The sequence below is a fragment of the Mucilaginibacter sp. JRF genome (assembly GCF_015223065.1).
GTDB lineage: Bacteria > Bacteroidota > Bacteroidia > Sphingobacteriales > Sphingobacteriaceae > Mucilaginibacter.
Genome location: NZ_JADFBY010000001.1, coordinates 461,372 through 519,042, shown reverse-complemented (window position 1 = coordinate 519,042; position 57,671 = coordinate 461,372). Strand labels below are relative to the sequence as shown.

Here is a 57,671-nt window from a genome sequence, read left to right as displayed (position 1 = left end):
TTACCCCTGCCGTTAAACCAATCTTTACCGGGCACATCAGGGTTGTAAACTATCAATTGCTCGCCGCTTTTTAACGTTACGGCATCAGTGCCCGAGTTTGGATTAAGCAAATTTGTGCGTGATAGCTTACCCCAGGTTTTACCCCCATCTGCCGACCATGATTGTATCACATTGCCTTGCTTGCTTCGGCATAATACTTCGAGTTTACCGTTTTTAAATTGTAGCACACTTGGCTGTATCACATCAAATTTACCGCTGGTATCAACAGGCACAACGGTCCAGGTTTGCCCGTCATCAACCGAGCGTTCAACAAAGGCTTTCCAGCGGTTTTCGGTTTCTTCAACGCTCGATGGTGCCAGTATGGTGCCATCAGCCAGTTGAACGGGCTTGTTCTTGATCGGCCCCAAAACACCTTCAGGAAGCCTTTTACCTGCCGACCAGGTTTTGCCATCGTCGGCCGAGGTTTTTACCATTCCCCACCACTGGCGCGGGTTAGGTCCAACTTTGTAAAACAGGTACAGCGTTCCCTTTTTGGTTTGAAACAGCACCGGGTTCCAGGCCGGGTGGCGCAGGGTATCGTTCACAATACCATCGGCAACCTGCACGGGTTGTACTTTAAGGTCTTTTAGGCTGGATAGCCATATCACCACATCGTTCTTCCCCTCCTGCGATCCGCCGAAACAAGATAGCAAAAGCTCTCCTGTTTTAGTTTCAACCATGGTTGATGCATGGCATTGCTTAAAGGGGGCATTATTGTATACCAGTTCCTCTTTTATTTTTTTCCATCCTGACTGGGCTGTTACACCCTGAATGCTTGCTATAACTACAATAGCGGTTAACCAATTCCTTTTTCTGATCATGCCCCTAATCTATCAATATCCACGGTTTTGCTCAAGCCTTGGCGCTAAAATCAACATCAATAAAATTTGAAGAAACACTTAATTTAGGAGAATTAATGAATACCTCTTGACTACAATCTGTTATATTATGAATATCAATGGTAGTTTCTCCAAGTTAACAAATCAATCTTTTGAAAAAGTATAAATATCTCCTCTCTCGCCTCGGCATTTACGAAAAAACTTCTTTGGTATATCATTATTAAAGTCAAGATATGTAGTTAGCCTACTATCGCAATCAGGCTCTTTATTCCGAAAAACCAATTTATTATCCATTATACAATCTGGTAAATCAGTACTTAATGTCAAATAGTAGTTACCTACATAACGGTTGTTAGCTGTATACACTAATATGCGGTTTGTAGCTCTGTGAGATATTCCCCAAATCCAAACTGAAGTAAGTATTTTATAAGTTTTGCCTTTAGACGTACTTATTTTACCAAGATATCGCAACTCGGTAACAGTTGAATCTTCTGTATTTAGTGTATAGGTTTTGCCTATCTTATTCAATCGCAATACGTGCAATCTGATATTATTTGATTTAGCTGTTTGGGCATAAGTATATTCAACAATAAAAAGCAGTGCAAACAGCAATACAATCCTTTTCGTCATCAGTGTAGATATTATAAGAAGCTTTACTTAATAAAGGTAATTGATTCTGTTCTACACAATCAATCTGAAGCCATCAATTTTATAACATTCGCTAACTTTTCATATCACACTTTTAAAAAACTTGTACTTATCAACATAACCATATACGCCCACCAATCGTTAAATTTGAATTAGTGGCTGATAATACACTCAGGTACAATCTACTAACGATGAATAACATTTTACGCCGCCTTACCCGATGCTGCTGGTTATATTTAAGTTGCGTGGCTATGCATTTATCAATAGGCAAGGCAACTGCGCAGCATCAGCAGGTTGTTAAGGTGAGCACCTTTGGTAAGTTAAACCAGCTTTTTTTAGATTCGGCATGGTTGTTTCACGCCGGAGAACTTCCCGGTGACCGGGCGCCTTTTAACACTTTGGTTGGCTGGAGGCCGGTTTACCCAACCTTTTTCGGTAATACAGATGCGCCAAAAGGCTGGACAGGCATGGGCTGGTTTGGTTTATGGTTTAGGGTTGATACCACTTTGGTCAACAAAAAACTATACATATCTATTAATCACGATGGAGCGTCGGAGTTGTATATGGATGGTAAACCCATAGGTGGCTATGGCACGGTTGGCAATTCGGCAACAACCATGCAGGCCATACGTGCCCCAAGGGAAGTTATACCTGTTTGGTTTGCTGATACCCGCCCCCATCTGCTCAGTTTACGGTATTCAAACTTTTTTGGGGTTTATGCTGATTTTTATGGCTTCCAGGTATCTGTTGGCCAATATGAACAAAGGGCTAAGCGGATGGCCCATGCAAAGGTATTGATCGGCTATTTACCCATGTTTGGCGCTGCCCAACTGATACTCGGCCTGCTGCATTTTCTCTACTTTTTGTTCTATCCACGGCAAAAGCTTAATGCTTATTACTCGTTTTTTGTAATGGTGATAGGCATTAATAATTTTGCCATATACCACTTTTACCTAACCCCCTATCCCGAAATACAGTATCTCACTGATTTTTTGACCGCCGCGTTCAAGGTGGCCATCATGTGGGGTGCGGTGATGTTGCTGTATGTTTTTAATTATAAAACCGTGCCCAAATGGCGAGGGGCTATTTTGAGCGTTATCGCGCTGACGTATCTTATCAAGTATTCTTTACAATTCTGGGTTTACCGCTCAGGCATCCAAAGTGACTATTTTTCCCTTATCTACCTTATTTGTATTACGGACGGGCTTTGGTCGGCCGCGCAGGTTATCCGCCGAAAGCAAAAAGGCGCCTGGCTTATCGGTATCGGGGTTATCGCCATTACACTCATTTACTTTTTTGCCTGGGGCGATGTGTTTTCGTTATGGCAAGCTCAATACAATAACATACGCCTGTTTGTTATGGGTGCCGGCTCACTGATATTACCACTTTGTTTATCGCTCTACCTCGCGCTTGATTTTGCCACTACCAACCAACGCCTTGCCGGTAAGCTGCGTGAGGTGGAAACCCTATCGGCCGAAGCCATGGCCCGCGAGAGCGAAAAAAGGGAACTGATAGCCACCGAAGCACGACGATTAGAGTTGCTGGTTCAGCAGCGTACCGCGGAGTTACAGGAGCAAGCCATCAAACTTAAAGACCTTGATGCCGCTAAGTCCAGATTTTTTGCCAACATTACGCACGAATTTAGGACTCCCCTTACGCTGATCATCAACCCGGCAAGGCAATCGCTGGAAGTGCCGGGATCAGACGATACCCGCAACCTGCAACTCATCCTCAACAATGCCGAACGTTTACTGCAACTCATTAACCAATTGCTTGACCTGAGCAAGCTCGAGAATAATGTAATGACGGTTGACCTTGCGCCTGTTGATGTGGTAGAACTCGCCAAACGAGATCTGTTCTCTTTTGAACCGCTTGCAGCCGGGAAGAACATAAGCCTAAAGTTTAGTACGGATGCAGAATCGTTATGGGTAATGACAGATCAGGATAAATTGAATAAGATACTGCTCAACATACTATCCAACGCCTTTAAATTTACTAATGAGGGAAGCATCGAACTGAGCTTGAAACTTCGTGAAGCAGACAATTTGCTTAGCATCACGATAACTGACACGGGTAAAGGGATACCAGCCGATAAGCTACCTTTTGTTTTCAGTCGGTTTTACCAGGCCGACCCTTCAGATACCCGATCTGCTGAAGGTACGGGTATCGGTTTATCACTAACGAAAGAACTGATCGACCTTTTAGGTGGCGAGATAATACCCGAAAGTGTTGAAGGCGTGTACACCCGTATGCGCATAAAGTTGCCATGTGAGTTAGCCAGCATAGCAAATAGCACTACAGAGAAAATTGAAAGTGAAGATATCTCTACAGAGCTTGTATATGATACAGCACTTATCGCCAACGGAAGCAGCCCCCTGCTTTTGCTTATTGAGGATAATAAGGAATTGAGAGATTTTATCCGGCAATCGCTTTCCTCCAATTACCGGCTTATTACCGCCGCTGATGGTGAGGAAGGTATCAACATGGCTCTATCTGAGATCCCGAACCTTATTATATCCGACCTGATGATGCCCAAGGTAAGCGGTTACGAGGTATGCAGCACTTTAAAGAATAACGAAAAAACCAGCCATATCCCCATCATCATCCTTACAGCAAAAAGCGGTATCGACAGCAGGCTGCGGGGTATTGATCATGGTGCTGATGCCTACTTGGGTAAGCCCTTTGATGAGCGGGAACTATTGGCACTTATCAAAAACCTGATCAATATGCGTGAGCAACTGCGCCTGCATTACAGTCAGCGCGATCTTTGGTTTAAGGATACTACCGGACTCCCATCTATTGAACAGGCTTTTATAACAAAGGTGCGTAAAGCCGTTGAGGCGCACATGAACGAGGAAGGATACACAGCAGACCAACTGGCTACCGACATTGGGTTAAGTCGCACACAACTGAGCCGTAAATTAAAAGACCTGATAGGCCAGGCTCCCGGCGAGCTGATACGTACCGTAAGACTACAATACGCTCATGAATTACTGATGCGCCGCGCGGCTACCATTGCTGAGGTAGCGTATATGGTAGGCTTTAGCAGCCCTACAAGTTTCTCGGCGAGCTTTTCGCGCCATTTTGGTTTCCCTCCAAAGCAGGTAAATAGCTATTAAGAAGTTTATTGAGGCTATTGGCGCAAAATCGAATGTTTTTGGTACAAAATCGAAAGTGCAAAAAAGTTACTTGCGGTTAATTTGCATGTACTAAGCCGGTAGTAAAAAGCTATATATATCGATGTACACTAATTTATAGCAAACTATAATTAAAACATATTCGCTGCCCGTTGTATGGGAGTTACCACCATGCAACCCTTTACTCCTAAACCACAAAAATCGAAAGATGCAGCTGCCACTCGTTGCAGCAATATGGTCCGGCAGCCTGCCGGACCATCATTTTTTTATTCGCTCCTTAAACTCTTTACCGGGTTAGCCAGTGCCGACCGCATGGCGTGTGAAATAACGGTAAGCAGCGCGAAACCAATGGCCGTTGCCCCGGCCGCCAGGAATACCCAACCACTAACATTAATACGGTAACTAAATTCCATCAGCCACTTATTCATGAGGTACCAGGCTAAAGGCGAAGCGATGACGATAGAGATCAATACCAGCTTTAAGAAATCGGCGGTCAATAAACGGGTGATACCCGCCACTGTAGCGCCTAATACTTTGCGTATACCTATCTCCTTTGTGCGTTGCTCGGCCACAAAAGCAGCCAAGCCAAACAGCCCCAGGCAAGCGATAAATATGGCCAGCAATGAAAATACGGTTGCTGTGCGGGCGGTGTGCTGCTCCGATGTATACAGGTTTTGTATGTGACTGTCCAGAAACTCGTAATCAAAACTTGAGCTTGGCATATCAGCCTTAAAGGTTTGTTGTAACTGTTGCATAAAGCCCGGCAGGTTACGGGTATTGTAACGAACAAGCAGTGTTCTTAATGATTCCGGCGCGTCATTCATTTCATAGTACACATAACCGCCTATTTCGCTTTTGAGCGATTGATAGTTAAAATCCTTAACCACTCCACTAACAATTGACTTTTGAGCCATCTCAGTACCAATGTACTTGCCTACCGCGTCCTGTGGTGATTTAAAGCCCAGGTATTTGGCAACCGTTTCGTTGATCAGCACATAACAGGTGGTATCGCCCTCGGCTAAATGCTGCGGCAAGGTATTACCGGCCAGTAGCTTCAAGCGCATAGTTTTTACGATAGATGCATCGGTATTACAGGTTTTTACCGGCATACCTTCCTTATCGGTGGTAAGTTTGTGTATGCTCCGGCCGCTTTCAACATCACCGGGGATAGATTGCACTGCCGATACGCTTTCCACACCAGCCATGGCATGTAAATTATTGGTAAATGTTGTTACCTGTTGTTTATTTTGCGCTGCCTTTATGTTGATAGACACCACACCGTTAGGGTTATAACCCAGATCACGGTTGCGGATATAGTCCATCTGCTGCATAATAACGATAACCGAAATGATCAGGATGATGGAAGCGGAGAATTGAAATACAACTAACGACCGGCGCACAAGATCAGCAGTGGAATGTTTTAACTTTAGCTTGTTCATTAACACCAGTGGCGATATGCTTGATAATGAAAATGCCGGATAGCTACCAGCCAGCAGGGTAACGAACAGCCAGGTCATCAACAACCCCAGCAATATTTGAGGTGCAAAAAATGCGGAGCCGCCCAACTCGATACCGGTTACGTGCTGAAACACCGGCCTCAGTACAATGGCCATAACATAACCAATAACAATAGCTATGAATGATAGCATGGCGGTTTCGGTATAAAACAGCGCCAGCAAGTGGCTGCTGTTAGCCCCCAGCGCTTTATTCACACCCACGCTTTTAGCCCTTTTTTGCGAACGGGCGGTTGCCAAATTCATGTAGTTGATACAGGCGATAACCAATACCAGCAGCGTTAAAAACACCAGTGCCTTTACGGTGCTCATGCTACCTATACGGCCTGAGTAGCCCTCACGTATATCGGCCGAGTAAAGGTGAATATCAGTTAATGGCTGAAAAATAAAATTGGTGAAATACTTATTATCCTTTTGTACATTTTTATCTATCAACGCTGTAGCGGCAGCTTGCACCTGGGCTAAATTGGCACCGGGTTGTAAGCGGCAATAGGTTTCGTAACTGGCATTACTCCAATACACGTTTTTACCCATCCATGAATCCATTATGTTGTAGATCATGTCGCAATCGATAGTACTGTTGCCCGGCAGATCGGCGTATACGCCCGCTACGTGCAGGGTATCGCGGTTGTTAATATAGATTATCTTACCAAAAGCAGGTTCTTTACCATACAAGCGTTCTTTTGCCGCTTGCGACAGAATAATCGACTTAGGCTGAGCAAAGGCGTTACGTGCGTTACCCTCAATAAACTGCATATCAAAAAAGCCGAACACGGTTGAATCGGCCAGGTATAAACCTTTTTCGGTAAAATTCTTTTCATCCGTTTTGATGGATACCTTGGCGCCAAAATCATGCTTGATGAGCCTGGTCATGCTTTTAACCTGCGGAATGCTTTGCACAATGGCCGGCCCTACCGAGTTGGGTAACTGAGCCCATACCTTGTAATTGTAATCGGCTGTGGTTTGCATGTTTACCCGGTAAATATTGCTCGAGTTTTTGTACATCCTGTCGAAACTCAACTCGTACGATATACAGGCGAACAGTATAACACATACACACATGCCTATGGCCAGCCCCACAATGTTTAGCGAGGTAAATAGTTTGTTGGCCACTATATTACGCCAGGCTATCTTCAAGTAGTTTTGTATCATATGTTTTTATAATAAGGATGGATCAATAGCTTTTAATCAAAGAGTAAGCATTGTTCAAAAACCAAACCCTATACCAACTTTATAAACAATTGACAGATAGACAAATAAGCACAAATCACATCCTTTAACTGTTCGGTTTCGTTACAATCAATGTTCGGTTTCGCTTTAAACATCTGCTGATACACATATTGCACACCTTTCTACACCGCGGGAAATATTTTCCTTAAAAGAAACCACACTTTCACAACCACATTACTCCTTTTAGCTTAAATCAGCATTGGAACAGCGATTGCATTAGTATTTACAGCTACTCGCTGATTAAAAAAGAAAGACTTTATATAACTATTGATTAAATACTATTGATTTTAAAACCCACAGGTCGAGTCCCCGCTCGACCTGTTTTTGTTTTATCAGGTTTGAGATTGACCCGATGTGGTTAAATCCTTAAGCTGCATCCTTGTTGTAACGGTTGCGATACTCCAACGGCGACAGTCCGGTGATTCTACGGAAAACCTCACGGAATGCTTTTGGATCTGAATAACCAACCGCATACATTACTTCGCTGATGGTTTTACGTGTAGTTTCAAAAGCCTTTTTGGCGGCCTCTATTTTTACACGCTGGGCATATTCGGTAGGTGTATTTCCGGTAGCTTTGATAAAACGCCGGTCGAAATTTCGTCGCCCTACTGAAAAGTCCGCTGCCAGGTGTTCTATCGATATCTTTTCTTCTACACGGTTTTCAATGTAAGCCTGAGCCTTTTTAACCAATTCATCATTATGCGAGCATTGCCCTTTAAATATGATGAACGACGACTGGCTGCTTCGGTCAATTTCTATCTGAAACACCTTGGCACAGTAAATGGCCGTTTCGCGGTCGTAATATTTTTCAACCAGGTAAAGTATCAGGTTGAGGAATGAATATGCGCCGCCGTTGGTGTATATCCCCTGCTCATCGGTTATTAGCTGGTCGGTTTTTAAATTACTTTGGGATGCAACTGTTTAAGCCTGTCGGCAGCCGACCAGTGGGTAGAGCAGCTTTTACCATCCAATAATCCGGCGGCGGCCAGCAGGTATGCGCCCGTACAAAAACTGGCCACCGCGGCACCCTGACGGTATTGTGTACCTACCCATTCTATCAGCTCACTATTTACTGTGGTTGTTTTCTCGTAATTATGGTTTAGTGATGGGATGATGATCAGATCAGTTTTCCTGACATCCGCGATATGCTTATGCGGCTTGGCTGTGAACAGTCCACCGTAAAAATCTACTTCAGCAGAGATACCCGCCAGTTCTATCCGGAACTCTTGCTTACGATAAGCGTTAGCCCTGCTGAATATTTTATAAGCACCTACAATGCTGCTCAGGTTATTCTCGCCATCGGGCACCAGGATGGTCATGTGTTTCATAGGTTAAATATAAGAGTTTAACTATGTCTAAATCAACCCGTCATAATGTCTAAATAATACACCGGGTATTAATTATGTGGACATTAAATTTGATGTATGAAAACCACCATCACCAAACTCATCATGATATTGTTGAGCATCACCGCTTATGAAAGCCATGCTCAGCAACAGCAAAAAACCATCTCGAAAGAAGAAAGAAAGGAAGCCGTAAAATTCCTGTCTGAAACGGAAGCAGGGCTTTTAAAAACCATCAGCAACTTAACCGAGGCTCAACTTACCTTTAAGCCAGCTGCTGATAAATGGAGCGTAGAGGATTGTGTGAAACACATTGCCGCTTCAGAAACCAACCTTTGGCAAATGGTTGAGGCGTCCCTGAAAAAATCTGCCAACCCGGAGGCTCGCAGCGGTATTAAAGCGGCAGATAGCGTTTTGATAAAGGCGGTTGAAGATCGTTCACACAAATCAAAAACGTTTGCCGCCTTAGAGCCCGCCAATTCGCCTTACAAAACTGTGCCCGAAGCACTTGCCGCATTCAAAGCTGACCGTGCAAAGCTGATCAGCTTTGTAAAGAATACACAGGATGATCTGCGTAACCATGTGTCGGTATTACCTATTGGTACTTTTGATGCTTACCAATTGATATTGCTCATATCAGCACATACCCAAAGACATACGCAACAAATAACGGAGATTATGGCGAGCACTAACTTCCCGAAGTAATGCAGAATTTCAAAATATCATTTACGGTTGACCAAAAGCCCAACGAGGTTTTTGATGCCATTAATAACATACCGGGCTAGTGGGGACAGATAGAAGGAAATTCGCAGAGCATAGGCGATGAATTTATTTACCGCCATAGTGATATGCACTACAGCAAGCACCGCGTTATCGAAATGGTTGCAGGCAAAAAAGTAGTTTGGCTAACGTTGGATAGCGAACTAAAATTTGTAAAGCAAGCGGACGAATGGACAGGCTCAACCATTGTTTTTGAGATCAGCGAGCAAGCGGGCTCAACTCTGGTAACATTTACCCATGAGGGTTTAACCCCTGAGCAGGAATGTTACGATACCTGCTCAGGAGCGTGGGGATTTTATGTTGGCGAAAGCTTGAAAAAACTAATTACAACAGGTCAGGGTCAGCCTGACCTGTAATATGCTTCTACAACACGGCTGCGAGATGCTGCTTAGCCCCAAAGTGCATGGCATCCAATTCTAATACATTATTAAACTGTGCTTCGGCTTCGTCGTGCTCGCCTTTGCCTAAATAACCCAAGCCTTGCATAAACAAACAATGCACCCGGTTACGCATATCCAGATCATCCTCAAAAATGAGCAGGTTGGGTAACGATACCGCGAAGTAATCAATCTTTACCTCATCATTTAAATGCTTTTGGCCATAGGCTATCAGCTTATTAAATATCTGCTCAGCACGGTCATGATCGCCTAATTTTTTCCACGCCAGGCCCTGGAAGTATATCTTGTCGGGTTGCTGATCATTGTAGAAAATGGCCGCTGATGGTTCATCTAAACCTATTGTTGCTTGACGGAAATAATAAGCAGCTTTTTCAGCCTCACCAATATCCTCATAAGCGCAGCCTAAAAAGTAAAAAATATCATTCTCCTGCGTACCGAACAGCTTGCCCTCGCCCAGATTTTCGGGATAGGTTTGCGCTTTCTCAAGCAGAGGGATAGCCTCATTATAGTTTTGATTGGCCATAGCATCCTTTGCAAGCTGTATCAAGCTATAAATATATTGGCCCGATGCCTTGCCTTCGCCTCCCTCCCAAGGGTGAAACTTACGTGAACTGATGAGTTGCAAAGCTTTTTCATGCTCGCCTGTAAAGTTGTATAATGCGGCACGCTCCAGGTAAACATCATCGCGCTCGTTAACAGTCGATAGGTTATTCTCTAAAAATGCCAATCTTTCTTCAGGGGCACGGTTAAGGCGTTTATATAGCTGATCAAGCTCCATCAGTATACGAGCATCGGTAGTATCAAGCGCGTAAGCCTTCTCAAAATATTGCAGGGCTTTTTCGTGCTGATTTAGCTTATTGAAGTAAGCAATACCGAGATTCCGTAATACAGTTGGGAAACTGCCATCTATCTTTGCCGATAACTCCCAATTGGTTATAGCCTCATCATACTGGCGTTTATCGTAAAACAAATTACCCAAATAATATGGCGCTTTGGCATCTACCGGATTTAATTGAATAGCCAATTGCAGTACAGCAATATCCTCTAACCTGTCCGGAAAGCACAAGTAAGGATTAGCCTCTGCCCCTTGTTTAAAATATTCGATAGCCTTTTCTGTATCACCTGCCTGATGTTCAAAATAACCCAGGTAATAATACACCATCGGGTAAGTTTCGTTACCATGTAATGCAAAACTTAACATATCAATAGCCTCAGCATACAAACCTGCGGCGGCGTAATCAAGGGCGTATTCTGTTAAATTTTGATGACTGCCGCGCGATAGTTTAAGTAGTTGCTCGGTATATTCATCAGCCTTTGCCTTTTCGCCAAGTTGTATGTGGGCAAGCCTTAATTCAAATAATGCCCCCAGGTTAAATCCATCCCGATGCAATGCCTCGGATGCTGAAAGTATAGCCGCCGCCAGCTTATTTAGCTTACGGTAAGCCGCCGAACGTACCACGTAGGCCTTACTTCCATTGGCATTACAGTCAATTGATGATTGCGCGTGCTCAAGTGCCGGCTCATAATCGGCATTGGCCATATCTATCTGCGCTATGGCCAGGTAACCGCTATCTTTCCAGGTACTGCTCCATGTGGCTTTGTAAAACGCCCCGTAAGCCTCCTGGGCCCTGCCGGTAAATTTTAGTGCCAGGCCGAGATTATAATAAGCCTCACTGTCATAAGGGTTAGGGTTACGTTGTATACCCGTTTCAATCGCTTTGCGAAAATACGGCTCACTTTTGGCGAATTGCCCCCTGCGCAAATACCATAAACCCAAAGCGTTATTACTACGAATATCCTTCGGGTCGCGGCGCAATGCTTCCTCATAGTATGGCACCGGACTGTAAGTAGCATGCCGGTACTGCTCCAAATGCTGACCGGTTAAAAACAACTGCTCATTGTTCTCCACCTCAGCGGGTTCAACAGCGGGTTTGGCAGCCTGTGGTATATTGTTCAGTTTGTTGCTGGCTGGTTGGTAGCGTATCAGTTCTTTCCCGGTAGATGAATTAATGGTGAGTAATAACTCATTTTCATCCTCAACATTAAAGCTGATAGTTTGAGCAAACACCTGCTCAGGAATGATGGATGCTACATCGTTCAGTAACTCCACATCACCATAAGTAAGCCTGATATTCAGGTCGCGCTGATCGCTTGTAACATAAACCTTCAATTCTATCTTACCATCGGCATGATCAAGCGCTAGCAAAATATCCTTGGTAGCATTTTTTATTACGCCCAATTCGCGGTAAGGTAAAAAGTATTGGGTAAAATGCTTTTCCTCGTTCGGCATCAGCCAGGTAAAATCTGGCTGATTATCAGTGAACATGCCGGTCATCAGCTCAATGTACGGCCCATCCTCGTCGGTAAGGTTACGGTCCCAGGCCTGGCCAAAATCACTGTGCCCCCATGTCCATTGTTTTTTACCCGGCGATACATGATGATTGGCCACATGCAGTAAACCTGCCTGTGTATCGTGCTCATAGCCTCCAACAAAATCATAATTAGAATTGATGGCCATATACGATGTAGGCACCGGAATATTCTTATACCTCGAAATATCAGTACCCGGCGAATAATCCACCTTATAGTACGTACCCGTAGCTATCGGAAAGGTAGATACATCGCGTTTGCCGTGATCAAACACGGCATTCACATCCGGCGGAAAAACGGACTGATAATCATCATTTACCTTAACCGCAGGGTTAGCCCACCACAAAAAGGTTTGCGGCAATACCGATCGGTTATAAAGTTTTGCCTTTATTTCGATGTAAGCCTTATCAGGATGAACGGTGAAACCCGCCATGCCCTTGGTATGGAACATGCGCTCCACCTCGTTAACCCATACGGTTTTGCTGCCATCAGTATTATGTTCTATCTTATAGTCTACGGGCTCAAAAGTACTTGGGCGATGATGCTGCGGCCAGTTAAACTCAATACCTCCTGATATCCATGGGCCGGTAAGCCCAACCAACGCAGGCTTGATCACCTGGTTATAATAGATAAAATGCCGCTCGCGAATTTTATCGTACGCCATTTGTATGCGACCGCCAATTTCGGGCAGTATCATTATTTTAATGTACTTATTCTCTAAAAAAAGACCCGTGTATTGCTTGTCCTCCTTCTCGTCGTATATCTTTTCGATAACCGGATTAGGGTAAACCTTGCCACTACTGCCCTGGTAAACACGCTTTTCAAAAAACATGGGGTTTTTATCGGGCTGGCCAATGCCATAGGTAGGAATAGTTACTTTTTCTTCCCAAACGTTAACATACAAGTCGTTGGTCATTATATTTTTCATGTTGATCAATGTCTTATCAGGTTTTCTTCCAGTTCTTCCAATGTTTGGCCTTTGGTTTCTTTCACCTTAAGCTTTACAAACACAAAGCCGGCAAAGCAAATAGCCGCGTACAGGTAAAATGGCCCATAGGTACCCAGGTATTTAGCCAGTATGGGGAAGGTGAATACCAGTATAAAGTAAGCCCCCCATAATGATACAATGGCCACGGTTGATGCCGCGCCGCGTATTTTGTTGGGGAATATCTCGCTGATGAGCACCCAGGTAACCGGCGCTAATGAAAACGCATATGTGCTGATGGCCAGCAGTACAAATATGGATACCAGCCCTGCCGCAGCCTTACTTTGCAGCAAAAAGGCAAGCACAATGTATAATATAGCTAAGCCCAGCGCCCCGGTAAGCATTAACGGGCGGCGACCCAGTTTATCAACCTGCCACATAGCTAACAGGGTAAACAGCAGGTTTACAATACCAATGCTCACTGTTTCAAACAGTTGCTGATTAAGGCTTGAGCCTACCGACTCAAATATGGTTGAAGTATAATTGAACACCACATTAATGCCGCACAACTGCTGAAAAACAGCCAGCGTAATACCCACCAATACTGCCGGGCGAACACCCTTTGCAAACACAGCGCTAAAGGGTTGCTTTTTTACTCCCGCTAATGATTTTTCAATAGCGGCCAAGGTATTGGTTACAAATTGTGCCGAGCCTATTTTGTTGAGTACAGCGAGGGCTTTTTCATCGTGCCCGGCCTTTACCAGCCAGCGGGGGCTTTCGGGCAACCACATTACACCTAACAAAAATATTACGGATGGTACGGTACCCAACCCGAACATCCAGCGCCAGGCATCGGGGCCGGTATCGGCTAAAAAGTAATTGGTTAGGTTAGTGATCAGTATACCCAGCACCACTGTGAGCTGATTGATGGCTACGTTGCGGCCACGCACTTCGGCGGGCGATATTTCGGCAATGTACATGGGGCAAAGCATGGAAGCCATACCCACACCAATACCTGCAGCGAAACGCATAACAACAAAATAGGTTAAACTATGTGACAGGGCGATAGCTACCGATGATATAGCGAATATGAACGCCGCCAACATAAGCCCCGGCCTGCGGCCATAACGCTCGGCAATAGTACCGGCTACAAGGCAACCAAATATACAGCCAAGCGCAAGCGAGCCGGTTAAAAAGCCCTCCCAAACAGCATCCAGCGCGAACTCGGTACGCAGAAAAGGTAACGCGCCCGATATCACCGCGAAATCAAACCCGAACAGGTAACCGCCCAGTGCTGATATAAACGAGATACCGATGATATATAAATTATTAAATGGTTTTAATTGGTTGGTCATGGTTGTAAAAATGTGGTTTTAATACATGCGGGTAAATGAACAAATAACTTATTTACATGGATTATCTGCTCATTTATTTAGGCCTGATGTGCATGGCCGCTCCACCGCCCTTTGCCATGTTTATATTGATGGTTGTTTTACTGGTAACCGGCATTGTTTTGAGGCTATAACCGGTAGCGACTGTGTCAGCATCGGCACCGTCTGTATAAACATCAGCTACATAGGTTTTGCCCTCCGGTAAAAAAGCAAAGTTCAGTTTGATGGATTTTTCATCCCAATTGGTCATGGCGCCTACAAACCATTCACTATCCTTTCTTTTGGCTACAACCGCATACTCGCCCACTTTGGCATCCAGTACTTTGGTTTGATTAAAGGTAGTTGGTACAGCCGCCAGATAACGCATAATGTGAGGATATTTTTCGTACTCCTTCGGCGAATCAGACAGCATGGCAAAGGGCTGATCAAACACTACATACATAGCCAGTTCGTGGCATCGGGTGCCTAATGATGATGGTAAACCCGGATCAATGGGTTTAAAGGTTTGCATGGTTGCGTTACGCATGGAGCCGGGTGTATAATCAAGCGGCCCGCCCAGCATCCTTATAAATGGAAAAGTTAAATGATGCTGCGGATTGGCCGTATGATCCCACTTTGAACATTCTTCGCCGCGCACGGCCTCGTAATTTACAATATTGGGGTACTTGCGCTGCATACCTGTAGGCTTGGCGCAACCATGAAAGTTCACCATCAGGTGCCTTTCGGCGGCGGCTTTGGCAATGGCCTCCATCCACTCAATAGCCTGCTGATCGTCACGATCAAAAAAATCGACCTTAATACCTTTGGCACCAAGCTGCTTTATAAAATCAAGATTATTGTCAAGATCCTTTAACAATGGCGATGCCACGCACCATAAAAATACGCCTACGTTCTTTTTATCCGCATAGGTTATCAGCTCCTTAACATCAACCTTGGGGTTCACCTTGGTAACGTCGTGATTGTTAGACCAGCCGGCATCTATCATTAAATACTCCAGCTTGTTTTTGGCGGCAAAGTCAACGTAGTATTTATACAATGCCGTATTACGGTTAGCCATGCCCGATGGAATATCGGCTCCCGGCAGCATGGCATCATGCCACCACTCCCAGGTTGCCTTGCCGGGTTTTATCCAGGCGGTATTTTTTAATGCGGATGGTTCAGATAATTTATAGATCAGCTCATTGGTTAGTAGTGTACGGTCATCATCCGTAGCAATAACAACCCGCCAGGGGTAAGCCCTTGTGCCGGTGGTTTGGGCAATGTATTCCTTTCGCTCTTTAACTACCGAAACAAAATCACCCCAACTGCCCATTACCGCAACTGCGGGATAAGCCGCCCAATTGCCAACAAAGCCACTGCCTTGCTTTTTAATGTACATGCCGGGATAGTTGTATACATCAGCTTCGGCAACAATGGCATTTATTCCGTTTTTACTGAACGAAAACAACGATGGCGTAAGCGCGCGCTGCTGTTGCTTAACCGAATCAATATTGGTGTAGGCTACATAAGGCACTTCCCAGGCGGTGTAATTATCAGTTTGCGGTAATATGGCACCGGGCGAACCGGCAAGGTTAAACTCAGCCTTTTCGTTCAATACCTTTACCGAATCGGATAGTTTGGTTACAAAGCGGTAAGCCGCACCCTCGTTATAGGCTCGCAACACAAGCGAATAATCATTTTTAAAATGGATACGCAGTTGATTATAATGATCAGTCAGCACATCGTTTTTGCCGTATAGCGGTTTGATGATTTTATTGACAGTACTGGTTGATGTCTTTATTACACTTGCTGCTTTACCTAATGTTTGTTTATCAAGTGTTAAGGCAATGGTTGATGGATCTATCAACTTTACTTTTTTATAAGCAACGGCGTAGGTAATGGTATCATTTACCGTAAGCGTTAACTCCAGCTTTTTATCGGGTGATAACAGGCGGTAAGTTTGCGCGCAAGCAGTATCGAAACAAAAACATGCTACTGCCGAGACAATTATATAACGAAAGAATTTCATTCGGTACCGAATTTAAAATGGATGTAATGATTATACATTTGGTGCTTATCCAACACAGCCTGCGGAAACTCCGGTCGGTTTATACTATCAGGATAAAGCTGGCATTCCAGGCATAAACCCTCAAAAGGCCGACACTGGCGGTTGTTGTGGTTGCGGTGCTTACTTTGCAAATAATCGCCGGTGTATAAAAATATGCCGGGATAAGATGTGTTAACTTCCAACGTACGACCTGATGTTTTATCAACCAATTTAGCGGCGTAGCCGTTTATCGCTACCAAAGCCTCATCTAATATGTAATAACTGTTGATGCCTTTAGGTGGAGTGATCTTATCTTTTAATTGTTCACCATAAAATCCAATATCTCCTGCCCCAATTATCTTTCCTGTAGGTATGTAATCATCACCTGCTTCAACAACACTTTCCGCGCTGATACTGAGGCTATGGTTTAAAATATCGGCATCATTACCCGAAAGGTTAAAATAGGCATGATTAGTAAAGTTGGCAATGGTTGGCTTATCGCTTACGGCATGGTAGGTTATTTGCAATTCGCTATCGTCTGTCCAACGGTAGGTAACGCGTAGGTTCAGGTTGCCGGGATAGCCGCCATCGCCGTCATTACTGTGCAGCACAAACACCACATGATCATCCCCCTGCTCAAAGCCGAATACTTTACTGTTAAACCCTGATGACGCACTGTGATTACTATTCGCGCCATCATTAGCCTCAAGTATGTAAGTTTGCCCATCCAGGGTAAATACGGCATTACTGATACGGTTAGCATACCGCCCTATGGTTGAGCCGATATAACAGGTATCGTCCAAATAACCTTGCGCTTCCGGAAATCCCAATACCGCGTTCCCTAAATTGCCGGCCCTATCGGGCACCATCACCTTTACCAATGCAGCGCCGTAATTACTAACCTCAACGTACGCGCCGCTATTATTTGTTAACCTGAACAAGTAAAGGCTTTCGCCCTTACTTGTTGTACCCCAATTGGTATGGGTTGTTTTAGTCATACGTGCTTAATTATTTAGGTAACCAGGGTTTTGGTCGCTTTCCTCAATATCGTCATTCTGTTTAATTTCCTGCAATGGTATAGGGTAACGGTTATGGAACGCCTGTATGGTGCCCGATTGTTTTGTCCACTTATTGCGTTGTTTTACCAGATCGACCAGTTTACCGGTACGTATCAGATCCATACGGCGCCAGCCTTCAAAGCAAAGTTCGCGCATGCGTTCATCCAATATATTGGTTCTGAACTCCGCGGCAGACATACCCGCGTTCCACATATTGGCAGCAGGCAATGTACCACCCCAGGCACGCTTACGTATGGTATTGTTTACCAGATCAACACCCTGTGAGGTAGAACCGGTTTCATTCAACGTTTCGGCATAACACAACAACACATCAGCATAGCGCATGTAAAATATATTTTTGCCTGACAGCCAAAAGCTCAACATACCATCGGTGCGCGGATCTTCATATTTCTTCACATGTGGGTCAAGCTCATCGCCACCAAAGCTGGGATTGAGGGTTGGTGTGCGACCTTTATAGGTAAAATCATAACGGATGCTTTCATTCTTCCGCAGATCGCCGTTTTCCCATATACCGCCATTGCCCGCGTCTGAGTAACAGTATTGCGTAGGCACCATCAAATCGTAACCGCCAAAGTAGCAATACTGATCTATCTCGGCCAGTGAGCGTGAGCCCATTTGCCATTGGGTTTGGTTATTATCAGGATAAGTATTATTGAACTGAAACTCGTATATAGATTCGGTACTGTTAGGTTTTGATGGGTCCCACAGGTCGGCATAGTTGCTTACCAGTTGGTAACGGCCCCCATCAACCAATAACTTGAACTGATCGCGTGCCTTGGCATAATCTCTCGCGCCCGATGCCTCGGGGGCATACAGGTAAACTTTGCCCAACAAGGCAATGGCCGCGCCCTTAGTTGCCCGGCGTTTATCGCTCTGTGTTTCGGGCAGGTATTGTACGGCTGTTTCCAGATCAGATATAATGGTTTGATAAACCAACGGCAGCGGCTGGCGGCGTGTACCGTACTCATCAAACTTAGCCTGATCTATCAGCGGTATCTCTCCCCAATATTGCGATACCTCAAAATCCAATGCCGCCCTTATAAAGCTGGCCTCGCCTAAAATGGTATTCTTGCGGGCACCTTCCTCAGTATTCAAACTCAACGAGTAAATGATACGGGCCGCGGCTGCTATTACCGGCCAGCGGCTATCCCATTGCTGGGCAAGGGCGGTATTGCTGGCGGTTAAAAAACCGTTATACCTGTCAAGACCCGCCTGCCTGTCATCAGTTTGTACCTGGTACGCGCCCTGCTGCGCTTCGTCACTGCCCAGGGTGAACATAAAGCCGCCCCGGTCTTTTTTGGTATTGCGCCAGCTGGTGTACAAACCCAAAAGTAATGGCTCAATATTGTCGAGCTTGCTAAAAACCTGTTCTTCGGTAAGCGCGGTTTGCGGCTCCTCCTCAATAAACTTTTTACATGATCCGGATAGCACGATCAACAATGCCATCGGTATTAATAAGTATCTTTTTTTCATGATCAACATTTCCTTAAAATCCAACATTTACACCTGCAACAATCATTTTGGCTGTAGGGTAGCCATCGCCACCTTCGGGGTCATAACCTTTATATCCGGTAGCGGTAAACAGGTTACTGCCTGTTAAATACAACCGCAGATTACTCATCTTGGCCTTCTTCATAAAAGCTCCGTTAAAGTTGTATGACACCGTTAATGCCGACAATCGCAAATAAGCCGCGCTTTGTACAGAATAATCTGTTTCGCCCGCGCCATAGCGCCCTGAGCCACGGTATGCCCTCGGGATGTTGGTGTTGGTATTGGTTGGTGTCCAACGGTTCAATTCATCCTCGTGAGCGGCATATTCGCCGGTACCACCAAGCAAACTTTCGTACAGGTAGTTTACGCGCTTGCCGCCAACATTGTAGTTAAATACAGCATTCAACCCAAAGCCCTTGTAGCTAACATCGGTAGCGAAACCGCCGTAAAACTTAGGGTCGGTATTGCCTACTACAATACGGTCGGCATCATCTATCTTGTTATCGCCATTCACATCAACCGGAATAATATCGCCGGGGCGAATAGTACGGCCGCCGTAGTCTATCTGCGCCGTGCGCGCCATGTCGGACTCCTGGGCTATTTTCTCGAACTTATAGGTGTAAATTGAGTTGAGCGATTTATTAAGGAACAGGTTGCCTTCGCGCTGTATCTCAACACCGGTAAAACCACCGTAGTTATAAATAGCATCAACATTACCATACAGCTTGGTTATACGGTTACGGTATGATGATATATTGGCGCTAAAGCTCCATTGCAGATCTTTTTGATTGATGATCTGCGCGTTCAGGTTAAGCTCAAGCCCTTTGTTAAGCAGCGAGCCCACATTATCAATACGATTAGTGAACCCTGTAGTGGCCGATAGCGTGCGCTGCATCAGCAGGTCATCATTATGGATGATAAAGTAATCGGCATTCAGGGTGATACGGTTATCCAATATACCCAGATCAACGCCCACATTCAGTTGCTTTTGTTTCTCCCAACGCAGGCTTGGGTTACCCAAACGCCCATCGGACACGTAGGTTACCGAGCCATTGGTGAACGTTGGCCTGTAAAGCGAGCGGTATGCAAAGTTTGGTATGTTTTGGTTGCCCGCTATACCGTAACCCGCACGCAGTTTAAGGGTGCTCAGTTTTGAGCCTTGCATAAACTCCTCGCGGGCAATATTATAAGCCAGCGCTAATGATGGAAACAGCCCCCATTTGTTGCCATTACCAAAGCGCGACGAACCATCGTATCTACCGGTTAGCGTGGCGAAGTACTTATTATCATAATTATAGTTAAAGCGCGCTACGTAGCTAACCAGCGAATTGGTCACAAAATCAGACCCTAACACGAATCTATCTTTCAGGAACGCGCCGCCCAGGTATTTGTACGAAAAATCGTCGGTAGCGAAGCCCCATGCGTCAACCTGATTATAATCATAATCGTTTTTGGTGAGGCCAAAGCTTAGGGCTCCCTGTATGTTGTGTTTGCCGTAGGCTTTTTCGTATGATACGGAGTTGTCCCATTGCCAGTTCATCCAGTTCTCTTTACGATGCGTGGCACTGCCCTGTGTTGAATTACGCAATGATTGCCCCAGATCGCGGGGAACGTAGTTAAAATAGTTTTGATTACGTGCCTCAACCGAAAACCCTGAACGGATATTTAAGCCCGGCATAGGCGTGGCTACTACATAATTAGTGGTAAGCAAACGGTTTTGGTTTCCGCGTCCGTCAATATTAAGGCTGCGGATAGGGTTGTAAAGATCCTGACTTTGGATGCCTTTCCAGCTTAGGTAAGGGATGGTATCAGTGATAGGTAATAGCGGGTTAGCGTTTGACGCAATGTTGAACACCCCACCATCAATGTAACGCTCCTCGGTACGGGTAAAGTTGGTGTTGGTACCAATTTTCAACCAGGGTTTTATTTTTTGGTCGAGATTTACCTGGCCACCGAACCTTTTGTAGTTTGATGTTTTCAGCAGGCCTTTTTGATCGGTATAGTTAAAGCTCACATAAGCTGATGAACCATCCTCGGAGCCTTTTGAGAAACTCATGGTATGGTTTTGCTGTATGCCTGTCTGCCGTATCTGATCGAGCCAGTTGTAGCTTTGGCCTGCACGGTAAACTTCCAGCTCGCCCGCGCCAAAAGCCGCCGAACCACCCGGAGCTAATAATGATTGTATGTAAGCGTTCCTATCGGCACCAGGATTTTCATCAATATACCGGTTAGCATAAGCATCACTACGTAGGTCAACTATTTGCTGCGCATTAAGGTAAGGTATATTCCTGGTGAACGATTGCACACCCGCCCAGGCATTATAATCTATCTTTCCCTCTCCTTTTTTAGCCCTTTTGGTGGTGATCAATACCACACCATTAGCACCGCGCGAACCATAAAGCGCCGTGGCCGATGCATCCTTCAATATGTCCACACTGGCAACATCATCGGGGTTAATGGTATTGAATCCACCCTCTATAACCTGGCCGTCAACCACATAAATAGGGTTCGAGCCAAATTGTATGGAGTTGTTACCACGTATCTTGATAGATGAGCCACCACCCGGCCGTGGGTCGTTATTCTGTATCAACACACCCGATACCCGGCCTTGGATAGCCTGATTTACATTGGTTACCGGTCGCTCCTTTAATACCTTTTCGTCAACACTACCTACAGATCCCGTAAGGTCGCCTTTTTTAATGGTGACGCCCACCACCGTAACCTCGGTAAGGTTATTACTGGATGTGGGCAACACTATTTTCATGGGGGCGCCAGCGGCATCGGCCTCAATGGTTTGGTAACCTACCGCCGTAAATACCAGTTTTGAGCCTGATGGCGCGCTGATAGTGAACTTACCATCAACATCGGTACTTACGCCTTGCGTGGTGCCTTTAATGGTTACCGAAACTCCGGGCACGGGCAGGCCGTCATCCTTGCCGGTTACCTGCCCGGTGGCATTCAAATTTTGCGCATGCACGTCAAACGAAAAAATTATCGCCAGCAATGCCATACAAAATGCCTTAATAGCTTTTTGAGTAAACTTTTGCATAATTGATTTTTGATTGGTTAGATCTGTTATAATTAGTTAACCCGAGGGGCGTGGTCAGCGCTTAATTACGGGTTAATAAACGTACAGGCTATTGCAGGCTAAAAAAATGGACGATACTTTAAAATAGATGGACTATCTTACCTTGAACTTAAAAGGCAAGAAAAATGCTTTTAGCAAATGAATACCCGAAAAACGTCTATTCAACAATGATATACAGCACTTTGAAAAGAAAGCAAGTTTGAAAACCAAATAGGAAGAAATAAATTTTATAAAAATACACTCAAAATACAGCAAGTTATATATTTGTAAACCCTGTTATAAACCATTGCTGTAAACCACCATTTAAATGACAACCGCTGCCGACCAGACAAGGAAAGTAAAAGAGGGCTTTTTAGGCCAAAAGATGATCGTGTTGCCGCCTAACATTAAAAAACTGGTGGTAGGTAATACGCTAACACAGGGGTTTTATCTTACGGCTATTGGTTATTATCCGCGTGCTATTTATCATGATCGTGAACGCAAAACAGGCAGCGGCGAATACATTCTATTATATTGTACCGATGGCGAGGGTTTTGTATACATCAACAACGAAACTTACACGCTAAAGCCTAATACCTACATCATCATCCCTAAACATGTGGGGCATCGTTATAAAAGCTCGAACACCAACCCATGGAGTATTTATTGGGTACATTTTAGCGGCAGCAATGCCGAGGCTATGTTTGAGCGTTCGCTGATCAACGGGCAATTAGGCGTACATGCCATACCGTACGATCAGGAACGCATTAAACTATTTGAGCAACTATGCCTGATACTGGAGCACAGTTTTTTGGAGCCCGAACTGGAAGTAGTGAACATTAACCTGATGCAATTCATCGCATCATTAGTTTATTACAAGCAGATAAACCCGGTGGTTTATGATAACGATTCGGTAAGTGTATCCATCGCCTTTATGAAGAAAAACCTGAGCCAGAAATTCCGTATTGAAGATCTGGCCGCGCATCTTGGTTTATCGGTATCGCACTACTCACGCGTGTTCAGGCATAAAACAGGCTCATCCCCTATCAACTATTTTAACCTGTTGAAGATACACGACTCCTGCCAGTACCTATACTTTACCGACCGAAGCATTAAAGAAATATCCGTCGACCTTGGCTTTGATGATCAATATTACTTTTCGCGCCTGTTCACCAAACTCATTGGCATGTCGCCTTTGAATTATCGTAGAAAGCACCGTAACCATACCGGATAGTTTACTGTCATTTTCACCCCTTATTACTCATCACCGCAAGGCATAGCGCGGCCATATCGCCAATGTTCTCTGATAAACCGGCCGGTACAATTTTGCAGGCCTGCCACGATTCAAAGTAGGCTTCCTGCTTAATTACTTCCATCATCAGCGGTTCTATCAATTCGCGGGTACGGCCATAAATGCTTCCCAATATGATCATTTCCGGGTTCAGCATATCAATAAATATGGCTAATGCCTTGCCCAACTGCCGGGCGGTGATCTGATATACCTGCACTGCGGGCTCATCGCCATTGTAAGCGGCTTCGGCTACTGCTTTCGCGGTGATCGATGACAGGTCAGCCAGCGAATTACAAAACGATACACTTTTGCCTACCTGTATATATTCGCGGGCAACGGTTTGGGCTATCTGCGCTATGCCGCCGCCGCTGCAAAATCCCTCAAATGATCCGGCTTTGCCGAACCCTACCGGCCCGTTATCGGCCAGGCGTATATGGCCAACCTCCCCCGCCAGATCAGATATACCCGAATATAGCTGCCCGTTAAGTATCAATCCGGCGCCCATACCCGTGCCAAACGTCAGGAATATCAGGTTATCATAACCCTTACCCGCACCGTACTTCCATTCGGCTACGGCGCAGGCGTTGGCATCGTTTTGCAGCAATACAGGTTTGTTGAACCGCTCGGCAGCCATTTTTACAATGGGCACATTGTCCCAGCCTATCAGGTTAGGGGGCGATAGTATCAGCCCCCTTTTACTACTTAACGGCCCGCCGCAACTGATGCCTATACCGGTTACCTCATCTATTGAAACAGCATGTTTGCCAAGTATATCTTCGGCCACGGCAAAAAGCTTTTCTATCATTTCATAAACAGGCAAGTCGGTAGGCATGGCTTCCTTATGCACAATTTGTATGGTATCATTTGCTTGCCGGCCAAGCAATACGGCACACTTAGTTCCGCCTATATCAAAACCTAATAACATATATAAGTAGCTGTTAAGGTGAATGGTTTAGTTGTTGCTTGTTGCAAGCGGTTGTATAACAATGTTTTTTACGCGCACCGTGCCATGTTTGGCATATAGCCAAAGCACGCTGCCATTATGCTCGTAAGTGCGGTTAACTATGGTACGGCGGTGGTCAATATCGGCATCAAGTATACCATCCTTCATTACCACATCAATAGTAATTGGCTTTTGTAAGCCGCTTACACCTTGTATAGTAGTATTGCCCAGGCTCACCGTACTGTTATTGGCTGATACATTGAGCCTGTACCCGTTACGCCCCTTTTCGTCCGATTTCAGGATAAGCCCGAATTCCTCGTTCATGCCAAGCGGTTCAACCTCTAATGAAATGCGGCAGTTTTGCGGTACATCAACAATGCGCGCGCTGGCTACACCACCTTCATCAGCCAACACAATGCTGCCGCCCTCGGCTTTGGCTTTGTACATCATTTCGGGTTTTATGGCGATAGCTGTGCCGGTAGCCGGTATCATTTCGGCAGGGAAACGGGTGTTCAACGTACCATCAAGCTCCTGTATCACTTCACGAAACAGCGAGTTACCGCCAAATATTTCATGCTGATAATCCTTATTTTCGGCACGGTTAGGTACCCAGGCAGCGGCTATACGCCTGTCGTTTTTAAAGCCTGCGGTTTTTACCACGTTTGACCAATCTTCATTCAACGCCTGATAGCGAGGCTCCTCCCATGGACCATAAGGCTTTCTGGATTTAACGTAGTATGTATTGCTGTTATCACTATAAACCAAATAGTACCAGCCTTTCCAAAAGAAATAATCCGGGCATTCGGGAGTTGAGGGCTGGCCTGTTATTATCGGCTCGTGCACGGTCCAATTCTTCAGATCTTTTGATGACAGGTGTACCAAACAGCCACTGATCATGGCCAATACCGGGTTTTCCTGATCGCTTGATACAAATAAGTGAAACTCGCCCTTATCATCAACAAACACCTTGGGGTCGCGAAAGTTACGCTTGCTGTAGCCCGGTGCCGATGTGTAGAACGGGTTAGGTTTTTGCTTTTTAAAATGGATGCCATCCTTACTAATGGCATAGCTCAATTGTTCGTTAACCTCGCCCTGTTTGTTGATAAGGCGGGTAGCGTAAAAGGCATAGTAATTACCCTTATGGTAAACTACCGAACCGGTACAGATGGATTTTTCCCATTCCTCATCAATACCCAAAACCACGGGCTCATGCTTCCAGGTTTTCAGATCGGTAGAGGTACTTAGCGCCCACTGGTGGCCGCCCAAACCGTTAAGACTTTTGTGGTGAGCCGAATCAAGCAACCAGTAATAGTAATATGTACCATTACGATCAAACGGAATACAATCGCCCACAAACAGATCTCCCTTGGGCTTAAAGTACTGCATGGATTCGGTTGATTGTACCGTAGGATCATACTTAACGCCAAGCTGCGCGCTGGCGGTGTAGGTTAATAATGATAGTGCTGCAAAAAGTATCTTTTTCATAATAATTGGTTTATAGGTTTTTAGCGCTGCCGCCCGAGCGCCAGTGCTGTTCAATTTCTTCGAGCGATTTATTCTTTGTTTCGGGGATGTAGAAGTAGCCCCATATCAGGCCGGCCACGCAAACAAGGGCATAAAGCGCAAAGGTTACATCAACACCCAGTAAGTTTACCAGCTTTAAAAAGGTAAACGCTATAACAGCGTTAAAGCCCCAATGTGCCAGCGAGCCAATACTCATGCCTATACCGCGAGCATTTAAGGGGAATACCTCAGATATTAGCAACCACCCCAACGGCGCCAGGCTGATAGCGATGAATATAATAAAGCATACAATGCTGATAACGGCAAAGTAAGGCAGACTTGCGCCAAGCTGCTCCTTAAAATAAAAGCAGGCACCCAGCAACAGCAACGAGGGTATCATGCCGCTTATGCCAATCATGTACAACCGCCTGCGGCCTACCTTATCAAGCAGTAATACCGACAGAAAACAAGCCGCCACATTTACCGCGCCTATAATGATAGCCGGTACTATTGAACCTGAATTGCTTACCACACCAGCCATCTTAAAAATTATGGGCGAGTAATAAATAATGGTGTTTACGCCCGAAAACTGCTGGAAAAAGAAGATACCTATGGTGATGATCAATGGCACCCGTAACCAGGGTTTAAAAACTTCTGTCCAACTGGTTGATTGTTGTGCTTCGAGCCTGATGTCGTTATCTAAACCGGCGAGTGTTTGGTTAACCATTTCGGGGTCTTCAATTTCCATCATGATCTTGCGGCCCTGCTCGCGCCGCCCTTTGCTAATAAGCCAGCGGGGTGTTTCGGGTAAAAACAGCATCCCGATAAACAGCACAAGCGCCGGGAAAAATCCAACCAGAAACATCCATCGCCATGATGAATTGTCGGCATCGTCAGATAACCAGTAATCGGTAATGTATGATAGGAGGATGCCAATGGTTATCATGAGTTGATTGAGTGTAACCAATGCCCCACGCACACGGGCGGGCGATATTTCGGCAATGTACATGGGCACCACATACGAGGTTATACCTATGGCGATGCCGATAACTATGCGCATAATAATAAGCCAGTTAATGGATGGCGCGAAGGCACAACCAATAGCGCCTATCAAAAAGATGAACGCGTTAATAATGATCATGCCTTTACGGCCTACCCTGTCAGACAGCTTGCCACTGGCCAGCGCGCCAAGCACCGCCCCGATCAAAACTGTGGTGGTAAGCCATTCAATACTGGCATCGCTAAGATGCCAGTATTGTTTTAAAAATGGCAAAGCGCCCGAAATAACTCCCGTGTCAAACCCGAACAACAAGCCTCCTGTTGCGGCAATGATGGCAATAAGCAATACTTTTGGTTTTAGCTTCATTATATACAGTTATTAATATCCGGGATTTTGCTGGTACAACCCCTTACTAAAGTTTATTTGGTTTGTTGGGATGGGCATATACTCATCTCGCCCTTTTTGAAAATGCGCTGTTCGTAAATGCGAACGCTTTGTACTTTCTGAAGCAAAATAGCTATTCATATAGGTATCGGCAATACCCCAGCGTACCAAATCAAACAGGCGGTTACCTTCCATGGCAAACTCAAGCCTGCGCTCCTTGCGTAAAGCCTGGCGGGCGTAGGCCTGTGTCCAGGTGCAGTTTACACCGGGCTGGTAAGTAACAACATTGTAGTAGGTTGCAAAAGTGCCGTTAGCTTTTTTAAGCATGGCTGTGCTGTTGGCTGCCCGTTGCCTAACCTGGTTAATAATCGGCAAAGCTTCGGTTTCGCGGCCAAGCTCAATCAGGGCTTCGGCTTTCCATAATAATACATCGGCATAGCGTATCAGTTCCCAGTTTTTTGAGCTCGACATAAAGGGCGGGATGCGCTGGAAAGAGCCATCGTTATAAGCCGCCAGATCTTTCATGCTGGTAAAATAGCCGTAAATGGCCGGTGCACGTGCCCACGATTGCTGGTAGATAAAATCGGGCACGTATTTAAATGGGTGGCCGGGTATGCCTACTGTATGGTCAAGCCGTGGATCGAAGGTGGTATTCAAAAAATCATTCTCAGTAACCGCGTCGCTGTTGTTATAGCCATCAAACATAGGCAAACCATTTAACGAAGTCTTAAAATTATTCACCAGATCCTGACTTGGAATATGCTGCCAGCAGCAACCATACTCAATGTTCATGGGGTACGACAGCGAATGCCCCAGATCAATACGGCCAAAGGTGGTACCATCATTACGCGAGTATTGTATGGCAAAAACCGACTCGGGGCCGTTCTCAAACGCGGCCATAAAGTTCTGCCCAAAATCGGGTGCCAGGTCATATTTGCCCGATGCTATTACCGCATTGCATAGCGTTATTACCTCTTGCAGTTTGGCGGCATCAATACTTGTAACGGCATGGCTGTCATCCTGCTTATAGGCCTGGTACAAGCGCACCTTGGCCAGCATGGCATCGGCTGTAAACTTGTTTGGCCTGCCTATCTGCACCTGTGTTTCAGGCAGGTTATCTATCGCGAATTTGAACTCATCGGCTATCTTCTCCCACAATTCATCGCTGGTAATGGCTGTGTTTGATACGGTGATGTATTCTTCCTTGGGCAAATTCTCATCAAAATAAGGCACACGGTTAAACAGCGTTTTAAGCATAAAGTAATAGTAACCACGCAAAAAGCGCATTTCGCCCTGGCGGGATGCCTTTTGCGGGAATGTGGCGGCATCTAATTTATTTACACGTGCCAAAGCATCATTAACCCGGCCTATGCCATTGTAAAGTTGCGCCCACATACGGTCGGTAATGCCATTGGTTGGGCGGTTGGTTACGTATATTTCATAGTCGTTCCAGTCGTTATTATCGCCGGTACCATCGCCGCCTTTGTAGGCATCGCCACTGCGTAGGCTACCCCAAGGCCATAGGCTGTTTGATGTATGTATACTCTCGTTACCTAATGTGGCATAGGCGGCAATTACCATCTTCTCCACATTTTCAGGCGTGTTCAGGTCATCGCCCGAAACAAATCCCTGCGGGTTCTCCTCCAATGCTTTTTTGCAGGATAGGCTCAACATAAGCAAGGCCAATCCTAATAATATCTTAGTTTTCATAATTACTCGTTTTTATTGATCAGAAAGACATATCTAAACCCAGTGTTACAATAGCCGGTACCGGATACCCGTTGCCCGGATTTTCAGGATCGGCGGCTGTATACCCCTTGCTTTTGATGGTGAACAGGTTAGCGCCCTGGAAAAACACCCGCGCATTTTGAACCTTAATGGTCTTTAAAATATCCTTCAGGTTATACCCAATCTGTAAGTTGCGCAGTTTTAGGTACGAGCCGTTCTCGATGAAATAGGTAGAGGTGCGGTTCTCGTCGTTAGTATTTACCAGCGTTAAGGCAGGTATGGTTGAGCCTGAGTTTTGCGGGCTCCAGGCATTAAGGGTTCTGGCACCCCAGTTACCGCCGGGCCAAATGGAGGCAAAATCGGTATAGGTTTTATACGAGTTATACACCTGTAAACCCTGCACTCCCTGCAAAAAGGCAGCGAAATCAATATTTTTCCAACGCAGGGTTAAATTTAGGCCGTATAAAAAATCGGGGTTACCATTGGTAATGTAGGTTCTGTCGCGGTCGTTGATAACATTATCGCCATTAAGATCTTTAAAGCGAATACGACCTATACCCTTACCCGGTTGAGCCGGTGAGTTCTGCACCTGATCGGCACTGGTGAACAAGCCATCGGCCACGTAGCCAAAAATAGAATTAATGGATTGACCAACAATAATTTGATCGGTACCGTTGCCGGGATAGGCCGTATAAATTTCGGATGGCAGGTAGGTAACCTTATTCAGATACCGGCTTACGTTGGCACTGATGCCGAAGCTTACATCCGCACCTATTTGCCCATCATAATTCAGGATGGCCTCAAAACCCTTGTTTTGCATAGATGCACCGTTAAAGGTTCTGGTTCCGCCCTCGCCAATGGCGGCCAGATAGCCCGGGGTGATCAGTATGCCTGATGTGTTCTTGATAAAGTAATCAAAACTACCGGTAATGCGCTGGTTCAATAATCCGAAGTCGACACCAAAGTTTGATTCCTTAGTGGTTTCCCATTTAAGATCGGGGTTGGTTTGCTGAACCTTTACAAAGCCTGATGGTAAGGTGCCCGTGCCTGCCCCGCCAATATCATAAGCTGTACCGCCAATAAAATCGTTATTGTTTAAACCGTAAATGGCAGAGTACAGGCTGTAAGTAGCGTAATTGCCTGTTTCCTGGTTACCGGCTTCGCCATAACTGTAGCGTACTTTCAGGTCTGATATTAATTTTGAATCCTTAAGGAATGATTCCTGGCTTATTCTCCATCCTAATGAGCCTGCGGGGAAATACCCGTAACGATTGTTGGCCCCAAAGCGCGATGAGCCATCCCTGCGCAGGGTTGCCGATGCCAGGTACTTGTTGGCATAAACGTAGTTTACCTTGCCGAAAAAGGATAGCAGGGAATTTGCCGTGCCGTTACCCGCGTTATTAATGTTGGTAGTACCACGGTCAAGGTAGGCATAATCCATATTCTCAACAGCATAGCCTTGCCTTGATGCCAAAAAGTTTTGGTTAATAAACCTGATAGACTCATGACCCAATACGGCATCCAAATGGTGTTTGCCTATCTCGGTAGTATAATTAAATGTATTTTGAAAGATGAGGTTACCATCATAAGCCTGGCTGTTTTGCACCAGGTTTGATGGATCGGTAAGGAAACCGGATATGTACGATTTTCTTAAGGTACGTGTCCAGGTACCCGCATAATCAACACCATAGCTTGATTTAAAGTGCAACCCCGGCATTATCGCCAGATCGGCATAGGCATTGCCGATGATACGGCCAAAATAATTTTTATTCTGAGCGTTATCAGCAATCAGTCGTGCAGGGTTATGGCGGTCTGTCATGCCTGTTGCGGGGCCACCCCAGCCACCGCTTATGGTATGTACCGGAACTAAGGGTTGCTGTACCAAAGCGGTAAAAAGTACATCGCCATTAGGTATCAATACATTGGTAGCGTAGGTGCCGTTTAGGTTTTCGCCAATTTTTAAGCGCCCGTTTAAAAAACTATACTCGGTGTTAAGGCGCATGTTCATTTTTTTGGCGCGGCTCTCTTTTATTATGCCCTTATTATCATAATACCCGACAGAGAAGAAAGAATTGCCTTTTTCGCCGCCATTGGTAAAGGCCACATTATAGTTTTGCAGCAATGATGTTTGCGATATTTCATCATACCAATTGGTATTGGCTGATCGCATGGTTTTGGCGGCATCAATAAATTCGGGAATGATTACGCTGTTTAGTGACGGGTTATCAAAATCGCCATTCCAGTCAAACTTATATATCTGGTTATTATTGGGGTTAGTACCATCATTTACCGATGCCCGCCAGTATGCCTCGCCACGCTGATTGGCGTTAAGCATTTTTTGCTTGGTGGTGTAATACTCAATAGAACTTGAAGCATTTACATCAATACGGTGCACACCGTTCTTTGCCCGCTTGGTAGTAACGATAATTACGCCATTGGCCGCCCGCGAACCATAAATGGTAGCAGATGATGCATCCTTTAGTACTTGTATCGATTCAACATCATCCTGGTTTATCTCCTGCAAACCCCGCTTGGTGGGTATACCATCAATTACATACAGCGGATCGTTATTGCCAAGCGTGTTGATACCACGAATACGTACTGTGGCACCACCACCCGGATCGCCATTGGTGGTAATGTTAACGCCCGGTACACGGCCTTGTAATGATTTAATGGGGTTACCCTGACGCACATTCTTTATATCCGTCATGTTCACTACGGATACGGCGCCCGTAAGGTCGGCCTTTTTTTGGCTTTGGTAGCCGGTTACCACTACTTCTTCAAGGCTACCGGTATTGTACTCCATAGCTATGCTAACCGGCCCCGACGAGTTGGTTACCGTGTATACAAATGTTTGCATACCCACATAGGTGAATGATATAGTTGAGTTTAATGATGCGGCTATACTAAAACTACCCTTAGCATCGGTTGTGGTAGTAGCCTTGTCTGACTTTACGGTAACACCGCTTAAAGCCGAGTTGAGATCTTTACTGGTTACTGTACCAGTAATGTTTTTCTGCTGGGCATTGGCACCCAGCCAGAGCAACGTTATCAGGATGGGAAAAATCTTTTTCATGATTCAGGAATTATTTAGAGGTTATGGATTGGTTTTTAGAGTTTGCCTGACTGTTAAGGTGGCTTTCTCTTTAATCGTTTAAAGTGATTCATAATAGTTATGCTTAGTTAATAAATTAGATACTGAATTACTTTAAACGTTTAAAGTAATTAGTCAAAAAAAAGGTCACTCCCTGCACGACTTGCCGTAAACAAAGTCGGATTCAAGGTATATCTGGTTTATAATTTTGTTTTTATGGATCAGATCTAACAAGGCATTCACGGCCAGCTTGCCCATTTTTTCGAGCGGCTGGCGGGCATGGCTAATAGGGCAGTAAAACAGATCGAACGCTTCCGCCTCGTCAAAACTGAATACCGATACATCCTCCGGCACTTTTACCTTTTGCCGGTTTATCTCCTGCAAGCCGGTAATAGCCAGGCGATCAGTAGCAAAAAATATAGCATCGCATTTATGCTCGTGCCCTACCAGGTAATTAATAGCCTTATCAACATCAGGTTTAAATGATGTTGATTTTATCAGTTTTATAAGCTGTTCGACAGGCTCAATTCCATTATCACTCAAGGCATCAATATAACCACGTTTACGCTCATTGAGGTGAAACATAGTGGTCTGGTAGTTTATAAAGGCTATACGTGTATGGCCTTGCTTTATCAGGTAGCTTGTAGAATCATAAGCCGCCTTGTAGTTATCTATCAATATGCTATTGGCCAGCAAATTCGGGAAATTTCTATCCACCAGCACAAACGGTATCTCTGATCGTTGCAGCCTGTGTATGGCTGGTTCTGAGTTTTCGGTTGGCACCATAATCAGTCCATCAACCTGGCGGTTAACCAATACGGTAACCAGTTCATCAAACTTTTCGGCACTTTCGTTTGAGCAACCAAAAATAACGGTGAAGTTCTTTTTCTTTGCCTCAGCCTCAATAGCGCTGGTTATGCCCGAGCTGAAGCGGTAGTTAATATCGGCAACAATAAGCCCTATAGTATGGGTTTTTTGGGTTTTTAAGCTTTTGGCTATTTGATTGGGCCTATAATTTAATTCTTCGGCAGCGGCTAATATGCGTGCCGCGTTTTCTTTACTTACCTGCTTTTCTTCGGCCTGCCCGTTAAGTACATAAGATACCAACGCGGTAGAAACACCCACATGCCGGGCTATATCCTTAAGCAGAACTTTTTTCATTTTGGAGTATCGAAGATTTTAATTGGTATGATGAAGGTATATACTTTAAACGATTAAAGCAAATTATTTTTATCGAAAAATTTTATATGAGCAAGCTTAATATGGGTTCAATTAAAATCTGGCAATACCTCACACCCACTCGGTAGGCGCTTTGCCAAACTTCTTTTTAAATGAATGCGAAAAATGCGACAGGCTCTCAAACCCCAGATCGAGGTATATGGCTGATGGTTTTTTGTGGCGGCTTTCTATCAGGTGGCGGGCTTCGGTAAGTCGTTTATCTTGCAGCCAATGGCGGGGAGCCATGCCGAATATCTTTTGAAAATCGCGCTTGAAACCGGCCAAACTACGCCCCGTAAGCTGCGCGAACTTCTCGACCGGGATATTAAAGTGAAAGTTGCTGAGCATGAATTTCTCCAGGTCTATTTTATACGGTTCCGAAAAATCGAACAAAAACTCCTTCAATTCAGGCATGGCGCTAAGCAGTAATTTAACTCCTTCATTCACTTTCAGGATGCCCATCTCTGTAGCCAGCTTATCAGAGGGGTTACGCACATAAGGTATTACGGACTGAAAGTATCCCTGTAAAAAATCGTTTGATGGTATCAGGATGTTGGATGGGCCTGAATATTTCTGCTGTACTTCGATATGTTCTTCCAACGCTATTTTGCGCAGCATATCTTCCTGCAGAGAGATAACTATGGTTTCGTAATCCTCATCGGGCAATGGGGTTTTGGTGATCTGGCCCAATTGGTTCTTGCCTATCAGCAGCATCTGCCCCCTCGTCATGGAAATCTTTTGCTCTGATGTTTCCAGCGTAAAAAGACCCGACACCTGCATTACCAGGGTATTGTTTGACATAAACCCCACCTTATCCTTACGCCTGGTGGCGAGGTAGGAGTAAAATAAAATGCCCGGTATTATTTCGGCTGGATTGGTCATCAGGGTAAAGATATAAAATAGGCGGGGCTTGTGTGCAGCCCCGCCCAATAACTATCGTTGCAGATAGGTGCCGCCAAGTATGGCACCCGGCGCGAATTCAGTATTCAGGGTATTCAATTCATCAGCTATTAGCTCTATATTCATGGCCTGTATATTCTCGGTCAGGCGCGATCTGCGACTCATGCTCACCAGCGGCATAATATGCTCGCCTTGCGCATTAACCCAGGCTATGGCCAGTTGTGTTGGGGTTACTCCCCTATCCTTCGCTATTTGTTTTAATACTTCTACCTTTTCCAGATTCTTAACCAGGTTATCCCCCTGAAAGCGCGAGAAATGGTTATGATAGTCGTCAGCAGCTAACGGTGCCTTCATATCGCCGGTTAATAAACCTTCGGCTGTATTGGCAAAGGCTACTACGCCAATACCCAACTCTTTAGCGGTAGGTAAAAGGTCGCTTTCAATCTGGCGGTCGGCTAATGAATAACCGATCTCTAATGCCGTTACCGGATGTACGCTGTTGGCCTTGCGTAGCTGATCGGCAGTAATTTCAGATACACCGAGGTGGCGTACCTTACCTTCTTTTATCAGGTCGGCAACGGTACCTATCACATCTTCAACCGGTACGCTGTTATCTAAACGGCATGGCTGGTAAAGGTCGATAGTATCAATACCCAAACGCACCAGCGAGTAGTTGATGAAGTTTTTTATAGCGATAGGGCGAAGATCCAAACCCAGCCACTGACCATTGTAAAATATAGCACCGAATTTAACGCTGATAAAAGCATCATCTCTGCGGCCTTTAATGGCCTTGCCTACCAGTAATTCGTTATGACCTGCACCATAAAAATCGCCGGTGTTTAAAAAGTTGATACCACTATCAAGCGCGGCCTGAATGGTGGCAATGCTTTCGGTCTCATCATTAGTTGTGCCTCCCCATACAGATGACATGCGCATACAGCCCAAACCCAGTTTTGATACCAGCGGACCATTGTTACCCAAATTTATTTTTGTTACGTTTTCCATAGTTCTATTATATCTATTGATCAAACAAATATGGGTGGTTTTGTTCGCCTGGTATTTCGTGCATGGCTCAAATTACTTGCCTGTATGGCTCATATCTAAAATAACAATAAAGATGACTTTAATTTGAAACACACGTTTTAGAATTATATTTATGTTTGCATTGTACAACACAACATGGCACGTAGCGTAGAATTTAACGAGGAGCAAGCAATCCAAAAAGCGATGGAAGTTTTTTGGGAGAAGGGCTATAATGGCGCTTCGCTTCGCGACTTAACGGATGCCATGAAGATAAACAGCAGCAGCCTTTATAATACCATTGGCGATAAGCAGGAGCTATTTGTTCGCTGTGTTAAGCATTATACTAACATCAGGAAGAAAGACCTTCAAAACCGACTGGATAGCGATAGATCGCCATTCAGCATATTGGTGAATTATATAAACGATGCCGTATCGGTAATTATTAATGGCGATAACAGCTGTATGGCGGTTAAAAGCGCTTTCGAGGTTGCTACTAATGATCAGCGGGTTAAGGATATCCTGAAAGCCGATAGCGATTACGCTTATCAATTTTTATATTCCCTTATTAAGGATGCTATGGATCAGGGTGAAATATCGACCGACGAAGACCCTGAACTACTGGCCGACTACTTTATCAGCACCTGGACGGGGTGGTATGAATCGTACATACTGCATAAGGATGGGAATAAGATCAAAAAGATGGCCCAGTTTTTTATTAAGCAAATATCTAAGTAAAAAAATTTAAGTCTTTTTGAAACATTCAATTCAAAATTCATCTAAAGTCACAAACTATTTTGAAACAAACAATTCAGAATTACAATATATAAACAAAATGGAACAACAAATTAAAGCAGACCTGCAAGGAAAAAGAGCATTAGTAACAGGTGGCACCAAAGGTATAGGCAAAGCCATAGCCGACGAGCTGGCGCAAGCCGGTGCAACGGTTATCGTAACCGCCCGTAACCAACCTGATGACGCTACAGCTCACCACTTTATAGCGGCTGACCTTACAAATGCTGAGCAGCTATTTAAACTAACTGACGAGATCAATAACAAATTCGGAGGCATTGATATCCTGATCAATAATGTTGGCGGCCTAACTACTCCTCCGGGCGGTTTCAGTACATTAACTGATGAACATTGGGAGCAAGAATTGCAACTCAATCTAATTTCAGGTATCAGGCTCGACAGAACCTTGCTGCCTAAAATGATAGAACAAAAAACTGGTGTGATCATCCACATATCATCCGTTGCAGGTAAACAACCTTTGTGGAACCTTAATATGGCCTATGCGGTATCAAAAGCAGCGCTTAACAGCTACAGCAAATCCTTAGCAACCGAACTGGCAACCAAGGGTGTGCGTGTGCTAACCGTATCGCCGGGCGCTACTAAAACACCACCGATGGAAAAATTTATTGAGGATTATGCCGCTTCAACAGGCATTACCGTTGAGGAAGCCTTTGGCCAATTGATGGGCCAGGTAGGTGGCATACCTATGGGCCGCATGGCCGAACCGCAAGAGGTGGCCTCGCTGGTACACTTCCTGGTATCGCCTGCCGCTGCATACCTTACCGGTACCAACTACGCTATTGATGGTGGTTCGCTACCGGTAGTCGCATAAAACAAAAAACGGGCATGCTTTTAATGGCATGCCCGATTTACTATATGGGTATTAATAACTAATGCAATTTTTTTTGCAGATGATCATGTTGCCCTCCCAATAAAGTTACCCGGTTCTTCTCCTCAAAACCTATTGACAGATAAAGCTTTTTCGCTAATGGATTGCTTACCAGCAGCCCTACTGTTTTGTGGCCAAGCTCATCAGCTTTAGCTATCAACGCGTTTATTAATTGTTTGGCTATACCCTTGCCTTGTTTATCAGGCCGTACGGCTAAACAGTCAATATAATATTCGCCGCTTTGGGTTTCATCTTCGGGCACACCTTTAAAGCCGAGTTTATTGCGGATGTAGCTTAAAAACGGATTACGCAATTCATCCAACATAGCGCCATCATAAGCCAGTATCATACCGCATATACCGGTTTCATCCTCCCAAACCAAAGCATTTTGGTAGCTATACTGATTGTCCGTTTGCCCTGCAAAAAGTTCAAACAGATCAATCACAACCTGCGGATCGGTACTGTTTGCAAACCTTTCGGCCAGGCTACCCATAGCTAAAATAATAAGTCGGGCTATTGGTGGCGCATCGGCGGGTGTGGCTTGTCGTATCATATAAATGGCGTTTCAGTAAGCCACTAATATAATCACTACACTCCCATTTAGATTTTAAAACTCAATATCGGTTGTATCCGGTAACCAGCTGCCATCCAGCTTTACCGAGAAGCTCGATGTTTTGTTAAATGGATTTCCGCTTATGGTTGTGATCCTGTTTCTTTCTATCGCAAAATCATAAAAAGTGTGTGAAAACATTGGCGTTTCAGTTTCCCCCCATATTTCCAATACCAGATCTTTATAAAATACCTCATTATTGGTAGGCACATACAAATTCATTGTAAATTCGGCTTTGGCCCTATCAGCAGCAGTAAAGGCATAGTCCAGATTATAACCTTCTTCGCCCATGCTGGTCAGCGTGTATGGGCTCCAACCAAAAAATACCAGATCAGGCCATATGTCACCATTATTCATGCCGCGGGGATAAAGTTTTACCCTGCTTACATTTGCAGGAAGCTTCGGGAACTTCAACTTTATTTTACCAACAACCCTTTCAAGTGAAATATTCTCATTCAACGGGGCACCGTTAACAGCAATATCAAGCCCTTGAACAAAGGTATCACTCGCCGGTGCCCTAAAAAAGATATTGAAACGCCTTGAATCTATTGACGAGGGATTTCGGGAACCAACAATGCCTACTGTGTACTCGCCATCCGGTATATCTATCTTTATGGTTCCAAAATTAGGATCATCGGCAGTTTGATGTACACCCGGAAGATGCTCATCGGTATATCTATCGTTTACATACACATATAAATGCGATATGTGTTTAGTTAATTCGGCGCCACTCAATTCAGCTAATTTTTTGCCGTTAGATAATGACATCTCTCCCGAACTGAGGAGCAGACTATTTACATTGAATGTGACAGTGTGAGTTTTTGCGGCCGGCGAGGGATTATCCTGATTGTTGCTTTTACGGCAATTCACCAGCATAAAGCATAGTAAAACAATTACAAATTGTGCTTTTGTTTTCATGATTGATTGTGATTAAAGGTTTTAAATTATTTATTAGTTATTTTTTAACCAATACTACATTTTATTTATTTAATGCTGATTATTAAATAGTTACAAATAAATGCTCAATATTTGGCCTGCTAACCATCAACCTATACAACTTTGGGGCATATCATTAAAACCGTATTAAAGCCCATAAAAAAGCCGCCTCGTAAAATCAATTACGAGGCGGCTTTTGCTGATCATTTAACCGGTTTATATAGCCGGGTTCTCTGAATATTTTTTCCACAGATCTTCTACCGAATAACCTGTTATATCTTTCCAGGTATTATCGTTATAAGCATGTCTGCGCATTACATCGTCAAGTTTTTTTACGGTGCCTTTTTTAACCTTGGCTTCTATCCAGGCTAAAAAGCGGGCGGTTATGCGGTAGCTGTTATCGTATTTTTGGGTGGCTTTGTATTCGGGCAATGTCCAATTACCGGCGGCATTGGCTATACCGAATTTGTAGCGTGCATAATCAGCAATACCTTCGGTTACCCACCAAGGGCCATTGGTTTCGCCATAGCCTTGTACAATATGCATCACCTCGTGGGTTACTACATCAATATCGGTCTTGTGCTTGGTCATGTACTCGGCGCTGAAGACCACCTTGCCATCGCCTGTAGCGGCAACACCGTGGTAAGCGGTATCAATAAAAAAGGTTACCACCTTATCGGTATTCTTGTTATACTCTTTAGATAGTTTAGGGTAAACAATAAAAAATGTGTTGATCAGCTTTTGGGTAAGCTCCTTATCAAAATTTTCGTCGTTACCCGAAACAATTAGCGTGTAACCGTTTTTCTTTAGCGTATCAATGCCGCCTGCAAAACTATTTGCAGATGCAAAGATCATGACTGATAATGCAAGTAATATTATTTTTTTCATGTTTGTTTGGTGATTGTGATCGTTAAATAATGGCTAATATAAATAAACATAAAACGTTTTATCAATTATCAACAGAATATTACATTGGCTGATAATTGAGTGGCTGCAATATCATAAATAATTTATAAATAACAGGATGTACAAAATTTTTGAAACCGAACTCAAGGTAAGGCCCGATGATATTGACATGTACCAGCATGTACACAACAGCAAGTATTTTGACTATGTGCTTGCCGCCCGTTATGAGCAAATGGACGTAAACTACGGCATGAGCATGGAAACCTTTATGCAACGCGGCTTTGGCTGGCTGGTGCAAACCGTATACATCAACTATAAACGAGCCTTAAAAATGGGCGATATATTTATTGTACGTACCGGTATTGAGGATATTAATAACCGGAATTGCCGGGTAAAATTCAGCATTCTTAACAAGTCTACCGGCAAGGAAAGCTGCGATGGCTGGTTTGATTTTGTACTGATAGATATCAACACCAACCGCGGCGTGCAAATACCGGCTGATGTAATTGAGCACTACACCCGCTTTACGGCATAAAAAAACGCATGGCCTTTTGGGGCCATGCGCTACCATCACTCTTTTAACGAGCCACTTGCACTATTTTTGGCGTCGTTAAACTCTTTTAATCCTCGTCCCAGCCCCTTCATTAGTTCCGGTAATTTTTTGCCGCCGAACAGCAGCATTATTACCACAACTATTACTATTAATTCAGGCGTTCCCAAACCGCTCATATGTTCTTTGTTTGATCAAATGTAATACACATTTATTGCCCCTTAAAGCGAGTATAGATGAACAGGCCGAATGTACCGACGAATAACCCATACAAATAGACATCAACAAAAAAGGCGGTAGTTAAACTACCGCCTTTGCTATATCGTATAAAAATTATCTGATTAGTTACCCAGTTCGGACATGAACTTGATACGCATCAATTGTACTTCTTCGTAAGTATAATCATCGGCACCTAATTCAACCAGGGCATTGTCTATCGAGTCAACCTCGGCTGTTTTAAAGTAGTCGAACACCTCGTCCTGCTTATCCTCGTCCATTACCTCATCAATGTAATAATCAAGGTTAAGTTTGGTACCCGAGTTAACAATTGATTCTACCTCGCGAAGTATCTCCTCGTAGGTTAAGCCTTTTGATGCGGCTATATCCTCAAGGTTAAGGTGCCTGTCAATATTCTGGATGATGTAAACCTTAAGCGCTGATTTATTGGCCGCGCTTTTGATCACCATATCAACCGGGCGGTCAATATCGTTATCCTCTACATATTTTTTGATCAGCTCAATAACAGGCGCACCAAACTTCATGGCCTTACCTGCACCAACGCCCGATATTTGTTTCAGCTCATCTATCGATACCGGGTAATGCGTACACATTTCCTCCAGCGATGGGTCCTGGAATACAACAAACGGCGGCAGGCTTTTTTGCTTGGCTATCTTTTTACGCAGATCCTTCAACATTTGCAGCAATTGCGTATCTAACGCGCCTCCACCCTGCTTTGGTCCGTCCTCGTTATCGTCATCATCAGCAGCCTCAATAACCCTGTTTATCAGGAACCTGATACTGTAAGGATTATCAATAAAATTGGCCCCCTTTTCGGTAATGCGCAACAAACCATACTGATCAATATCCTTTGACAGAAAATCATCCAGCAAAGCCTGCCTTAATACCGAGTTCCAAAGGTTTTCACCATCCTCTTTACCTGAATTAAAGTACGACAGGTTATCGTGCCCGTAGTTGCGTACCTGCGGATTATCGGCACCTATCAGTATATCGATAATGTAACGGTCGTCAAACTTCTCACCCAGGTGCTTGATCAGGCTGAGTGCTTTATGCAGATGAGCCTCGGCATCAAAAAAGGTTTTTGGCGCGCAGCAATTATCGCACATGCTGCTGCAATTGCTTTCGTCAAAGCTCTCGCCAAAGTAATGCAGTATCTGTTTACGGCGGCAAACTGATGATTCGGCATAATCTATCACCTCTTTCAGTATCTGCGTGCCTATCTCACGTTCAGATACCGGCTTATCCTTCATAAATTTCTGAAGCTTATCGATATCCTTTTGCGAGTAGAACGATACGCACACCCCCTCGCCACCATCACGCCCGGCTCTACCGGTTTCCTGGTAGTAGCCTTCCATGCTCTTTGGCACATCGTGGTGTATTACGTATCTAACATCGGGTTTATCAATACCCATACCGAAGGCTATGGTAGCTACAATAACGTCAACATCTTCCATCAGGAATTTATCCTGCGTATCGGCACGTACCTTGGCATCAAGGCCCGCGTGGTAAGGCAGGGCACGTATGCCGTTAAGGTTTAATACTTCAGCAACTTCCTCCACCTTTTTACGGCTAAGGCAATATATAATACCCGATTTACCGGTATTTTGCTTAACAAATTTTACTATCTCCTTAATTACATTGCGCTTGGCGCGTACTTCGTAAAAAAGGTTGGTACGGTTAAATGATGATTTATAAACCGTAGCATTATTCATTTGCAGGTTTTTCTGAATATCGTGCTGTACCTTTGGCGTAGCCGTGGCGGTAAGTGCGATGATCGGGATGTTCTCACCGATATTGCTGATCACCTGCCTGATCTTGCGGTACTCGGGGCGAAAATCATGGCCCCACTCTGATATACAGTGTGCTTCGTCAACCGCTACGAATGATACATGGTTGAGGCGCAAAAAATCGATATTCTCTTGTTTGGTCAATGATTCGGGCGCAACGTACAAAAGCTTGGTTTTGCCGCCCAAAACATCCTCTTTTACACGGGCTATATCAGCCTTGGTAAGTGATGAATTTAAAAAGTGCGCAATGCTGTCTGATCCGCCGAAAGCACGAAGCTGATCGACCTGATTTTTCATTAACGCGATTAGTGGTGAAATTACAATGGCGGTGCCATCGCTCATGAGTGCAGGCAACTGGTAACACATTGATTTACCGCCACCTGTTGGCATAATAACAAACGTATCCCTCCCGGCTAATATATTGGTAATAATTGCCTCCTGGTCGCCCTTAAAATTATCGAATCCAAAGAAATTTTGAAGATTATCAAAAAGCGACTTCTTAGTCTCTATCATTATTTGTTGAGTGCTTGAAAAATAAAAGTTCAAAATAACAAATTATTTTATAAATAGATTAGCTGAAAACCAAAATTTTATACAATTATGATTAATTTATTAAAAACAATTTGTTTACTTACGGTTTATTAAAACCGGTGTTGTTTTTTGAATAATTAACGCAGATTTTGCAAATAATTGTTCACTTTTACGCAGCACGTCACATTTAACTATATCAACCTTTTCAATGAACAGTAACTACTATGCCATTATAATGGCCGGCGGCATCGGAAGCCGTTTTTGGCCCATAAGCAGAACTTCATACCCTAAACAATTTATTGACATATTAGGCACCGGCAAAACTCTTATACAAAACACATACGATCGTTTTTTAAAAGTTTGCCCTAAAGAAAATATTTACGTTGTTACCAACGAGAACTACGCCGACATTGTAAAAGAACAATTGCCCGACATGGGCGACAACCAGATACTTACCGAGCCGGTAATGCGTAATACCGCTCCTTGCGTGGCCTACGGTTGTTTTAAAATAGAAAGAATCAATCCTGATGCCGCGATTGTTGTAGCCCCTTCAGATCACTTGATATTGGACGAGGCCGCATTTATCAACTCTATCGAAAAATCGCTGCAAACAGCCACACAGCATCAATGCCTGGTTACTTTAGGTATTAAGCCATCAAGACCTGATACCGGTTACGGGTACATACAGTTTACCGATAACGTTATAGATACCGACTTCCATAAGGTTAAAACCTTTACCGAGAAACCTAATATTGAGCTTGCCCGTACCTTTATGCAAAGCGGCGAGTTTTTATGGAATGCCGGTATTTTCATTTGGTCGGCAAAAGCAATTGTAAAGGCATTCGGCAGCTACCTGCCTGATATGTATGATATTTTCGCAGACGCCCGTTCGGTTTATAATACAGATGATGAACGCCGTTATGTAGGCACTGCTTATCAGCGTTGTACCAATATATCTATCGACTATGGTATTATGGAGAAGGCTGATAATGTATACGTATTGCCTTCGGAGTTCGGGTGGTCTGACCTGGGTACCTGGGCCTCTATATACGAGTTGGCTGATAAGGATTATGTAGGCAACGCCGTTATACCGGCAGAGAAGGTGATTATGTACGATTCATCAAACTGTATGGTTAACGTACCTGATGAAAAGCTGGTGATATTGCAAGGCCTGCACGATTACATTGTAGTTGAATCAAACAACACCCTGCTGATCTGCCCGCGCGATCAGGAGCAAAATGTTAAGCAGGTAGTTGCCGATGTTAAACAAAAATTCGGTACAAAATACATTTAAGCATCACAGCTAAATACTATAAACCAAGAAAGGCCCGCGATAAATATCACGGGCCTTTCTTGTTCTTATTTAAGTATCGGTTATTACAAACCGAAACCGTAAGCTACACGCAGACCAACTGCACCGTAGTTATTGCTTTGGCCAGAGAAGTTTTCATACTTCACACCAAAATCCCAATGTTTATCGGCCCAACCAAGCGCTGGTGATAATAATAATTTAGTGTTACCACCTTCTGCTGTTTCAAAACCGGCACCGGCTTCGGCACCTACATACAGGTTATCAGTAAAGAATGATTTAATACCTATTTTAACCGGTACTATACCTATATCTGATCCGCCCAAGTCAGAGATCTCCTCTTTGGCAAAAAAGTTATAGTAACCTGATGTTAAGGTTAATGCTAAATTATCGGCAACACCATATTGTAAACGTGCAGTACCACCTAATTGAAAGTTACTGTAATCTTTAGCGTTACCGGTTGGTAAACCAGCTTCAACACCGAAACCTAAACGCCATGCGCTTTTTTCGTTAGTTTGGGCTTTAACATCTGTAGTTCCTAAGAATAATGCTACAGCAGTTACTGCTGAGGCTATTAGTTTTGTTGAATTTTTCATTTTCTGTTGTGATGTTTTGTAAATAAATTTCAGATTCACAACAAGGCTTTTACAAATACGTTGCCAAAGCACGTTAAAAAGGCGTTTTAACACGCTTTATATATGCTATTATATAATGCAAAGGCACTGATAACAAATAACATCGGCTTTACACATGGCGTATATATTACACAGATATTGCAAGCATATATTTCTATCAAATCAGCAATATTAAAAGTATTAATTAGGCTACAATATGTCCGTTTATATTGACAATTTCACATAATTTTCATTTATCACAAGCGTAATAAAATCTATTAAAATATATTATTTGTATATGGCACCAACAAAAAAACGCCCGGTATATGCCGGGCGTTTTTTAATATATAATTTCATGATATTTTATTCCTCGTCATGATCCGGGTCTGGTTTGTAAGTAGCTTCAAGCTCGGCAAGTTTTTCTTTACCATAAGCCATACGGGTAATTACATAGTACAATACCGGTACAATAAATATTGCCAGCGCTGTTGCCGAAAGCATACCACCAAACACCGTCCAACCGATAGTTTTACGTGATACCGCGCCCGCGCCGGATGCGAACAATAACGGCAGGATACCCAGGATGAACGCCATTGACGTCATCACTATCGGGCGTAAACGCAGGCGTACTGCCTCCAACGTGGCCTTTTCGAGATTCATACCGCGGTCAACACGTTCCTTGGCAAACTCTACGATCAGGATAGCATTCTTGGCCGCCAAACCGATCAGCGTGATCAAACCAATCTGCGCGTAAACGTTATTGGTAAGTGTTGGCTGGAAACTTAGGAACAATATAGCCCCGAACGCGCCCAGCGGTACCGCTAACAGTACCGAGAATGGTACCGACCAGCTCTCGTACAATGCAGCCAGGAACAGGAATACGAAGCCGATTGACAGGGCGAAGATATATATACTCTTTGATCCTGACAGTATCTCCTCACGGCTTAGGCCCGAAAACTCGTAACCATAACCTTGAGGCAGGGTTTGAGCCGCAACCTCTTGTAAAGCCTTAATAGCGTCGCCACTGCTGTATCCCGGCTTGGTGCTACCATTTATCTCTGCCGAACGGAACAGGTTATAGTGCGATATAAGCGGCGCGTTCTCAATAACCTTATATGAGGTTAATGTACTTAATGGCACCATGCCCCCTGCCCTGTTGCGTACAAAGTACTGGCCTATGTTGTTAATGCTTGTACGGTAGTTTGTATCGGCCTGAGCCAGTACCCTAAAGTTACGGCCGTAGATGGTAAAATCGTTAATATAGGTACTACCCATGTAGGTTTGCAGCGCGCTGTTAACGTCGCTTATCTGTACGCCGAGCTTTTTAGCCTTTTCACGATCGATAGTTAACTGATATGCCGGTGTACGTGCGGTAAAGAATGAGAATGCACGGGCAATCTCCGGACGGGCGTTAACCGCGCCAACAAATGTTTGCAGGGTTTTCTCAAAGTTCTTGATATCACCACCTGCTTCACGCTCCTGTAATATGAACGAGAAACCACCAGTGTTACCCAAACCCGGAATTGCCGGAGGCGATATTACTACCACGCTGGCTTCCTTAAATTTAGCCGATAGCTTTTGTTGCAGCATACCTACTAATGATTCCAGCTTATCTGCCTCCTCCTTACGTTCATCCCAAGGCTTAAGCTGTACGAAGATGGTGGCACTGTTTGATTTGGTAGCGAAGTTAATAGCATTCAAACCACCCAAAGCCGCGTAGTGCTTAATAGCAGGTACGCTGTCAAGTGTTTTCATCATGCCACGCAATACATCAACAGTACGCTCGGTTGATGAACCTTCAGGTAAATCGTAAGTTACGAATATACGTCCCTCATCCTCCAGCGGGATAAAGCCTGCCGGTTTACTGCGGAACAGAAATACAGTACCTACTATAATGGCGATCAGCACAAACATCACGAATTTTGAGTGTTTGATACCTTTATCAACCGCGTTTCTGTAGCGGCCGGTAATCCTATCGAACCAGGAGTTGAATTTGTAAAAGAACTTATCTAAACCGCCTGATTTTTCATCTATTTTATGCGGACGAAGGATAAGTGTACATAATGCCGGCGTTAATGACAAGGCCACGAATGCCGAGATCAGTACCGAGATAGCGATAGTGATAGCGAACTGCTGATACAATCTACCTACTATACCCGGAATAAAGCCTACCGGAACAAACACCGCCGCCAAAATTAATGCGATGGCTATTACCGGTGCCGATATATCGCGCATGGCATGTACGGTAGCTTCTTTAGGCGACATGCCCTTTTCATCCATATAATGCTGCACAGCCTCCACCACAACGATGGCATCATCCACCACAATACCAATTGCGAGTACGAAACCAAATAGCGTAAGTGTATTAATGGTAAAGCCTAATGGTATAAAGAAGATAAACGTACCCACAATAGATACCGGGATTGCCAGTACAGGGATAAGCGTAGTACGCCAGCTTTGCAGGAATAGGAATACCACCACAATTACCAGCACAAGGGCTATAACTAAAGTTTCAATAACCTCATCTAACGATACCTTTACCACGGTTACCGACTCAAACGGAACCACATAGTCAACATCATTCGGGAAGGTTTTTTTCAGTTGCTCCATAGTTTCAGTAACATTATCGGCTGTTTCGATAGCGTTACTGCCGGGTGCCTGGTAAATCAGCAGGTATGATGCCCTTTTGTTATCAACAAATGAGTTACCGGCATAATTGTATTTACCCAATTGTACACGGGCCACATCTTTTAAATGCACCACCGCGCCATTTTCGGGCTGTGTTTTTACTACGATGTTCTCAAACTCCTCGGGCTTAACCAAACGGCCTTTTACCAGCACGGTGTACTCAAAGGTTTGCCCCTTCATTTGCGGGGTGGCACCTACGGTACCCGCGGCAACCTGCGCGTTCTGCTCCTGCAAAGCGGCAGTAACATCAGCGGCAGACATGCCCAGGGCAGCCAGCTTATCAGGCTTTAGCCATATACGCATACTAAAGTCATCGGCACGGGTAAACACGTCACCCACACCTTTGGTACGCAAAAGCGCGTCTTTTATAAATACGTTGGCATAGTTATCAGTAAAGGTTACATCGTGTGTGCCTTTTGGCGAAAACAAGGCCACCAGCATCAGGATGCTGGGGTTACGTTTACGTACCACCAAACCTAAACGCTGTACCTCCTGCGGTAAGGTTGGCTGGGCTATACCCACACGGTTTTGCACGTCTAACGCGGCAATATTAATATCGGTACCTACTTCAAAGTTAACGGTCATGGTCATTTGGCCGTTGCTGGTACTGTTACTTTGCAGGTAGGTCATGCCCGGTGTACCGTTTACTTGTACCTCAACAGGTGTGGCCACCGTTTGCTCAACCGTGAGCGCGTCGGCGCCGGTATAGTTACCGGTAACCTGCACGGTAGGCGGTGTAATTTCGGGGTACTGTGCAATAGGCAGATTGCTGATTGCCAGTGTACCCACTACAAGTATCACTAATGATATTACAATGGCCGTAACCGGTCGTCGTATAAAGGTTTCTGCTATCATTCTTTTATTAAAGTTTCGTTGGCGCGGCTTTTAAATACCGCGACGTCTTTTTTCCAAATAGGTGTTGATGTAAGGCCGAATTATTTAGCAGCGGCTTTGCCTTGTGCAGCAGGTTGTGCAGGCGCGGCTGTAGTTACTTTACTGCTATCGCGCAGGCGTTGTATACCTTCGGTAATTACCTTATCGCCCTCGTTAATGCCATTAAGCACAATAACATCAGCATTAACACGCGGACCAAGCGTTACCTTGTGTTGCAGCGCGATGCTATCCTGCGCGGTAAATACAAAGAACTCACCCATTTGCTCAACTACCGCTTTGTAAGGTATTTGTATACGATCGCCCGAGTCATTGTTCAACACCTGCAATACACCGCTCATGCCATCCTTTAACTCCTTATTAGGGTTAGGAAACTGTATTCTTACAATAGTGCTACCTGTTTGGTTGTTCACACCGCGGTCAACAGCCAGTATTTTACCTTTGCTACCATACATCTGGCCGTTTGGCAGTTGCAGTTTAAAGGTGCTGTCGGTACTGCTTTTCATCAATTTATAAAACCTGTCAAGCTGCTGCTCGTTGATCACCACATCAATACCTACCGGATTTTCGGCCGAGATGGTATTTAATAAGGTGGTACCCGGCGTAACCTGAGCACCCAAACGTACTTGTGATATACCTATACGGCCTGTGAATGGCGCTGTAATGGTAGCGTACGACAGATCGGTACGTGCCGACTCTAAAGCCGCGTTAGCTACAGCAACCTGGCTCTTAGCGGTTTCGTAAGCAGCAGATGCCTGATCAACCGTTTGACGGGCAACGGCATCATTCTTTAATAACATATTGTAACGATCAATATCCTTTTGGGCCTTTAGCAAGTTAGCTTTAGCGCTAAGCACGTTGGCTTGTGCCTGCTGATAGGCTGCCAGGTATTTACGACGGTCAATCTCATACAAAGCTTTCCCTTTTTCAACTACCTCGCCTTCTTTAAAAAAGATACCGGTTATAAAGCCCGATACCTGGCTGCGCAGTTCAACGGTATTAAGTGCTACCACTATACCCTGAAAATTATCATAATAAGCGGCGGGCGTTTTTTTGGCTTCAACAACGCTTATTGAAGTTGCCGGCGGTGGGCCTGCCTGCTGCTGTTTGCTACCACAAGCCGACCAAGTTAATGTGGCGGTTACAGCCAACACGTATATACTGGTGTGTTTCATATTCAGGGTTTAGTTTTGTTGTGCAGATATGTTTCCTAATGATCGTTCAAGATCGATCTTGCTTGACAATACCTGGAACAATGCGTTATAATAATTTAATTGTGCTGTTCTTAAGTCTGTTTGCGATACAATAACATCGAGGTATGTTTTAATACCCTCGCGGTATTGCAGGCTTACTACGTTGTATACATCGCGGGCCAAATCAACATTCTCCTTAACCAGTTGCCAGGCAGTGTAGTTACTTTTATAGTTGGCTAATGCCTGTACATACTCGGTATTTATGCTGTTTTGCGTGTTTTGAATGTCGAGGTCAACCCTTTCTTCCTGCAAGCGGGCTTTACGCAGGTTTTGTATACGGCGGGTTCCCTGAAATAATGGGATGCTTAATGACAAGCCTACATATCCGTTAGGAAAACTATTATTATACAAATTTGACAAGCTGCTGCTGGCATAAATAAGGTTATATGTACCCACTGCCGAAAGTGATGGTAAAAAGCCCCATTTGTAGTAGCTTACATTTAAGTTTTGCAATGTTTTTTGGCTTTGCAGCATACGGTATTCAACACGTTTGGTAACATCCAGTGTTTGGTTGGTATCAATAGCGGCTTCGCTTTCAAAGCGGGTTGAATCATATTGTAAACTCAACTGGTTGCCTGCGCTTAAACCCATTAGCTGTTTCAGGTAAGCTTCGCGGCTTTTAATAGCCTCGGTTAACTGCTTACGGTTTGACATGGAATTGTTAAGCGCGATGGTGGCCTGTTTGTAGTCGATCTTGTCGGACACGCCGGCATCATACTTGTTGCGGGCATCCTTTAAGCTGCGCTGCAACCTTATAATATCCTCGTTGGTTATATTAAGTTGCCTTTGCGATAGCAGTACATCATAAAATGCCTTGCTAACGTCGGATACCAGGTTGATGCGTACACTCTCGTTGTTCTGTTTATAGTATTGCCTTGAGAAACGTGAAGCACGTGAAGCGAGCAATACATCATTATTATACAAGGCCTGATTTACCTGCACGCCAAGTATCGACAGGTTTTTGATGCTATTTTGCAAAACACTACCCGGTACGTTGGCCGAGTTGGCGTTTGGCCCGCCCTCGTAATAGTGTTGCAACTGGCCTGTACCTGTTGCTTGCGGCAGCCATCCGGCAAGGCCAATCCGAATGTCGCGTTCGTTGATGCTTTCATCAATGGAGGCTTGTTTGGCTGTTGGCTGGTTGCGCAGGGCAAAATCAATACACTGTTGCAACGATACGTTACCCGATATACTATCGGCCCGGGGCTGCGTTTGGGCATAAGCACCCGAAACAGTTATTATATTAAATAATAAGATGTAAACTCTCTTCATAAAAATATGAGCGCGGTGTGATGTGTTAAATATTCGGGCAAAAATTCTATATAATTACCAATATTTCAGGTATACATTGCGAATATGTTATTTAAATGACTATTTTTTTGTTAATAACAATTTTTTTACGTAAAGGTTCGGTTACACATATAAGTATATATGATTTTTATAGTTATATAAGTCGACACACCAATAACTTACTATTTGCAAAATTTTGACACTGTTTAAATAAAAAATTTAATTACTTTGCCTTTTAGATTTTAAAAGATCGAAGGAATAGGCTGTGTAAAAAAATTTACATCCGAAAGTTATCGGGATATGGCTTATTCATATTATTTTTACAAAAAATTTAAGCAGGCTTAATGCATGGGTAAAAAACTACATCAAAAAATTGCTCAGTTCCAGGATGCGAATATGATCAGGGAGAAGGGTCTGTATCCTTTTTTCAGACCGATAGAATCAGGGCAGGATACTGAAGTTATTATTAATAATCAACGTGTACTCATGTTTGGGTCAAACTCTTATTTGGGTTTAACCAACCATCCTAAAATCAAAGAAGCATCAAAAAAGGCTATCGATAAGTATGGTACCGGCTGTGCGGGTTCACGTTTTTTGAACGGAACGCTTGATATTCATATCGAGTTGGAGAACAGGCTTGCAAGTTATGTAGGCAAAGAGGCGGCAGTGTTATTTAGTACTGGTTTCCAGGTTAACCTGGGTGTACTATCGTGCATTACCGGCCGTAACGATTATTTAATATTAGACGAATACGATCACGCCTCATTAATTGACGGCAGCCGTCTTTCATTCTCAAAGGTTATAAAATACGCCCACAATGATATGGGCGACCTGCAACGCAAATTAAGCCTGCTGCCCGAAGAAGCGGTAAAGGTTATTGTTGTTGACGGTATCTTCAGCATGGAAGGTGACATTGTTAAGTTGCCTGAAATTGTAAGACTGGCCGATGAGTATGGCGCCAACATTATGGTTGATGACGCGCACAGCTTAGGCGTTATAGGCGAGAATGGTTCAGGTACCGCATCACACTTTGGGTTAACTGATGAGGTTGACCTGATCATGAGCACATTCAGCAAATCACTGGCATCATTAGGTGGTTTTATTGCTGCTGATTATGACACTATTGATTACCTGAAACACCGCGCACGTTCATTAATGTTCAGCGCGAGCATGACACCGGGATCAGTAGCGAGCGTTATTGCCGCTTTAGATATTATCGAATCAGAACCGGAGCGTATCACCAAACTTTGGGATAATACTAACTACGCGAAACGTTTGTTAACTGAAGAAGGCTTTGATATAGGCGCGTCAGAAAGCCCTATCCTGCCTATCTACATTCGTGATAACGATAAAACATTCCTGGTTACTAACCAGCTGCAACGTAACGGTATATTTGTTAATCCGGTGGTATCGCCAGCGGTGCCTTCAGATTCATCGCTGCTGCGTTTCTCGCTTATGGCCACACACACGTTTGACCAGATTGACGAGGCGGTTGAGAAGATAGCGAAAGCCTTTAAAGATGTTGGTGTAACAGCCGTTAAAGAAAACATCTAACAAAAAATTGCCCGAGCATAATAATAAGGTACACAAAACAGTGTACCTTATTTAATTATAACCACACCAAAAACATGAGCCACGTTACCGCGGTCAAAACAAAAAAAGAGCTTGCCAACTTTATTGATTTCCCTCATGAGTTGCATAAGAATGACCCGAACTATGTTCCGGAATTGTTCATAGCTCAAAAGGATCTGTTAACCACGCATCCTTTTTTAAAACATTCGTCAATACAGCCGTTTTTGGCATTTGATGGCAGCGGTAAAATTGTTGGTCGTATTGCTGCCATATTCAACACCAACCACAACAACTTTAACAATGCCAGCGATGGCTTTTTTGGTTTTTTTGATTGCGTGAATGATCAGGCAGTGGCTAACTCATTGTTTGAGGCCGCCACCGCATGGCTTAAGGAAAAAGGCGCTACCAAACTGGTTGGCCCGGCAAACCCATCAACTAACGAAACCTGTGGCTTATTGGTTAAGGGCTTTGATTCGCCACCATTAGTGATGATGCCATACAATCCGCAATATTATATGGATCTGTTTGCCAATGCAGGCTTAAGCAAACAGGTTGACCTGTTTGCTTACAGCTGGAAAGGCAATGCTTATAACGATAAGGCAGTGAAAATGCTCGACCTACTTCAAGGCCGTTTAAAGCGCAATAACATTACCATCCGTAATATCAACCTTCAAAACTTTAAGCAAGAGGCAGCTGCCCTGCGCGAGGTATATAATAAGGCATGGGATAAAAACCTTGGCTTTTTCCCGATGACAAACGAGGAGTTTGATTACACCGCCAAGGATCTGAAAATGATACTTGACCCTGCTTTTGCCGTATTAGCCGAGCAGGACGGTAAAATTGTAGGTTTCGGCGTTGCAATACCCGATCTGAACCAGATACTGCGTACCATTAAAAAGGGTCGCTTATTACCGACCGGTATCTTTAAGTTATTACTGAATAAAAGTAAGATCAAAGGTATCCGCATTATGCTTTTAGGCGTTGTAGATGGGTACCGCAAAATGGGTATAGAAGCCTGTTTGTATGGCGAAATAATGCGTGCCTACACTCAAAAAAACATGGATTACGCCGAGGCCAGCTGGACATTAGAACATAATGATATGGTGAACCGTGCTATTGAAGCTATAGGTGGCGAGCAATACAAAACCTACAGAATATACGAGAAAACTATATGAGAGAAAAGGTTTTAATAACCGGTGCCAGCGGATTTGTGGGTTACCATTTAATAAACGAAGCTATAAAGAACAATCTTGAGGTTTATGCCGCCATACGCAAAAGCAGCAGCATTGATCATCTTAAGGATTTAGATATTAAATACGTTTACCCCAACTTTAAGGATCAGGATTCGCTTACACAGTTATTGAAAGATAACGGCATTAACTACATTATTCACGCGGCTGGGGCTACCAAGGCGCGTTCGCAAAGCGAGTATGATACCATTAATGCTACATACACCGTTAACCTGGCTAAAGCGGCTATAAACGCAGGGGAGCAATTTAAAAAGCTGGTGTTAATTAGCAGCCTGGCAGCGGTTGGCCCTATCAACACGCTTAACGGTATTATTACTAATGATACCATGCCTAACCCTGTTACCGCATATGGCCGCAGTAAACTGGCGGCTGAGGAACAGCTTAAAGCAATACCCGGCTTAAACTATACTATACTAAGGCCTACTGCCGTATATGGCCCACGCGATAAGGATATTTTTATATTTTTTAAACAGGTGGTTAATGGGCTTGAGCCATACATAGGCAATAAAGCACAAAAATTAACCTTTATATATGTAACGGATCTGGCTGAAGTGAGCGTGAAAGCGCTGTTTGCCGGTAGCGGAAAAACGTATATTATAAGCGACGGGAATTTTTACAGCCGGTATGAATTAGGTAATATTACAAAAAGTGTATTAAATTTGAAGGCTATAAAGTTTCATCTTCCTGTAAATTTAGTAAAAGTAATAGCCGCAATTGCCGAAAAAGTAAGTTCTTTGAGCAATAAAGCTTCGGCATTAAATATTGAGAAATTAAAAGAGTTAACCGCCGCCAACTGGAACTGCGAAATTGAACAGGCGAAACATGACCTGGGTTTTTATCCTAAACATGACCTCGACGCGGGATTAACTGAAACGTTAAATTGGTATAAAGCAAATAACTGGCTTTAGCCCTCTTATAAATAAATAGTACAATAAATGAAACACAACATTAAACCTGCTGAGGGTAAATTAGGTATCCTCCTGCCGGGCTTAGGCGCGGTGGCCACAACAATGATCGCGGGTGTTGAGTCCGTAAAAAAAGGCTTAACTCAACCTATTGGTTCACTAACACAAATGGGCACTATACGTTTAGGTAAAAGAACTGAGAACCGCAGGCCAAAGATCAAAGATTTTGTTCCACTGGCTGACCTGAATGACATTGTTTGGGGCGGTTGGGACGTTTACTCTGATAACGTATACGAGGCTGCAAGCCACGCGCAAGTATTAGAGCGTCATCACATTGAAGGTGTAAAAGAGCAACTACAGGCCATTAAGCCTATGAAAGCTGCTTTTGACCGCGACTATGCCCGTAACCTTGACGGTACTTACATTAAAACCGGTACCCGTTGGGAAATGGCTCAGGAACTGATGGCAGACATCACCAACTTTAAAGAAACTCATGGCCTTGACCGTGTAGTTATCGTTTGGTGTGCTTCAACTGAAGTTTTCTTTGAGGCCAGCGAAATCCACAGCACTTTAGAGAAATTTGAAGAAGCCCTTAAAGCTGATGATAAACGCATCGCTCCAAGTATGCTTTACGCTTACGCGGCCCTTAAATTAGGCGTGCCTTTCGCTAATGGTGCTCCTAACTTAACAGTTGATATTCCGGCAATGGTTGAGCTATCTAAATTAACAGGTACTCCAATTGCAGGTAAAGACTTTAAAACCGGTCAAACTTTGGTTAAAACCATCCTTGCACCAGGTTTAGCTACCCGTTCATTAGGTGTTAGCGGCTGGTTCTCAACCAACATTTTGGGTAACCGCGATGGTTTGGTACTTGACGCTCCTGAGAACTTCAAAACTAAAGAAGTATCAAAAGGTGGTGTATTAGAGGATATCCTGAACGCTGACGATCAGCCTGAACTGTACGGTGATCTTTACCACAAGATCCGCATTAACTACTACCCTCCTCACGGCGATAACAAAGAGAGCTGGGATAACATCGACATCTTCGGTTGGATGGGTTACAAAATGCAGATCAAGATCAACTTCCTTTGCCGCGACTCAATCCTTGCTGCACCGGTTGCGCTTGACTTGGCCCTGTTCAGCGATTTTGCTAAACGTGCCGGCATGAGCGGTATCCAGGAGTGGTTATCATTCTACCTGAAAAGCCCGCAAACTGCACCAGGCTTACCGGCTGAGAATGACATCTTCAAGCAATTGATCAAATTGGAAAACACCCTGCGTTACCTGATGGGTGAAGACCTGATCACCCACTTAGGGCTTGATTACTACGAAGAATTAGTTGAAGCTGAAAATTAATAACAGCCTTTAACATACATAAAGCCCGGTTACAGCATATGTTGTAACCGGGCTTTTTTATCATATTTGTATTTTGTAACAAAAGCGCCCTTTTATAATTCCATAAGGGTATTGATATATTTAACAATAACTGGCACAATTATAGCACAGGCAAATTATTGTTTTATAGCTATTTATAGTTTAATTTTGGTATGGCAACATTTGTAAAGGCGCAAGCCTCCTCATTGATCTCGACCGCGGTTGATTACTTGATGACATTTGTATGCAATCACTTTTTTCATTTCTGGTACATATATTCAAATTTTACCGGGACTGTTGCCGGTGGTGTAACCAATTTTTTATTAGGCCGTATATGGGTTTTTCATGCACGTGAAAAAAAAGCACCCGGGCAGGCTATAAAATACATACTTGTTTGGACAGGCAACCTGTTGCTCAATAACGGTGGTGTATTTTTATTTGTGCATTATTTAAGCGTTGATAAATATATATCAAAGGCCATAGTATCATTAATAGTTGGCTTTAGTTACAATTATTTTATGCAGAAGAAATTTGTTTTTGCATAGAATACCTAATACATAAATGAATATAAACACACCACTAAAAACATTACTTCTACTTACCCTACTTCTTTTCAACTCCGCTTTACTGTTTGCCCAAATAACTGTGGTGAATGGCACTGTTGTGGATGCTGCTAACAAAAAGCCTTTGCCCTATGTATCAGTATCATTTGCCGGTACTACATTGGGCACAACTACAAATAGCGAGGGTAAGTTCTTTCTGCAATCGGTAAGGGCGCAAAGCAATTTGCAGGTATCATTTGTGGGTTATAAAACCATAACCTATGCCATAAAACCGGGTGCTGAACAAAATGTCACCATCCGTTTGGCGTCCGAATCGCAATCGCTTAACGAGGTTATTGTTAAAAGCCAGAAAAAGAAAAAGTACAGCAATAAGGATAATCCCGCGGTTGAACTTATTCGCAAGGTGATCGAGAATAAGGACAAGAACCAGCCTACCAGCTATCAGTACATGGAGTTTCGCACGTACGATAAGATGCAGTTCTCGTTCCTCAACGTATCTAATAAACTGGCTGATAAAAAGTTCTTCAAAAAATATAAGTTCCTGATAGATAACCGGGACAGTACCACCATCCCCGGCAAAAACCTGCTGCCTTTCTTTTTGAATGAAAAGGTATCGCATACCTTTTACCGTAAAGACCCGGAGAAGAAACGCACTGTTATTTTGGGCGAAAAGAGCGTAAACTTCGGTCCGTTTGTAGATAGCGAGGGCATTGGCGCTTACTTTAAGCACATGTACTCGGAGATTAATATTTACGATAACAACGTAATGTTGCTCACCAACCAGTGGCTTAGCCCTATTGCCGGTGTATCGCCCAACTTTTATAAATTTTTTATAACTGATACAGTTACTACCAACACTAACGAAAAGCTTGTTGAACTAAGCTTTACCCCCCGCAACACAGCCGACATGCTTTTTGAAGGCATGATGTACGTTACGCTTGATGGTAATTACGCGGTGCAAAAAGTGATATTAAAGGCTAACCGCAACATCAACCTAAACTTTGTAAAAAGCATGGAGGTTGACCTGGAGTTTGCCAAAAACACCGATGGCCGATACCACCTGAGCAAGAGTACTACCCTGGCCGATTTTGGTTTGAATAAGGATAAAGCAGGCGGCTTGTTCGGCATACGTACGCTTACCATGGATAAATTCTTCATCAACACCCCCCGCCCCGAGGCTGCTTATGCCGGTGAGGCTGTGGTATATATGGATGAAGCTAAGGAGCGTAATGAGCAATTTTGGAGAGAGAACCGCCTGGATACGCTGAGCGGAGCTGAATCAAAGGTATACACAAACATCGACAGCCTCAGCCGTATGCCATCATACCGCCGCACGGCCGATATATTATCGTTATTGGTGTTCGGT

The 57,671-nt window shown here is 44.1% G+C and carries 42 protein-coding genes (2 of these 42 running past the window's edge); 14 read left to right on the top strand and 28 right to left on the bottom strand.

Annotation, left to right across the window (positions count from 1 at the left end; genetic code table 11):
- Positions 1-860, bottom strand: the 5' portion of a protein-coding gene (locus IM792_RS02065; RefSeq protein WP_194100011.1) for a sialidase family protein. Its footprint begins 175 nt before the window's first position; 860 of the gene's 1,035 nt are visible here — the first part of the coding sequence; its start codon is at positions 858-860; its stop codon lies beyond the left edge, outside the window.
- Positions 861-1,022: 162 nt separating this feature from the next.
- A complete protein-coding gene (locus IM792_RS02060) occupies positions 1,023-1,508 on the bottom strand; it encodes a hypothetical protein (protein WP_194100010.1) in 486 nt (161 codons plus the stop codon).
- 209 nt (positions 1,509-1,717) lie between these two features.
- On the opposite strand from IM792_RS02060, the gene IM792_RS02055 reads away from it, so the two are divergent.
- Positions 1,718-4,645: an ATP-binding protein gene (locus IM792_RS02055; protein ID WP_194100009.1), complete on the top strand. Its 2,928-nt coding sequence runs from the start codon at positions 1,718-1,720 to the stop codon at positions 4,643-4,645.
- Between the two features lie 284 nt (positions 4,646-4,929).
- On the opposite strand, the gene IM792_RS02050 is transcribed toward IM792_RS02055, so the two are convergent.
- The 3 genes from IM792_RS02050 to IM792_RS21455 form a co-directional block, all read right to left on the bottom strand.
- Entirely contained in the window at positions 4,930-7,329 is a 2,400-nt protein-coding gene (locus IM792_RS02050) for an ABC transporter permease (protein WP_194100008.1), read from the bottom strand.
- A gap of 444 nt (positions 7,330-7,773) precedes the next feature.
- The gene (locus IM792_RS21460; protein ID WP_347343785.1) at positions 7,774-8,175 is read right to left on the bottom strand and encodes a helix-turn-helix domain-containing protein; all 402 of its coding nucleotides are present in this window, start codon (positions 8,173-8,175) and stop codon (positions 7,774-7,776) included.
- Positions 8,176-8,303: 128 nt separating this feature from the next.
- Positions 8,304-8,735: a DJ-1/PfpI family protein gene (locus tag IM792_RS21455; RefSeq protein ID WP_347343784.1), complete on the bottom strand. Its 432-nt coding sequence runs from the start codon at positions 8,733-8,735 to the stop codon at positions 8,304-8,306.
- Positions 8,736-8,831: 96 nt separating this feature from the next.
- Here IM792_RS21455 and IM792_RS02040 point away from each other — a divergent pair, with 96 nt between their 5' ends.
- Positions 8,832-9,455 (top strand): DinB family protein, encoded by a 624-nt coding sequence (locus tag IM792_RS02040; protein WP_194100007.1) that lies wholly within the window; start codon positions 8,832-8,834, stop codon positions 9,453-9,455.
- An 89-nt stretch (positions 9,456-9,544) separates the two neighbouring features.
- Positions 9,545-9,886: an SRPBCC domain-containing protein gene (locus IM792_RS02035; RefSeq protein ID WP_347343795.1), complete on the top strand. Its 342-nt coding sequence runs from the start codon at positions 9,545-9,547 to the stop codon at positions 9,884-9,886.
- 7 nt (positions 9,887-9,893) lie between these two features.
- Here IM792_RS02035 and IM792_RS02030 read toward each other — a convergent pair whose 3' ends face one another.
- The 6 genes from IM792_RS02030 to IM792_RS02005 all read right to left on the bottom strand — a co-directional run bounded on the left by IM792_RS02030 (position 9,894) and on the right by IM792_RS02005 (position 22,259).
- Entirely contained in the window at positions 9,894-13,226 is a 3,333-nt protein-coding gene (locus IM792_RS02030; RefSeq protein ID WP_228084888.1) for a DUF5107 domain-containing protein, read from the bottom strand.
- 5 nt (positions 13,227-13,231) lie between these two features.
- Entirely contained in the window at positions 13,232-14,578 is a 1,347-nt protein-coding gene (locus tag IM792_RS02025) for a sugar porter family MFS transporter (RefSeq protein ID WP_194100006.1), read from the bottom strand.
- 73 nt (positions 14,579-14,651) lie between these two features.
- Positions 14,652-16,622: a glycoside hydrolase family 97 protein gene (locus IM792_RS02020; RefSeq protein ID WP_194100005.1), complete on the bottom strand. Its 1,971-nt coding sequence runs from the start codon at positions 16,620-16,622 to the stop codon at positions 14,652-14,654.
- On the bottom strand, positions 16,619-17,638 hold the full coding sequence (locus tag IM792_RS02015; protein ID WP_194100004.1) for an aldose epimerase family protein: 1,020 nt from the start codon (positions 17,636-17,638) through the stop codon (positions 16,619-16,621). The genes IM792_RS02020 and IM792_RS02015 overlap by 4 nt, the downstream gene beginning before the upstream one ends.
- Positions 17,639-17,644: 6 nt before the next feature.
- A complete protein-coding gene (locus tag IM792_RS02010; RefSeq protein WP_194100003.1) occupies positions 17,645-19,192 on the bottom strand; it encodes a RagB/SusD family nutrient uptake outer membrane protein in 1,548 nt (515 codons plus the stop codon).
- A 13-nt stretch (positions 19,193-19,205) separates the two neighbouring features.
- Positions 19,206-22,259: a TonB-dependent receptor gene (locus IM792_RS02005; protein ID WP_194100002.1), complete on the bottom strand. Its 3,054-nt coding sequence runs from the start codon at positions 22,257-22,259 to the stop codon at positions 19,206-19,208.
- Between the two features lie 346 nt (positions 22,260-22,605).
- Here IM792_RS02005 and IM792_RS02000 point away from each other — a divergent pair, with 346 nt between their 5' ends.
- A complete protein-coding gene (locus IM792_RS02000) occupies positions 22,606-23,511 on the top strand; it encodes an AraC family transcriptional regulator (RefSeq protein WP_194100001.1) in 906 nt (301 codons plus the stop codon).
- A 13-nt stretch (positions 23,512-23,524) separates the two neighbouring features.
- Here IM792_RS02000 and IM792_RS01995 read toward each other — a convergent pair whose 3' ends face one another.
- The 8 genes from IM792_RS01995 to IM792_RS01960 all read right to left on the bottom strand — a co-directional run bounded on the left by IM792_RS01995 (position 23,525) and on the right by IM792_RS01960 (position 35,343).
- Positions 23,525-24,493: an ROK family protein gene (locus tag IM792_RS01995; protein WP_194100000.1), complete on the bottom strand. Its 969-nt coding sequence runs from the start codon at positions 24,491-24,493 to the stop codon at positions 23,525-23,527.
- Positions 24,494-24,520: 27 nt separating this feature from the next.
- Entirely contained in the window at positions 24,521-25,996 is a 1,476-nt protein-coding gene (locus IM792_RS01990) for a hypothetical protein (RefSeq protein WP_228084887.1), read from the bottom strand.
- A gap of 10 nt (positions 25,997-26,006) precedes the next feature.
- Complete coding sequence (locus tag IM792_RS01985; RefSeq protein WP_194099999.1) at positions 26,007-27,380, bottom strand: sugar porter family MFS transporter; 1,374 nt, start codon at positions 27,378-27,380, stop codon at positions 26,007-26,009.
- A 12-nt stretch (positions 27,381-27,392) separates the two neighbouring features.
- On the bottom strand, positions 27,393-29,108 hold the full coding sequence (locus IM792_RS01980) for a RagB/SusD family nutrient uptake outer membrane protein (protein ID WP_194099998.1): 1,716 nt from the start codon (positions 29,106-29,108) through the stop codon (positions 27,393-27,395).
- Between the two features lie 19 nt (positions 29,109-29,127).
- Positions 29,128-32,202: a TonB-dependent receptor gene (locus IM792_RS01975; RefSeq protein WP_194099997.1), complete on the bottom strand. Its 3,075-nt coding sequence runs from the start codon at positions 32,200-32,202 to the stop codon at positions 29,128-29,130.
- 165 nt (positions 32,203-32,367) lie between these two features.
- On the bottom strand, positions 32,368-33,381 hold the full coding sequence (locus tag IM792_RS01970) for a LacI family DNA-binding transcriptional regulator (RefSeq protein WP_194099996.1): 1,014 nt from the start codon (positions 33,379-33,381) through the stop codon (positions 32,368-32,370).
- A gap of 129 nt (positions 33,382-33,510) precedes the next feature.
- Entirely contained in the window at positions 33,511-34,320 is an 810-nt protein-coding gene (locus IM792_RS01965) for an AraC family transcriptional regulator (RefSeq protein WP_194099995.1), read from the bottom strand.
- A gap of 51 nt (positions 34,321-34,371) precedes the next feature.
- On the bottom strand, positions 34,372-35,343 hold the full coding sequence (locus tag IM792_RS01960) for an aldo/keto reductase (RefSeq protein ID WP_194099994.1): 972 nt from the start codon (positions 35,341-35,343) through the stop codon (positions 34,372-34,374).
- Positions 35,344-35,517: 174 nt separating this feature from the next.
- Between IM792_RS01960 and IM792_RS01955 the strand changes: the two genes are divergently transcribed.
- Together IM792_RS01955 and IM792_RS01950 are read left to right on the top strand one after the other, a co-directional pair.
- Complete coding sequence (locus IM792_RS01955; protein ID WP_194099993.1) at positions 35,518-36,096, top strand: TetR/AcrR family transcriptional regulator; 579 nt, start codon at positions 35,518-35,520, stop codon at positions 36,094-36,096.
- 97 nt (positions 36,097-36,193) lie between these two features.
- The gene (locus IM792_RS01950; protein WP_194099992.1) at positions 36,194-36,982 is read left to right on the top strand and encodes an SDR family oxidoreductase; all 789 of its coding nucleotides are present in this window, start codon (positions 36,194-36,196) and stop codon (positions 36,980-36,982) included.
- 58 nt (positions 36,983-37,040) lie between these two features.
- Here the strand turns inward: IM792_RS01950 and IM792_RS01945 are convergent, their stop codons facing one another.
- From IM792_RS01945 to IM792_RS01935, 3 genes are all read right to left on the bottom strand, one after another.
- A complete protein-coding gene (locus tag IM792_RS01945; RefSeq protein WP_194099991.1) occupies positions 37,041-37,592 on the bottom strand; it encodes a GNAT family N-acetyltransferase in 552 nt (183 codons plus the stop codon).
- 54 nt (positions 37,593-37,646) lie between these two features.
- On the bottom strand, positions 37,647-38,567 hold the full coding sequence (locus tag IM792_RS01940) for a hypothetical protein (RefSeq protein ID WP_194099990.1): 921 nt from the start codon (positions 38,565-38,567) through the stop codon (positions 37,647-37,649).
- Positions 38,568-38,801: 234 nt separating this feature from the next.
- A complete protein-coding gene (locus IM792_RS01935; protein WP_194099989.1) occupies positions 38,802-39,473 on the bottom strand; it encodes a basic secretory protein-like protein in 672 nt (223 codons plus the stop codon).
- A 136-nt stretch (positions 39,474-39,609) separates the two neighbouring features.
- Between IM792_RS01935 and IM792_RS01930 the strand changes: the two genes are divergently transcribed.
- Positions 39,610-40,026: an acyl-CoA thioesterase gene (locus tag IM792_RS01930; RefSeq protein ID WP_194099988.1), complete on the top strand. Its 417-nt coding sequence runs from the start codon at positions 39,610-39,612 to the stop codon at positions 40,024-40,026.
- A gap of 35 nt (positions 40,027-40,061) precedes the next feature.
- Here IM792_RS01930 and tatA read toward each other — a convergent pair whose 3' ends face one another.
- Positions 40,062-40,220 carry a twin-arginine translocase TatA/TatE family subunit gene (gene tatA, locus IM792_RS01925; RefSeq protein WP_194099987.1) on the bottom strand — a complete coding sequence of 53 codons (159 nt, stop codon included), beginning with the start codon at positions 40,218-40,220 and terminating at the stop codon, positions 40,062-40,064.
- A 162-nt stretch (positions 40,221-40,382) separates the two neighbouring features.
- On the bottom strand, positions 40,383-42,575 hold the full coding sequence (gene recQ / locus IM792_RS01920) for a DNA helicase RecQ (protein ID WP_194100774.1): 2,193 nt from the start codon (positions 42,573-42,575) through the stop codon (positions 40,383-40,385).
- 229 nt (positions 42,576-42,804) lie between these two features.
- Between recQ and IM792_RS01915 the strand changes: the two genes are divergently transcribed.
- Positions 42,805-43,890, top strand: coding sequence for a mannose-1-phosphate guanylyltransferase (locus IM792_RS01915; protein WP_194099986.1), 1,086 nt, complete (start codon positions 42,805-42,807; stop codon positions 43,888-43,890).
- An 83-nt stretch (positions 43,891-43,973) separates the two neighbouring features.
- Here the strand turns inward: IM792_RS01915 and IM792_RS01910 are convergent, their stop codons facing one another.
- The 4 genes from IM792_RS01910 to IM792_RS01895 form a co-directional block, all read right to left on the bottom strand.
- A complete protein-coding gene (locus tag IM792_RS01910) occupies positions 43,974-44,501 on the bottom strand; it encodes a hypothetical protein (protein WP_194099985.1) in 528 nt (175 codons plus the stop codon).
- A 381-nt stretch (positions 44,502-44,882) separates the two neighbouring features.
- Complete coding sequence (locus tag IM792_RS01905) at positions 44,883-48,062, bottom strand: multidrug efflux RND transporter permease subunit (RefSeq protein ID WP_194099984.1); 3,180 nt, start codon at positions 48,060-48,062, stop codon at positions 44,883-44,885.
- An 80-nt stretch (positions 48,063-48,142) separates the two neighbouring features.
- Positions 48,143-49,273, bottom strand: a complete 1,131-nt coding sequence (locus IM792_RS01900) for an efflux RND transporter periplasmic adaptor subunit (protein WP_194099983.1) — start codon at positions 49,271-49,273, stop codon at positions 48,143-48,145.
- Between the two features lie 9 nt (positions 49,274-49,282).
- Positions 49,283-50,623, bottom strand: a complete 1,341-nt coding sequence (locus IM792_RS01895) for a TolC family protein (protein ID WP_194099982.1) — start codon at positions 50,621-50,623, stop codon at positions 49,283-49,285.
- Between the two features lie 366 nt (positions 50,624-50,989).
- Here IM792_RS01895 and IM792_RS01890 point away from each other — a divergent pair, with 366 nt between their 5' ends.
- From IM792_RS01890 to IM792_RS01865, 6 genes are all read left to right on the top strand, one after another.
- Positions 50,990-52,195: a pyridoxal phosphate-dependent aminotransferase family protein gene (locus tag IM792_RS01890; protein ID WP_194099981.1), complete on the top strand. Its 1,206-nt coding sequence runs from the start codon at positions 50,990-50,992 to the stop codon at positions 52,193-52,195.
- Positions 52,196-52,269: 74 nt separating this feature from the next.
- Positions 52,270-53,388 (top strand): hypothetical protein, encoded by a 1,119-nt coding sequence (locus IM792_RS01885; RefSeq protein WP_194099980.1) that lies wholly within the window; start codon positions 52,270-52,272, stop codon positions 53,386-53,388.
- Positions 53,385-54,371 carry an NAD(P)-dependent oxidoreductase gene (locus IM792_RS01880; RefSeq protein ID WP_194099979.1) on the top strand — a complete coding sequence of 329 codons (987 nt, stop codon included), beginning with the start codon at positions 53,385-53,387 and terminating at the stop codon, positions 54,369-54,371. Before IM792_RS01885 ends, IM792_RS01880 begins: the two co-directional genes overlap by 4 nt.
- Before the next feature lie 27 nt (positions 54,372-54,398).
- Positions 54,399-55,724, top strand: coding sequence for an inositol-3-phosphate synthase (locus IM792_RS01875; protein ID WP_194099978.1), 1,326 nt, complete (start codon positions 54,399-54,401; stop codon positions 55,722-55,724).
- Positions 55,725-55,915: 191 nt separating this feature from the next.
- Positions 55,916-56,287 (top strand): GtrA family protein, encoded by a 372-nt coding sequence (locus IM792_RS01870; protein ID WP_194099977.1) that lies wholly within the window; start codon positions 55,916-55,918, stop codon positions 56,285-56,287.
- 16 nt (positions 56,288-56,303) lie between these two features.
- On the top strand, positions 56,304-57,671 hold the 5' portion of the coding sequence (locus tag IM792_RS01865) for a DUF5686 and carboxypeptidase-like regulatory domain-containing protein (RefSeq protein ID WP_194099976.1). 1,191 nt of this gene lie beyond the right edge of the window; the window shows 1,368 of its 2,559 coding nt (coding positions 1-1,368); it begins with the start codon at positions 56,304-56,306; the stop codon falls past the right edge of the window.

Excerpts from the sequence above, each read along its gene's own strand:
- IM792_RS01915 (WP_194099986.1), top strand. The coding sequence starts at position 42,805 with ATGAACAGTAACTACTATGCCATTATAATGGCCGGCGGCATCGGAAGC.
- IM792_RS02020 (WP_194100005.1), bottom strand. The coding sequence starts at position 16,622 with ATGAAATTCTTTCGTTATATAATTGTCTCGGCAGTAGCATGTTTTTGT.
- IM792_RS02050 (WP_194100008.1), bottom strand. The coding sequence starts at position 7,329 with ATGATACAAAACTACTTGAAGATAGCCTGGCGTAATATAGTGGCCAAC.
- IM792_RS01880 (WP_194099979.1), top strand. The coding sequence starts at position 53,385 with ATGAGAGAAAAGGTTTTAATAACCGGTGCCAGCGGATTTGTGGGTTAC.
- IM792_RS01875 (WP_194099978.1), top strand. The coding sequence starts at position 54,399 with ATGAAACACAACATTAAACCTGCTGAGGGTAAATTAGGTATCCTCCTG.
- IM792_RS01945 (WP_194099991.1), bottom strand. The coding sequence starts at position 37,592 with ATGATACGACAAGCCACACCCGCCGATGCGCCACCAATAGCCCGACTT.
- IM792_RS01995 (WP_194100000.1), bottom strand. The coding sequence starts at position 24,493 with ATGTTATTAGGTTTTGATATAGGCGGAACTAAGTGTGCCGTATTGCTT.
- IM792_RS02055 (WP_194100009.1), top strand. The coding sequence starts at position 1,718 with ATGAATAACATTTTACGCCGCCTTACCCGATGCTGCTGGTTATATTTA.
- IM792_RS01940 (WP_194099990.1), bottom strand. The coding sequence starts at position 38,567 with ATGAAAACAAAAGCACAATTTGTAATTGTTTTACTATGCTTTATGCTG.
- IM792_RS01890 (WP_194099981.1), top strand. The coding sequence starts at position 50,990 with ATGGGTAAAAAACTACATCAAAAAATTGCTCAGTTCCAGGATGCGAAT.
- IM792_RS02030 (WP_228084888.1), bottom strand. The coding sequence starts at position 13,226 with ATGAAAAATATAATGACCAACGACTTGTATGTTAACGTTTGGGAAGAA.
- IM792_RS01935 (WP_194099989.1), bottom strand. The coding sequence starts at position 39,473 with ATGAAAAAAATAATATTACTTGCATTATCAGTCATGATCTTTGCATCT.
- IM792_RS01990 (WP_228084887.1), bottom strand. The coding sequence starts at position 25,996 with ATGAAAAAGATACTTTTTGCAGCACTATCATTATTAACCTACACCGCC.
- IM792_RS21455 (WP_347343784.1), bottom strand. The coding sequence starts at position 8,735 with ATGAAACACATGACCATCCTGGTGCCCGATGGCGAGAATAACCTGAGC.
- IM792_RS01970 (WP_194099996.1), bottom strand. The coding sequence starts at position 33,381 with ATGAAAAAAGTTCTGCTTAAGGATATAGCCCGGCATGTGGGTGTTTCT.
- IM792_RS02040 (WP_194100007.1), top strand. The coding sequence starts at position 8,832 with ATGAAAACCACCATCACCAAACTCATCATGATATTGTTGAGCATCACC.
- IM792_RS01975 (WP_194099997.1), bottom strand. The coding sequence starts at position 32,202 with ATGAAAAAGATTTTTCCCATCCTGATAACGTTGCTCTGGCTGGGTGCC.
- IM792_RS01965 (WP_194099995.1), bottom strand. The coding sequence starts at position 34,320 with ATGACCAATCCAGCCGAAATAATACCGGGCATTTTATTTTACTCCTAC.
- IM792_RS01885 (WP_194099980.1), top strand. The coding sequence starts at position 52,270 with ATGAGCCACGTTACCGCGGTCAAAACAAAAAAAGAGCTTGCCAACTTT.
- IM792_RS01905 (WP_194099984.1), bottom strand. The coding sequence starts at position 48,062 with ATGATAGCAGAAACCTTTATACGACGACCGGTTACGGCCATTGTAATA.
- tatA (WP_194099987.1), bottom strand. The coding sequence starts at position 40,220 with ATGAGCGGTTTGGGAACGCCTGAATTAATAGTAATAGTTGTGGTAATA.
- IM792_RS02010 (WP_194100003.1), bottom strand. The coding sequence starts at position 19,192 with ATGAAAAAAAGATACTTATTAATACCGATGGCATTGTTGATCGTGCTA.
- IM792_RS02025 (WP_194100006.1), bottom strand. The coding sequence starts at position 14,578 with ATGACCAACCAATTAAAACCATTTAATAATTTATATATCATCGGTATC.
- IM792_RS02005 (WP_194100002.1), bottom strand. The coding sequence starts at position 22,259 with ATGCAAAAGTTTACTCAAAAAGCTATTAAGGCATTTTGTATGGCATTG.
- IM792_RS01985 (WP_194099999.1), bottom strand. The coding sequence starts at position 27,380 with ATGAAGCTAAAACCAAAAGTATTGCTTATTGCCATCATTGCCGCAACA.
- IM792_RS01910 (WP_194099985.1), bottom strand. The coding sequence starts at position 44,501 with ATGAAAAATTCAACAAAACTAATAGCCTCAGCAGTAACTGCTGTAGCA.
- IM792_RS01960 (WP_194099994.1), bottom strand. The coding sequence starts at position 35,343 with ATGGAAAACGTAACAAAAATAAATTTGGGTAACAATGGTCCGCTGGTA.
- IM792_RS01895 (WP_194099982.1), bottom strand. The coding sequence starts at position 50,623 with ATGAAGAGAGTTTACATCTTATTATTTAATATAATAACTGTTTCGGGT.
- IM792_RS01980 (WP_194099998.1), bottom strand. The coding sequence starts at position 29,108 with ATGAAAACTAAGATATTATTAGGATTGGCCTTGCTTATGTTGAGCCTA.
- IM792_RS02015 (WP_194100004.1), bottom strand. The coding sequence starts at position 17,638 with ATGACTAAAACAACCCATACCAATTGGGGTACAACAAGTAAGGGCGAA.
- IM792_RS02060 (WP_194100010.1), bottom strand. The coding sequence starts at position 1,508 with ATGACGAAAAGGATTGTATTGCTGTTTGCACTGCTTTTTATTGTTGAA.
- IM792_RS02000 (WP_194100001.1), top strand. The coding sequence starts at position 22,606 with ATGACAACCGCTGCCGACCAGACAAGGAAAGTAAAAGAGGGCTTTTTA.
- IM792_RS01950 (WP_194099992.1), top strand. The coding sequence starts at position 36,194 with ATGGAACAACAAATTAAAGCAGACCTGCAAGGAAAAAGAGCATTAGTA.
- IM792_RS01870 (WP_194099977.1), top strand. The coding sequence starts at position 55,916 with ATGGCAACATTTGTAAAGGCGCAAGCCTCCTCATTGATCTCGACCGCG.
- IM792_RS01900 (WP_194099983.1), bottom strand. The coding sequence starts at position 49,273 with ATGAAACACACCAGTATATACGTGTTGGCTGTAACCGCCACATTAACT.
- IM792_RS01955 (WP_194099993.1), top strand. The coding sequence starts at position 35,518 with ATGGCACGTAGCGTAGAATTTAACGAGGAGCAAGCAATCCAAAAAGCG.
- IM792_RS01930 (WP_194099988.1), top strand. The coding sequence starts at position 39,610 with ATGTACAAAATTTTTGAAACCGAACTCAAGGTAAGGCCCGATGATATT.